The sequence below is a fragment of the Micromonospora sp. NPDC007230 genome, assembly GCF_042869115.1.
In the GTDB taxonomy this organism is placed as follows: domain Bacteria; phylum Actinomycetota; class Actinomycetes; order Mycobacteriales; family Micromonosporaceae; genus Micromonospora.
In genome coordinates this window covers 57,672-111,956 of the sequence record NZ_JBIAFE010000017.1, presented here as the reverse complement: position 1 = coordinate 111,956, position 54,285 = coordinate 57,672, and the positions used below count along the sequence as shown (strand labels likewise).

The window sequence follows — 54,285 nt, the reverse complement described above, 5'->3', positions numbered from 1 at the left end:
TCGTCCCTGGTGAGCGCGGCGGTCACGGTCATGTCCCGGGTGCCGGGGCGGACGGTCGCGGCGACCAGCCGGGGCCCGGCCGGGTCGGTGGCGTCGACCGGGAGCGGGGTGGCGACGCCGACGTCGACCACGGTGACGGAGGCGCCGGCCTGCCGGGCGAACGCGTTGACCACCGCGCCGCCGGCCAGGAAGTTGCCGATCATCTGCGCGGTGACCTCCTGCGGCCACGGGGTCACGCCCTGGGCGTGCACGCCGTGGTCGCCGGCGAAGATGGCCACCGCGGCCGGCTCGGGCAGCGGCGGCGGGCAGGCCCCGGCCAGCCCGGCGAGGCGTACGGAGAGGGGCTCCAGCGCACCGAGGGAGCCGGCGGGCTTGGTCAGCCGGCCCTGCAGCTCGCGGGCCGCCGCCATGGCGGGCTCGTCGAGCGGCCGGATCGCCGCCACGGTGGACTCCAGCATCATGCCTCCAGGATCTCCGCCAGCACGTCGGTGAACGCGTCGGTCGTCGCCGGATCGCGCACCGCGATCCGCAGCCAGTCCGGGCCGAGCCCGGGGAAGGTGTCGCCCCGGCGTACCGCCCAGCCGCGCTCGCGCAGCCGCTCCCGCACCTCGGCGGCGCCGGGCCGGTGGACCAGGACGAACGCGCTGGCCGGGCGGCCCGCGACGCGTACCCCGGGGAGGCCGGACAGGCGGGCCACCAGGTACTCGCGGTCGGCGGCGAGCCCGGCGGCGATGGCGCGCTCGGCCGCCACGGCGGCCGGGGACGCGCAGGCGGTGGCGGCGGCGAGCGCCGGGGTGGAGACCGCCCACAGCGGCTGGGCGGCGGCGAACCGGGCGAGCAGCGCCGGCTCGCCGAGCAGGTAGCCGACCCGCAGGCCGGCCAGCCCCCAGGTCTTGGTGAGGCTGCGGACCACCACCAGGCCGGGCAGGTCGCGGCGGTCGGCCAGGGACTCGGGTTCGCCGGCCACGCCCGGGGCGACGGTGGTGTCGGCGAACGCCTCGTCGACCACGAGCACCCGGCCGGGGCGGGCGAGCGCGGCGACCTGCGCGGCGGGGTGCAGCACCGAGGTGGGGTTGGTGGGGTTACCGACCAGCACCAGGTCGGCGTCGGCGGGTACCCGGGCCGGGTCGAGCCGGAAGCCGTCGGCCGGGTCGAGCAGCACCCGCTCGACGGCGTGCCCGGCGGCCCGCAGCGCGGCCTCCGGCTCGGTGAACTGCGGGTGCACCACGACCGGTCGCCGGGCGTCGCGCAGCGCCCGGGCAATCAGCACGAAGCCCTCCGCCGCGCCGGCGGTGAGCAGTACCTCCTCCGGGGTACGCCCGTGCCGGGCGGCGACGGCGGCCCGGGCCGGACCGGGATCGGGGTACGCGGCCAGCTCGCCCAGCGCTGCGACCAGCGGGTCGGCCAGCCAGTCGGGCATCGGGGCGCGGCGGACGTTGACGGCCAGGTCGACCAGCCCCGGGGTCGCCTCGGCGTCCCCGTGGTGCCCGAGGTCGGGCTCGTCCCGCCGGTCCGCTCCCGGCCCGGCGGCGGCCGGCGCCCCGGTCAGCTGAGCACGCATGTCCGCGATCCTGCCGGGAAGCCGCCGCCCGGGACAGCGGATCCCGGCGTGGGACGCGTCACCACCGCTCGACCCGCTCGCCCGTTTATGAATTCTTCTCATTTCCGAATCGGAAATGTCATAGCTTGACCTCGTGAGCAACCGACCCCGTGCCTCCGCTGGTCGTGCCGTTCTCCTCCTCCGCGCCGGGCTCATCGCCGGCATCGTGGTCTCCGCCGCGATGTTTCCACTGGCCGCCCTCAGTGGCATCGGCGCCAAGGCCACCGCACACGCAGTGGAGCAGAAGACGAACATCCTCAAGACCGCGCTACCCGCCGAGACCTCGTACCTCTACGCGCCGGACGGCAAGACCGTGCTGACGATGTTCTACGAGGAGTACCGGCAGTACACCAAGATCCAGGACATCTCGCCGAACGTGCAGCAGGCGATCGTCGCCGCCGAGGACAACCGCTTCTACCAGCACCGCGGCGTCGACCCGAAGGGCGTGGCCCGCGCCTTCGTCGCCAACTCCCGCTCCGGCGGCGTCTCCCAGGGCGCCTCGACCCTGACCATGCAGTACGTCCGGATGGCCCTGCGGGACAGCGCGAAGACCCCGAAGGAGGTCCAGGAAGCCACCCAGCAGACCAGCCTGCGCAAGGTCAAGGAGATGCGCATGGCGCTCGACATCGAGAAGCACCTCAGCAAGGAACAGATCCTCGAGCGCTACCTCAACTCGGCCTACTTCGGCCACCGGGCGTACGGGATCTACGCGGCCGCACAGATCTTCTTCTCCAAGACCCCGGCCACCCTCACCCCGACCGAGGCGGCCACCCTGGCCGGCCTGGTGAAGTCCCCGTCGGAGTACGACCCGATCACCTCCGACCAGAAGGACGCCACCGGCCGGCGCAACTACGTGCTCGACAACATGTCCCGCCTCGGCTTCCTGTCGCCCGACGCCGCCGCCCGGGCCAAGGCCGAGCCGATCCGGCTGCGGCTCACCAACCCGCCGAACGACTGCGCCGCGCTCCTCGAGAAGTACCGGGCGACCTGGGGCTTCTACTGCGACTACCTGAAGAACTGGTGGAGTTCGCAGCCGGCGTTCGGGGCCAACCGCCTGGAACGGATGGACAAGCTGCGCCGCGGCGGCTACCGGATCGTGCTCGCCCTCGACCCCAAGATCCAGGAGGCGGCGGAGAAGAACGTGGGGGCCAAGGACGGCACCGGCAGCCCGTTCGCCAACGGAATCGTGGTCGCCGAGCCGGGCACCGGACGGATCAAGGCGATGGCGGTGAACCGGACCTACTCGCTCGACCTGAGCGAGAACCCGAACAGCTCCAACCCGGAGGCCGGCCCGAACGTCAAGGCGAACTATCCGAACACCGTCGCGCCGCTGCTCGGCGGGGGGACACTCCCCGGCTACCAGGCCGGATCGACGTTCAAGATGTTCACGATGCTCGCCGCGCTCAACTCCGGGACGAAGCTCTCCGACACCATCAACTCGCCGTTCAAGTACCAGTCGGCCATCTACGACGGGTGGGCCCCGGTCAACGCCAGCGGCGCGATGACCGGCGTACAGACCATGTGGTCCGGCTTCGGCAAATCGGTGAACACCTTCTTCGTGCAGCTGGAGGAGAAGATCGGCGCGGAGAAGGGGGTGCGCCTGGCCGAGCAGCTCGGGCTGCGCTGGCGTACCGACGTGGACCGTGACCACGCCTCGCCGGACAAGGCGAACAAGTGGGGCGCGTTCACCCTGGGCGTCTCCGACGCCACCCCGTTGGAGATGGCGAACGCGTACGCCGCGGTGGCCGCCGACGGCCGGTACTGCGAGGCCATCCCGGTCAACTCGATCCTGAACCGGGACGGCACGCCGGCCATGTACACCACCGCCGGCGGGGTGGAGCGGGAGGTCGCCAAGCCGCGCTGCCGGCAGGTGGTCAGCGCGGACGCGGCCCGGGCCGCCACCGACGCCGCCCGCTGCCCGACCGGTGACACCCCGGCCAAGGGCGGCTGCGGCGGCTGGTCCACCGCCGACAGCGTCCGCGGCACGGTCGGCCGCCCGGTCGCCGGCAAGACGGGTACCACCGACAGCACCCGGTCCGCCTGGTTCGCCGGCTACACCCCGGAGCTGGCCGCGGCGAGCTTCATCGCCGACCCGGACAACCCGTTCAACGCGGTGGGTGACGGGCTGTCCCAGGTGCCCGTCGAAGCGGTGGCGATGACTCTGCGCGACGCGCTCAAGGGCCAGCCCACCCGCCAGTTCACCCCACCGTCCGACCAGATCGTCGGCTGACGCACGACGACCCGGGGGTGCGCCCGGGTTAGTTGATCAAGAGGTTTGCGGCCAGGACCCCGGATCCTGACGCGAACCTCTTGATCGCTGTGCTGCGGCGGGGCCCTGCCGGGCTGGGAGGGTCAGCGGAGGTCGGCGGCGACGAAGGACCAGATTTCGAGGTCGACGCGGGCGCCGCGGACGAACCCCGCGTTGCGGAGCAGGCCCTCGTAGCTGAAACCGGCCTTCTCGGCCACCCGCCGGGACGCCACGTTCCCCGGCGCCACCCGCAGCTCGACCCGCTGGAAGCCGTGCTCCAGGATCAGCGCGATGGCCACCGCGTCCACCGCCTCGGCCGCCAGGCCGTAGCCCCGGGCGTGCGGCGCGATCGCGTACGACACCTCGGTCAGTCGGGCGCCCCAGTCGGTGCGCCGGGTCCAGAGGCAGCCGACCACCCGCTGGTCCTCCCGCCGGACCACCCCGTAGTGGTCACCGTCGCCGCTGTCCCGGCGCTGCCGGGCCAGCTCGGTGCACCAGGCGCGCCCGTCGATCCGCCCCGACGACTCGGCCAGCGGCAGCCAGCGCTGAGTCTGCCGGTCCCCGAACACCTCGTCCGCCGCCTCGGCGTCGGCCGCCGCGAGCGGGCGTACCTCGGTGCGCGGGGTGGAGACGGTCAGCGCCGGGAAGCGGCGCACTGCCACCTGCCCGATCACGCCGGGGCCTCCGCCGGCGCCACGGCTGCCGCGACCAGCCGGGCCGCGATCTCCGGGTACGCGGCCCAGTGCGGCACGAGCTGCGAGGCGTGCACGCCCCGCCAGACGAAGCCCTCCGGGGCACCAGTCGGCCAGCTCCACGCCGCCCGCTCGCCGGCCCGCGGAGTGAGCACGGCGGCGTGCTGCTTGTGCCCGACCACCTTCGTGCCGGCCGGGGCCAGCACGCTGTCGGTGCTGGCGGCCGCCTCCCGGTAGCCGATCACCAGACCGTCCCGGCTCGACCCGATCGCGTCGAGCACCCCGCACATGGGTTGCCCGTCCAGCTCCCGGGCCAGCCAGAGCAGCCCGGCGCCCTCGGCGATCACCGGTCGACCGGTGCGGGCCAGCTCGGCCACGGCGATGCAGAGGCGGCGGTTGGCGGAGAGCTGCTCCGCGTACGACTCGGGGAGCCCGCCGCCGACGACCAGGGCGCGGGTCCCGGCGGGCAGCGCCTCGTCCCGCAGCGGGTCGACGGTGACCACCTCGGCCCCGGCGGCGCGCAGCAGCTCGGCCGTCTCCGGGTGGCTGTAGCTGCCGCCCGGGCCGCCGGCCAGCGCCACCACCGGCCGCTCCCTGGCCGGCGAGCCGCCCACCGACGTGGGCGACCAGGGCTCGACCGCCAGCTCTGGCGCGGAGCGGGCCAGCACCAGCAGCCGGTCCAGATCGACCGTGCTGGCCACCGCCTCGCCCAGCCGGCCCACCGCCCGCAGCGCCTCGCCGTCCCGCTGGACCACCGGGACCATGCCGTGCCGGCGGGCCGGGAGCGCCGGGGGCAGCTCGTGGCGACGCAGCGCCCCGTAGACCGGCACCCCGACGTCGTCGAGCGCCAGGCGCAGCATCGCCTCGTGCCGGGGCGACGCCACCCGGTTGAGGATCACGCCGCCCAGCCAGAGCTGCTCGTCGTAGGCGCGGAAGCCGTGCACCAGGGCGGCCACCGACTGGCCCATCGCGGCCACGTCCACCACCAGCACCACCGGGCTGCGCAGGGCGGTGGCGACGGCGGCGGTGGACTCGGCCTCCGGCCGGCCGGTGATCGAGTCGTAGAGCCCGAGGGTGCCCTGCACCAGCGCGAAGCCCGCCCCCGCGCTGCCATGTGCGAAGAGCGGCGCGATCCGCGCCGGCCCGACCAGCCGCGGGTCCAGGTTCCGCCCCGGCCGCCCGGCGGCCAACCCCAGGTACGCCGCGTCCACCTGGTCCGGCCCGATCTTGAAGCCCGCCACGTCCAGCCCCCGCTCGGCGAGGGCGGCCAGCAGACCGAGGGAGAGTGCACCGGTGCCGTGCCCCGAGGAGGGCGCGCTCAGCACGACGCGCGGCACGACGGTCATCATCGACTCCTCGTAGGCGACGGGACGTACGCGGTGGGCGGTGCGCGGTGATTTCCGCCCGCGTGACCATACCCGCCGGGACCGACCGGCGAGGGCCGCCGGCCGACCGGTTCCGGCCCGGTCCGGGTCAGTGGCCCGGCTCATACGGGTAGCCTTCTGTGACGTGTACCGGTTCCTGCTGACCCCGCGCTGGCTGGGCTATCTCGCGCTCACCCTGGTCGCCGCCGCGGTGATGGTGTTCCTCGGCAACTGGCAGCTGGACCGCTACCGGGGCCGTACGGCGATCAACGAGCGGATCGACGCCGGCTCCACCATGACCCCCGCGCCGCTGCGCGACGCCCTGCCCGCCCCGACCGGTGGGCCCGGCACCACCGGCCCGGCCCCGGCCGACCAGCTCACCTGGTCCAAGGTCACCGTCACCGGCCGGTACGACACCTCGAACCTGGTCCTGGTCCGCGGCCGCACGATCGGTCGGGAGGTCGGCTTCGAGGTGCTCACCCCGCTCGTCCTCGAAGACGGCACCGCCGTGCTGGTCAACCGGGGCTGGATCCCGCCCGCCCCGGGCGGCGACGCCACCGCCCAGCCGCCGGTGCCGGCCGCGCCCAGCGGCGACGTGACGGTCACCGGCCGGGTGGTGGCCAGCGAGAGCGGTGGCGGCGCGGTCGACCGGCGCAACGGCAAGCTGGAGACCCGGCGGATCAGCCTCCCCCGCCTCGCCAGGCAGCTGCCCTACCCGGTGGCCGGCGGCTACGTCCTGCTCGACCAGCAGACGCCGGCCGCCGACCCGACCTTCCAGGCCGTCCCGATCGGGCACACCAACAACTGGCAGAACTTCGGGTACGTGGTGCAGTGGTGGCTCTTCGCCGCCATGAGCCTCTTCGGCTACGGCTGGGTGGCGCGCCGGGAGGCGCGGCACGCGGCCGGCCTGGACAAGCCGCGTAAGCCGGTCGACCGGGCCGCCGAGCCCGCCGCCACTTGACCGACCCGCACTGATCGGGCCGGTCCACCGGCGGGCACACTGCGGCGTCGGGGCGGCCCGCGTACCGCCTCCGGCGCCGCCGACTCACCCGGTGGGCCGCCCGGCGTGGATGGCCCGGACCGCGTCGATGGTGTCGGCCTCGGCGGCCGTCTTGTCGTCCCGGTAGCGCACCACCCGGGCGAACCGCAGCGCCACGCCACCCGGGTAGCGGCTGCTGGTCTGCACCCCGTCGAACGCGATCTCGACCACCTGCTCGGGGCGGACCCGGACCACCCAGTCGCCCTTCTCCACGGCCAGGTCGAGGAAGCGCTCGGTCTGCCAGCGCAGCAACTCGTCGCTGAGCCCCTTGAACGTCTTGCCGAGCATGACGAACTCGCCGGTGTGCGGGTCCCGAGCGCCGAGGTGCAGGTTGGAGAGCCAGCCCTGCCGGCGCCCGCTACCCCACTCCACGGCCAGCACCACGAGGTCGAGGGTGTGCCGGGGCTTGACCTTGACCCACGCCGAGCCACGCCGGCCGGCATCGTAGGGGGCGGCCGGGTCCTTGACCACCACCCCCTCCTGACCGGCGTCGACCGCGGCCGCGAAGGCGGCGCCGGCCTGCTCCGGGCCGTCCACCTCCATCCGCCCGACCAGCAGTGACGGGTCGACCGCACCGGCCAGCGCGGCCCAGCGTTCCCGGCCGGGCAGGTCGATCAGGTCCACCCCGTCGAGGTGCAGCAGGTCGAAGAAGTACGGGGTAAGCACCGTGTCGCCGGTGCGCTCAGCGGCGGCGAGCACGGCCGGGGCCACCGCCGTACCGCCGGTGGTGCTGGGCGTGGTACGCCGGGCGGCCCGGCTGGAGGTCTCCTGGAAAGGCACGGGGCGGCCGGTGGCGTCCAGCCCGATCGCCTCGCCGTCGAGCACCAACTCCCGCGCCGGAAGGGCGCGGACGGCGGCCACCACCTCGGGCAGCCGGGCGGTGATGTCGTCCAGGCTGCGGGTGAAGACCGCGATGTCCTGCCCGGAGCGGTGCACCTGGATCCGGATGCCGTCGAGCTTCACGTCGACCACCGCCGGGGTGCCGGTGGCGGCGAGCGCCTCGTCCACCGAGGGGGCGCTCTGCGCCAGCATCGGGGCCAGCGGACGGCCCACCTGGAGCCCGAAGCCGGCCAGCGCCGCCGCGCCGCCGGAGAGCGCCGCGACCGCCACCTCGCGCAGGTCGCCGGCGAGCAGCAGGGCCCGCCGGACGGCCGCCAGCGGCACCTCGGCGGCCCGCGCCACCGCGTCGGCGAGCAGGCCGGCCTGGGCGCCCTGGCGCAGCTCACCGCTGAACAGGCCGACCAGCAGCCGCTGCTCGTCGGCGGTGGCCGCGGCGAAGAGCCGGCCGAGCAGCTCGCGGCGGCGGGCCTGCGAGCCGGGACCGCGGACCGCCGCGAGCTCGTCGATCGCCGCGTCGACGCCGGCCACGGTCAGGGTCGGCTCGGCGGCCGGCGGCGGCAGGTCGCGCAGGCTGGCCCAGCCCACGCCGGTCTGCCGTTGGCGCAGTTCACCGGCGAGATAGCCGGCGCCCGCCGGGACCTCGGCCGGGTCGAGCGACCGCAGCGCGGCGGCGAGCAGCTCCACCTTGGCCCGCCGGCCGCTGGTGGCGCCCACCGCGGCGGAGGTGGCCGCCAGGTCGAGGAACCGCACGTGTCCCATCCTGCCAGCCACCTCCGACGGGATGTCGCATCCCGGCCGGGCGACGGGTCCCGCGCGCCACCCGGCCGGGACGCCCAACACCACCCCGCCCCCGCACCCTGCTTGCGCAGATTCACCGAAAGTGTGGCCACTCCGCGTCGGATAGGCACTCTTTCGGTTGAAGTGCGCTCATCGGGCGGCGGGCGATCGGTGGATCGATCCGGGAAGCGGCGGGCGCGGCGGAGCCGGCCCCGGTCAGGCCGAGACCGGCTCCTCGATCCGCAGGCCACGCGCGCGGACCTCGTCGGCGATCCGGGTGAGCAGCGTGTCGAGCGCGACCAGCGCGGCGGAGAGCTCGCCGAGCTGTTCCTTGAGCGTGTCCTCGGGCCACGCGGAGACGTCGACGTCCCCCAGAGCACTCACGGCGGCCTGGAGCCGCGCCATCTCGTCGTTCGTACGCATGTTCGAGAGGCTATAACACCCCCGCGCCCGACACACGGCAAACTGCGACATCGGCTGCGAAGTTACGCTTCCGACACCGGGCGGGGCCGGAAACTAGCCCCGGTTCGCGCCCGCCTCGGCGACCTTCGCCAGCAGCAGCGCCTCGGCCAGGCAGACCCGGGCGAACTCGCCCAGGTGCAGGCTCTCGTTCGGCCCGTGGGCCCGGGCGTGCGGGTCCTCGACGCCGGTCACCAGGATCGCCGCCTCGGGGAACATCTCCTGGAAGGTGGCGATGAACGGGATCGAACCGCCGACGCCGATGTCGACCGGGTCGACGCCGTCCCAGGCGCCCCGGAAGGCCGCCCGCGCCGCCTCGAACATCGGCCCGGTGGCGTCGATGACGCAGGGGGCGCCGTCGTGCTCGAAGGTCACCGTCACCTGCGCGCCCCACGGCGCGTGCTTCTCCAGGTGAGCGATCAGCGCCGCGTACGCCCGCTTCGGGTCGTCGCCCGGCGCCAGCCGTACGCTCAGCTTGGCCTTGGCGGCCGGGACCAGCGCGTTCGGCGCCTCCCCGGTGGCCGGGGCGTCGATGCCGAGCACCGCGAGGGCCGGCTTGGTCCAGAGCCGGTCGGTGATCCGGCCGGTGCCGAAGAGCTCAGCCCCGTAGACCAGCCCGGCCTCGGCGCGGAACCGGTCCTCGGGATAGTCGACCGTGGCGCCCTCCCGGCCGACGAGGCCCTCGACAGCGACGTTCCCGGCGGCGTCGTGCAGCGTGGCGAGCAGCTTGGCCAGGGTGGTGAGGGCGTCCGGCACGGCGCCGCCGAACATGCCGCTGTGCACGGCGTGGTCGAGGGTGCGCACCTCGACGAAGCAGTTGACGATGCCGCGCAGCGAGGTGGTCAGCGCCGGCACGCCGACGTCCCAGTTGGTCGAGTCGGCGATGACGATGACGTCCGCCGCCAACTCCTCGCGGTGCGCGATGAGCAGCTGCTCCAGCGAGTCCGAGCCGTACTCCTCCTCGCCCTCGATGAACAGGACCACGCCGACCGGGAGCCGGTCGCCGAAGGCACGCAGCGCGGCGATGTGCGCCATGATGCCGGCCTTGTCGTCGGCCGCGCCCCGGCCGTAGAGGCGGCCGTCCCGCTCCACCGGCTCGAACGGGTCGGACTCCCACAGCGACAGGTCGCCGACCGGCTGCACGTCGTGGTGGGCGTACATCAGCACGGTGGGCGCGCCGGGCGGGGCCGGCTTCTTCCCGATCACCGCCGGCTGGCCGCCGGAACGCACGATCTTGGTGTCGAGGCCGCAGCCGCGCAGCAGCTCTGCCACCGCCTCGGCGGAGCGCTCCAGGTGCGAGTGGTCGAAGCCGTCGAAGGCGATGCCCGGGATGCGGACGAGGCGTTCCAGGTCGGCACGGACTCCGGGCAGCTCACGCTCGACGGCGGCCCGTACCTCGGACTCGGACATGATCGGTGTGGTCATGACCGGCATCGTATGCCGGCCTTACCGGGGTCACCGCCCGAGCCCGTCCCCGTGACCTGCCCGGAGAGCACCGCTGCCGGGACCCGGTGGCGCCGGTACCGGTGCACCAACCACCTGACGGGTGCGCGGGACCCGGTCCGGCCGGGGGCGGCGGACGTAGTACCGGTCGGCCTCGTGCGGCAGGGTGGGCGCGGCGTCGACCACGACGTCCACCACGGCTTCGGTGCCGTCGGCGGCGAAGTGTGCCCGCTCCCCGACGTGCCAGCGGCGCAGCTCGGGCAGGATCTCCGCGCCGTCGCGGGCGAGCGCGCGGGACAGCCGCAGCTCGGCGGGCGCGGTGACGAACACCGACAGGGTCAGCTCCGGCCGGATCGCCGCGCGGGCGGCGCTCACCCCCTCGACGATCAGCACCGGCCCGGCGGGCACCGGCACCGCCCCGTCCAGGAAGCACCGCCGCAGCCAGCTGTACCGGCGGTAGGCCCCCGGCCGGCCCGCGCGTACCGGCGCGAGCACCCACCGCTCCAGTCGGGGCCAGAAGGTGAGCTGGTCGTCCCAGCCGTCCAGCAGGTCGTCGGTGCGGACCACCGGCGGCCGCTCACCGCCGGGCAGTGCGGCGAGGGCGTCCGCGAGGCGGGTCGCGAACAGGCTCTTCCCCGCGCCGCTCGGCCCGTCCACGGCCACCAGTCGGGTACGCCCCAGCCGCGCCGGCTCCGCGAGCACCCGCCGCGCCAACCCGGCGTACGCCTCGACCACCGCCACCACCGCCGTCACCCGACCGACGCTAGCGTCGCCCGCCGCCACCTCATCGGCCACCCGGTGGGCGCGCCTGCCGGAGGGTGCAGTTTCACGGAAACGGTGGCCTACGGGTGCCGCGAGGGGCCACTTTCGCGGCAGGTGTGGCCTGACCGCGCCCAGTGGGCGTGCACACTTCGTGCGGGTGTGGCGATGGCGCCGGGTACGGACACCGCCGTTGGCGGGATCTGGAGCGGACCCAGGTTCCGTGCTGCGGCCTACCGCTTCCGTGGCGGAGAACGTCCCCCGTCCGCTGGATCCTGTGGTGCAGCGGGCCGTTCGCCGGTCGGGTCGGCGTCGTCACCGGCATCATCGGGTGGTGCTCCATGACGTGATGTGTCCGGGCGTCGACGCCCTGCTGGAACAGGCCCGGGCCGGGCTCCACCGGCTGACCCCGCACGAGACCGTCGAGGCGGTCCGCAAGGGTGCGCTGCTGGTCGACACGCGTACCGAGGCGCACCGGCGCGAGCAGGGCGAGCTGCCCGGGGCGATCGTGATCGAACGGACCGCGCTGGAGTGGCGGCTGGACCCGGCCAGCGCCTGGCGCATCCCGGAGGCGACCGGGTACGACCGGGTGGTCGTGGTGGTCTGCCGCCACGGCTACAGCTCCAGTCTGGCCGCGGCGAGTCTCCAGACGCTCGGCCTGCGACACGCGACCGACATGATCGGTGGGGTGCAGGGATGGCAGGAGGCCGGACTGCCGATGTCCGAGCGCCCCGCCGACGTGCGCTACTGAGACCCGGTCACGGGCGGGGCGCCGGGCGGGATGAACGGCAGGCCCGGCGGCGGCCCGGACTCGACCAGCCGCCAGAGGGTTTCGGTGTCCAGGTGCTCCTCGACCAGGTCACCGAGGAGATCCAGGGTCCGCTCGCGGGCGGCGGCGAACGCGGTGTCCGGGGCGACCTTGAAGCCCGTCCGCCCGGCCATCCCGGCCACCTCGGTGAGGAACCGGCGGCGGAAGGCGTCGGACTCGAAGGCGCCGTGCCAGTGGGTGCCGTGCACCGGGCCGAGCCGGGCGCCCTCGCCGGTGCCGTCGGCGTACCTCAGCAGCGGCGCCAGCCCCGGGTCGGCGGCGGAGACCTGCCCGTGGTGGATCTCGTAACCGTGGACGGGCACGTCTCCGGCGGCCGTGCCGGCGGCGCGGCGGACCGTCTTGTGCGGGTCGAAGGTGATCTCGACGGGCAGCAGCCCGAGCCCGGGGACGCTGCCCTGGCGGCTCTCCACCGGGTCGTGGATCACCCGGGCGAGCATCTGGAACCCACCGCAGATGCCGAGCAGCGGCCGACCGGCGGCGGCGTGCGCGCGGACGGCGTCGGCCAGGCCGGTCTCCCGCAGCCAGGCCAGGTCGGCCACGGTCGACTTCGAACCGGGGAGCACCACCAGGTCGGCGGCGGCCAGCTCGGCCGGCTCGATGGTCAGCCGCACCCGGACGCCGGGCTCGGTGGCGAACGCCTCGACGTCGGTGGCGTTGCTGATCCGGGGCAGCCGGACCACCGCGACGTCGAGCCAGTCGGTGCCCCGAGGTGCCGCCGGCCGGCCGAGCACCCGGCCGTACGCCAGTGAGTCCTCGGCGTCCAGCCAGAGGTCCAGCTCCCAGGGCAGCACCCCGTACGTGGGCCGGCCGGTCACCCGGCGCAGCATGTCCAGCCCCGGCTGGAGCAGCCCCAGGTCGCCCCGGAACTTGTTGATCACGAAGCCGGCGACGAGGGCCTGGTCGGCCGGGTCGAGCAGGGCGACCGTGCCGAACATCGAGGCGAACACGCCGCCCCGGTCGATGTCACCGACCACGATGGTGGGCAGCCCGGCCTGCCGGGCCAGCCCCATGTTCACGTAGTCACCGGCCCGCAGGTTGATCTCAGCAGGGCTGCCGGCCCCCTCGCAGATCACCACGTCGTACGCGGCCCGCAGCTCGTCCAGCGCCCGGTACGCCGTCTCGGCGAGCCGGGGCCGCAGCTGGCGGTAGTTGCCGGCGGTGACGGTGTCGACGGCCTCGCCGAGCAGCACCACCTGGCTGGCGTGATCGCTGCCCGGCTTGAGCAGCACCGGGTTGAAGCGGAGATCCGGAGCGAGCCCGCAGGCGGCGGCCTGCATCGCCTGGGCCCGGCCGATCTCGCCGCCCCGCCCGTCCGGGCCGACCACCACCGCCGAGTTGTTGGACATGTTCTGCGCCTTGAACGGCGCCACTCGCACACCCTGACGGCGCAGCCACCGGCAGATACCGGCGGTGAGCACGCTCTTGCCGGCGTCGGAGGTGGTGCCGGCGACCAGCAGCCCGCCGCTCACCGCCCACTCCCCCGTCGCACCGGCCCGCCCAGCCCGCGCAGTGCGGCGCGGCCGGCGGCGCCCACCAGCCGGCCCACGGTCAGCGGGTACCCCGCGGCGAGGCCGAGCGCGGCCAGCCCGACCGCGCCGGAGATCCGGGCGGCCCGCTTCAGGTGCCGCGCCTCCGGCCGGGGCCCGTCGCCGAGGAACGGCCGGGTTTCTGAGCGCCCGAAGTAGACGTTCCGGCCGCCCAGCCGCACGCCGAGCGCCCCGGCCATGGCGGCCTCGCACTGCCCGGCGTTCGGGCTCGGGTGGTCGTTGCGGTCCCGGCGCCACACCCGCCAGGCGGACCCGCGGTCCCCGTACGCGATCGGCGCGACCGCGATGGTGAGCAGCCCGGTCAGCCGGGCCGGGACCAGGTTGAGCAGGTCGTCCAGGCGGGCGGCCGGGGTGCCGAAGCGGGCGTAGCGGGGTGAGCGGTGACCGACCATCGCGTCGAGCGTGTTCGCCGCGCGGTAGCCGAGCAGGCCGGGCAGCCCGGCGATCGCGCCCCAGACCAGCGGCGCGACGACCGCGTCGGAGGTGTTCTCGGCGACCGACTCGACGGTGGCCCGGGCCAGCTCCGGCTCGTCCAGCGCCGCCGGATCCCGACCGCAGAGGTGGTTGAGCCGGCGACGGGCACCCGGCAGGTCGCCGTCGCGCAGCGCCCGCGCCATCAGCGTCGACTCGCGGCGCAGGGTGCGACCACCCAGCACCGTCCAGGTGCCGGCGGCCACCAGCACCGCGCGGGCCACCGGCCGACGCCGGGTGGCGAGGGCGGCGGCAGCGCCGAGGAGCATCGGCGTACCGACGGCGAGCGCGGTGAACGCCGCGCCCGCGGGCCGGTCGGGCCGGTAGATCCGCTGCTCCAGCGCGCCGGCCGCCCGACCGAAGCCGGCCACCGGATGCCACCGGCGAGGATCGCCGAGCAGCGAGTCCAGGGCGTAGCCCGCCACCAGCCCCGCCGCGTTCGCCATGGCGGTCGCCTGCCGCACCCCGCACCACCTCCGGCCGGCCAGCCTAGTCGTACGGCGGGGTGGCCACGCCGGCGTCACCACCCCGCTCCCCCGTGCACGACCCGACGATCAGGCGGGCACCGGCGTCCGCCGGCCGCGCCGGCCCCGGCCCGCTGGCGTGAACCCCTCGACGTCGCGCTCCGGGGCGGGCTCGCCCGTGCCGTCGTCGGGCTCGGGGGCCAGTTCGTCGTCCGCCGCGTCGTCGGCGGTGCCGGCGGTGCGGCCGTCAAACGGGTCGGCCAGCTCGTCGAGGTCATCCGCCGGTCCGTCCGGGTCGCCGGGCACGCCGTGCCCTGCGCGCTGGGCGTCGAACTCCGGCAGTTCGAAGTCGTCGTCGAACGGCCGGTCGTCGAGCGAGGCCGGCGTCTGTGCCACCGGCACCGGCTCGGTCGCCTCGCCGTGCACCCGGCGCTCCGCCTCGGCATCCTCGACGGTGCTGGTCGTCATGCTCGGCCGGTTGCGCAGGAACCGGGCCCGCCCCCGGGACAGGTCGTGCCCGACCGCGACCGCCTCCAACTCGTAGAGCGTGCGGTGATTGCCCGCGTCGTCGGTCCAGTCGCGGGTGTAGAGGCGACCGGCGACGACCACCGGGTCACCGACCGCCACCGAGGCGGCCACCCCCTCGGCCAGCTTCCGCCAGCAGTTCACCCGCACTCGCAGGCTGTTCCCGTCGACCCAGCGGCCGGAGTCCCGGTCGAGGCGGCGGGCGGTGGAGGCGACCTTGAAGTTGGCCACCAGGGTGTTGCTCTGGGTGGTACGGCGCCACTCGGGCGCGGTCAGCACATTGCCGACGACTGTGACGTAGGTGTCGAACATCGTCCCTCCACGGAGACTCGGCTTGTCGGACCGAGCCTCGACCGGCGGCGTCCCGGCCACCAGCCGCGCCGCCCCGGCTGTGGACGACGGACCGGCCTGTGGACAACGACCTGATCATGGTCGCCGTCTGCTAGCTGCCATCGGCCTAGTGTCGACTACCTGCGCCGCCACCTGATCGAACGGACCGGCGGGTGCGGCGAGTTCCGGACCGGTACGGGTGGACGGGGCAGGCCAGCAGGGCGGGGCTACCGCCGGGTAGCTTGGCGGCGTACCGTCGGGTCGTGGAACCGGACGTGCTGGGGCCGCCGTACGAGCGGCGGACGATCGACCTGGGCACCGACGACGAGGGACCGGTCGTCGCGACCCTGGTCCGCCGGCGGGCCGAACGCCCCACCGGCCGGGCCGTGCTCTACGTCCACGGCTTCGTCGACTACTTCTTCCAGACCCACGTGGCCGACTTCTACGCCGCGCGGGGCTGGGACTTCTACGCGCTCGACCTGCGCAAGTACGGCCGCAGCCTGCTGCCGCACCAGACCCCGAACTTCTGCCACGACCTCAGCGACTACTTCCCCGAACTGGACGCCGCCGCCGAGATCATCCGGACGGACGAGGGGCACGACACCCTGCTCGCCATGGGCCACTCCACCGGCGGCCTGATCATCTCGCTCTGGGCCGGCGCCCGCCGGGACGCCGGCCTGGTCGACGGGCTCTTTCTCAACAGCCCGTTCTTCGACATCAACGCACCCTGGCTGGTCCGTCGACCCCTCGCGGCCGCCGTCTCCCGGCTGGGCCGCCGGGCGCCGCACCGCATCCTCCCGTTCGGGGTCGGCACCGTGTACGGCGAGAGCCTGCACGTCGACCACCGCGGCGAATGGCGGTACGACCTGGCCTGGAAGCCACTCGCCGGGTTCCCGGTGCGGGCCGGCTGGATCAACGCCGTCCGCGCCGGCCAGCGGCAGCTCCGGGCCGGCCTGGACATCCCCGTGCCCGTACTGCTGGCCTGTTCGACGCGCAGCTACCGGGGCACGAAGTGGCACGAGTCGGCCACCCTTGCCGACGCGGTGCTCGACGTGGAACACATGGTCCGCTGGGCGCCCCGGCTCGGCCGGCACGTCACGCTGGCCCGCTTCGACGGCGGGCTGCACGACCTGACGCTGTCCGGCCCCGCCGTACGCGAGAAGGTCTTCGCCGAGGCCGGGCGGTGGGCCGAGGCGTTCCTCGGCGCCGGGCCGACCGAGCCGGCGCCGGACGGCCCGCCGGCGGCTCGGCTACCGGTCGAGGACCGGGCCGGCGCGGCGGCCGACGGCTGAGCCGACGGTCAGCGGTAGCCGGCGATGGCCGCCGTGAGCGCCGACTGTATACGGTCGAAGGTCGCGACCGGATGGCCGCCGTCCGCGCCGGGCAGCACCAGGCCGAGGCAGCGCAGCGCCAGCTCGCCGCCCGGGGCCGCCTCGACGGCGAACGCCGGCGCGCCGACGTACCCCGTGGGCAGCTCGGTGGTGACGCACACGTCGTCGCCGACCCGGGCGACCCGCTCGACCACCGCCTCCAGCGGCCGCGACCCGTCCTCGGCGACGCCGAGCGCCAGCACGAACGCCGAGCCGGGCTCCGCGCCCACCCGGGCGACCGCGTCGGCCCCGGCAGCCACCGCTTCGGTGACCTGCTGGGTACGCCAGTGCCAGCCCCGGTCCTCGGCGTGCCCGTGCAGCCCGCCGGTGGGCATGGCGGCCAGCCCCACCTCCGGAAGGTGCAGCCACTGACCGGCGAAGTCGGGCAGCAGGATGGCGTCCGACGCCACGCCCGCCGGCTCGGTGACGCTCGGCCGCAGACCGATCTCCCCGTACGGCGCCCCGGCGCACGCGTCCGCGGTCAGCAACCACTCATGCACCACGTCCCCGTCGTCGGTCGAGCCGACCAACTCGCTGTAGAAGAAGGCGGTACCGTAGCCGTCGGCGGCCGCCCCCGGTCGGTCGAACCGGCTGACGGGCAGGATGGCACGCCCGAGGAGCTGGCACAGCTCGTGGACGACCTCGTTCTCGGTTTCCTGGTCGAGCAACACGACGCAGAGGGTACAAACCGGGCCGGACGCTCGGCGGGCGGGGCTAACCCGGGTGCCGGCGCGGGACACCTCGTGCGACCCTGATCACCGACGTGGCCCGCGACCACCCGTTCCTCCGGCAGACCCAGCGACGGCGGTACCCTCTTGGCGCGACACGTCGACGCGCGCCCGTAGCTCAGCGGATAGAGCAGGGGACTTCTAATCCCAAGGCCGCAGGTTCGAATCCTGCCGGGCGCACCACCGCAAGCCCAGGTCAACGGCCTGTCGTTCCCGGCCCACTCGGTCACCACGGCCCCCGTACAGCCATTCGTAAGTCAGCCGAAGAGGCGCTTCGCGGCCTCGTCCACGGCGGCCCGCTCGATCTCGGGCAGGATGTGTACGTAGGTGTTCATGGTCAGCCCGATCTGGCTGTGACCGAGCACCTTCATCACCGTCCGAGGTGAGGCACCGGAGACGAGCAGGAACGTGCCGCAGGTCATGCAGCCGCAGCCAGTCCAGGCCAGCCCGAGCAGCTCCCCGCGACGAAGCCCGACCGCCAGAGCACAGACGCAGAGCGCTTCAAGGCCATGACCCCGCAGCACGTCGAGCAGCCGCTTGGCCTCGTCCACGCCCAGGGCGCGGCGCTCAACCTGGCGCATGGCCGGCGGACGGACGGACTTCGCGGCGTTGCGGTGCACCAGCTCGTCCCGCTCCGCATCCGCGAGGGAGTTCCGGATCAGGCTGTGGATGTGGCGGACTGTTCTGGGCGACAGACCCGCGTCCGTCTTCTCTGCCAGCAGCCGGCGGATGGCTATTGGGGAAGCCTGTCGAGAGTCGGTCGGACGCGGTTCTCGATGATCTTTCGGTAGCCCTGCAACGTTGACGGCCGGGTTCCGTCGCGCTCCTTCAGTCGCAACCTCTCATCCAGCCACTCCCCGACCGTCCGAGGCGCAGCCCCAAGGTTCTGCCCCTGCTCCTGGCGGCGGCGAAGGTCAGCCAGCTTGCCGAGCACTTCCCGCTCCGTCTTGCCGTAGACCCACTTCCGCGACCGCTTGCCCTCGCCCCAGCCGAGATCAAGGCGGCCCGCAAGCGGGCCGCACCGGCCCGGCCCCGGCCTGCTGGTGACCTCCGGCCGCGACGAACCGCGCCAAGCACAGCGCCGAACGCGCCCAGCCCGACGAAGCATCGAGCCGGGCGCGTCGAGCGGGCTATGCCACGAAGCGGGAACGGCGTCGGCGTCCGATCAGGTAGCCAGCGCCGCCGAGGAGCAGAAGCGCTCCGCCGATGCCGGCCACAGTCGCGGTGTCGTCACCGGTGACGGGCAGCCCACCGCCCTCGCCGCCGCCGGGGGCGCCCAGGCTGGCGGAGGAAGCAGGAGCCGGTGCAATGGTCGTCGTGGCGCTGGGCGTGGTGCTCGGTGTCGGCGTGGGCTGAGACGTTGCTGTCGGTGCGGGCTGAGACGCGCAGTCGAGCGCACGTGCGGCGTACAGGCCGTTGTTCAGGTAAGCCAGGTAGGCATCGACGGTCCCCTCATCAAGCGCCTTCTGCGCGGCCGCCTTCACGTTGGCACCAGCGCCCGTCAACGTCCGGACCACCGTGACCCGCAGAGCCGTTGACCAAGCGTTCTGCACGTCCGCCTTGAGGAATGCGCGCAGATCATCCGCGGTGCCGTCCAGGCGCTCCTGGATGGCGTCAGGCAGAACGGGCAACGAGTCGGCCTTCGCCGCAGCCAGGATCTGGTTGGCCAACACGCGCACCTCTACATTGGTGGCGGTATCCAGGTCGATGGTAAGAAGCTCGCGGATATCCTTGTACACCTTGCGCTCGACCGTTTGGCAGGCCTCGTTCAGCACGGGCGGTTCGGTTTGAGCCATCGCCGGCGCAGCCGGAACCAGGAAGGCCAGCGCCATTAGGACGCCGGCCGGTAGCTTCCATCGCATGTGGATCTTCCTCCCCGCTGCAGGCCAAAACGTGGAGATATTACCCGTCGCTCACGCCAAGTCGTTGCCCCATCCGTGACCGGCCGAGGACGACCCGCCGATCTGGGCGCTGAACTTCCTCCAGAACCTCGCCCGCTACGTGTTCACCTCCGGCAACCCCTTCGCCCCGGGGCACCACCTCGACCTGAACGGCCCGATCTCCGAGGCATCGCCGGAGACCCGAGTCCGAGCGGCCGTGTTCGCCGAGGACCCGGAACTCGGTGCCATCGACACCCCGCACGGACGTGTGCGGTTTCTCCAGGTGGTCGGGCTGACCATCGACGAGTACGCGGCGATCGAACGCTGGCACGCCGAACGGTTGCTGGAAACGCTCGCTCCGAAGCTGCCGCTGCTGGTCACCGACCTGGACCGGGGCAGCCTGACCGACGACCCCGCCGTCGCCGCCGCGATCGAGGAGGGTGCCCGGCGCGAGGGCTCCGCCACCGGCGGCCTCTTCGTGGCGGAGGCCGGCTGGCGTACGGAGCGCAGTGGCTGGGCGCGGACGAAGCGAACCACGCTGACCTTCGGGGCCAACGCCGCGGCCCGGATCGGCCGAGTCCTGAACGCTCGGCTGCCGTTCGGCCGCAGCCTGGTGGTCGCGGCACGCGACGGCGGTGTCGAATTCCGCCCCGGTGCACAGGCCACCGTCCGCGACGTGGGCGGCGGCATGCTGGAGGTCCAGCTCCCGCCAGCCGTGCTCGACGAGTTGACCGAGGTGCTGCGCCCGGTGGCGGGTAGCCATCACCTGGCGGGCGCGTCGGAGCTCACCGTCGAGATCGTCCGGTCCCGGATCCGCGACCAGGACGGCAACGTCGTCGCCGAGGTCGGCTGAGCCGGCCTCAGGGCCGGCGGGCGAAGAGGTACGCCTGGGGCCCGCCGCCAGGTGGGCGGCTCGCTCCTCCTCCGACCGTCGCCGCGGTGGCGGCGCGACCGGCGGGAACCCGGGTGGGAAGTGGCGGTGACACCGAGCCTGGGAGCCGGCGTTGACCTGGCATCGGGAGTGGGTGAGGCGGCGGCCACGGGACGGGCCGCCGCCTCGCCGCGCCGGCTCCGGCGCGGATCGCGACCCGGTGGTCGACCCAGGGGGGCGGGTCGGCCGAGCGGGCCGCGGTGTCGACGCCGGGCGGGCGATGGGGGGTGTTGCCGGCCCGGCGTCATGGATCAGCTGAATCTCATGCGATCGTTCCGTGCCCTCAGCGCCGGCTGCCGGCCGAATGTCACACCGTCACCGACGGGCGCCACGACCGGACGGACGGCGACGGGCGACAGCCCCGGCGTGAGCGGCATCGCGTCACCGGAAACCCGGATGACCAGTTCGACGCCGTCGGCCACGATCGACGGATGCCGCAGCATCGCCCGGCCGAGCCGGACATCCAGCGCTACTACACCGAGGTCTTCGCCGAGGCGGAGCGGTTGGACCGTACGCCGCAGGGACGCCTGGAGGCGAGGCGGACCCGGGAGTTGCTGGCCCGGCTGCTCCCACCGCCACCGGCCGCCGTGCTCGACGTGGGCGGCGGCCCCGGCGCGTACGCGGGCTGGCTCGCGGCGGCCGGTCACCGGGTGCATCTGGTCGACCTGGTGCCGGCGCACGTGGCCGCCGCGCGGGCGGCGTACCCGGAGCTCACGGCGACCGTGGGCGACGCCCGCGACCTGCCGTTGCCCGACGACGCGGTCGACGTGACGCTGCTGCTCGGCCCGCTCTATCACCTGACCGAGCGCGCGGACCGGGTGGCCGCGCTGCGCGAGGCGGCGCGGCTCACCCGGCCCGGTGGGCCGGTCGTCGCGGCGGTGATCAGCCGCAACGCGGCCCTGATCGACCTGACCGCGCAGGGGCGGGCGGACGAACACACCCGATCGCGCCTGCTCGGGGCGTACGCCACCGGCGTGAACGACCCGGAGACGGGCTTCACCACCGCCTACTTCCACCGGCCGGAACAGGTGGTCGACGAGTTCACCGCGGCCGCGCTGCCGACACCCCGGCTGTACGGACTGGAGGGTCCACTCTGGCCGTTGCTGAACGCAATGGACACCGGCCCGGAGGACCGGCTCTTCGCCGACGCGATGGCCTGCGCGGAGACGTTCGAGCGGGATCCGGCGGTGCTCGGCGCCAGCGCGCACCTGCTGGCGGTCGCGTCGGTCTGACCCGGCCGACCAGGTCGCCGACGCGGCGGGATCCGCCTCCCGGCGGGGCGCCACATCACCGAGATGGCGGGAACAGACCACCCGGCACACCGCCGCATCGCCGATGTGGCGGACGGCACCGGCCGACGACGGCGACGGCGACGCGCCACGTACGGAGGGTGACCAGTTGCCGTCTGGCATGTTATTCTCCGGCGTCGATCTAGGCCGCCCGGACCGACCGGGTCGCTGCCGGAAGGACACCCTCCCCCATGCCGGTCGTTGCCGCCACGACCTCGCCACCGAGCCCGCTGGACCGGCCGGCCGGCGGCGCGTTCACCGTCGTCTTCACCACCCTGCCGGCGCTGCTCCGGCTGACCTGTGGCCTGGCCTGCGCGGTGGTGGCCCTGGCGGTCCGCACCCCGCCGGTCCGGGTGGCGCTGCTGGTGCCGGCGATCGCCGTGCTGACCGGCTGGTCCGTCTGGTACGCCGTCCGCGCGCTGCGGCACCGGATCACCGCCGGGCTGGTGGCCGGCGATGTCGCGCTCTCGGCGGCGGCCGGGCTGGCGATCCCGTGGCTGGTGGCGCCGGAGGTGCTGCCCGGCGAGGTGAGCTGGGTCGCGGTGCTGGCCAGCACCACCGTGATCAACGCGCAGGTCACCGCCCCGGCCCGCTGGTCGGTTCCGGCCAGCCTGCTGGTCACCGCCGGCTACGCGGCCGGCGCGACCGCAGCGGGCAATCCGGTGGAGGCGCAGGCACACGCGACCACGTTGCTGGTGCAGACCGGCCTCACGGCGGTGCTGATCGCGGTGGTGCGGCGCCGGATCGGGCGCGCCGACGCCGCCTTCGCCGACTACCAGCGGCTGGCCCGGGACGCGGTGATGGCGCGCTCCACGCGCGAGGCCGAGCGGCGACAGAACCGGGACCTGCACGACACCGCCCTCGCCACGCTGACCATGGTGGGGCTCGGCGCGGTTTCCGGCCCGTCGGCCGCGCTGCGCGAGCGGTGCGCGGCGGACCTGCGTACCCTCGCCGCCCTGGCGGGCGCGCGGTCGGCGCCGCCGGCCGGCGTGGTGGCGCTGGACGACCGGCTGCGGGCGGTCGTCGCCCGGCTGCCCGAGCTGCCGCTGTCCGCGGCGCTGACCCCGTGCGCGGTGCCGCCGGAGGTCGCCGAGGCCCTCGCCGACAGCGCCGCCGCCGCGCTGGCCAACGTGGTCCGGCACGCGCCGGGCGCGTCCGCCGCGCTGCGGCTGGCCCGGGACGCCGACACCGTCGTGGTCGAGGTGACCGACGACGGTCCGGGCTTCGACCCGGCCACGGTCCCGGCCCATCGGTACGGGCTGCGCGAGTCGGTCCACGGTCGCATGGCGACCGTCGGCGGGCACGCCGAGGTGACCTCCGGCCCTGGTGCGGGCACCCGGATCCGGCTGGAGTGGACCGGTGAGCACTGACCTCGACGCGCGCGCGGTCGGGCCGGTCGACCGCCTCGCGCCGATCCCGGCCCCGGGCGCTCCGGCCCCACCCGATGCCGCGGGGGCGGCGATCGCGGTGGCGAGTGCCTCCGACCGGGCCGCCCGGATCGCGGCGGTCACCATCGCGCTCGCCTGGCACCTGGCGATCGACCTGCCGGCGCTGCCCGGCGCCGGGTCCTCACCCACCGCCTCGGCCGTGGTCGCCGCCGGCTGGCTGGTGACCGCGGCGGTCGGGTGGTGGCCGGCGTACGCCTGCTGCGCGGTGGCCTGCCGCCCGCCCGGCGGCTGGCGGCGGTGTTGCTGGTGGTCGACGTGGCGGTCTTCGCGGCGGTCGGCGGCGGGCAGTTGTTCGCCGCGGCGAACTGGGCGTGGGGCGGCCTGGTCTGGTTCTTCCCGCTGGTGCTCTGGCGACGGCCGGTCCGGTGGCTGCTGGCGCTGCTCGGCGCGCACGCGGTGATCGCCCTCGCCGCGCTGCTCGGTTCCGGCGCCACCGCCCCGGCCGACCTGGCCCGCTACGCGATGTACGTCTACGGCGTGTCGTCGCTGCCCGTCGCGGTCTTCGTCGGTGGCGTCGCGCTCGCCGCCCTGGCCCAGGCCAGGGCCGGCACGGCCGCGGCGGCGCTGGCGGTCGAGGCGGAACGGGTGGCGGCGGAACGGGTGGCGGCGGAACGGGTGGCGGCGGAACGGGTGGCGGCGGAACGGGTGGCGGCGGAACGGGTGGCGGCGGAACGGGCCCAGGCGGAGCGGCGAGCGCGGCTGGTCCTGGCCAGCGGCACCGCCGAGGAGGTGCTGGCCGCCCTCGCCGCCGGCGACGCCGACCCGGCCGACCCGGAGGTACGCCGCCGCTGCGTGCTGGCCGCGGCCCGGCTGCGCCGGCTGATCGCCGAGTCGGACGACGTGCCCGACCCGCTGCTGCACGAGCTGGCCGCCGCCGCCGACCTGGCCGAACGGAACGGCCTGCCGATCGAGCTGGTCGCCGTCGGCGTCCCGCCGGAGCTGCCCGTCAAGGTACGCCGGCGGTTGGCCGACCCGCTCGCCGCGGCGCTCGCCGACGCCCGGGACTGGGCCCGGCTTACCGTGGTGACCGGCCCGGACGAGGTGGTGGTCAGCCTGGTCACGCCCGACCACGACGGGCCCGACGCGAGCGGGCCGCCAGGCCCGACCGGTCCGCGAAAGGCGGACGGGGACGGGGACGGGCCGGTGGATCACGTGCACGAGCGGGATGGGGAGATCAGATGGACGCAGACCCGGTGGCGGCGGACGTGACCGGCGGGCGGCCCATCGGCGTGGCCATCGTGGACGACCACCCGGTGGTGATCGACGGGGTACGCGCCTGGCTGGCCAGCGAGCCGCGGCTGCGCGTACTGGCCAGCGGGGACGACCCGGACGCGGTGCTGCGGGCCGCCCCGGAGGCTGAGGTGGTGCTGCTCGACCTGCGGCTGCACGGACGGATGGCGTTCGACAAGCTCGCCGAGCTGAGCGCCGCCGGCCGGCGGGTGGTGGTCTACTCCCAGCACACCGACCCGGACACCATGCTCGCCGCGCTGGAGGCGGGGGCGGTCGCGTTCCTGGCAAAGCACGAGGGGCGCGAGCACTGCGTGGCGACCGTGCTGGCCGCGGCGAGCGACCGCCCGTACGTGCCGCCGGCGCTGGCCGGGGCCATGGTGGGCGATCCCCGGCCGGACCGGCCGGCCCTGTCGGACAAGGAGCGCGAGGCCCTGCTGCTGTGGTTTCAGTCGATGTCGAAGGCGTCGGTGGCCCGCCGGATGCGGATCAGCGAGCACACCGTGAAGCAGTACGTGGACCGGGCGCGGATCAAGTACGCCCGGGCGGGCCGGCCGGCCGCCACGAAGGCGGCGCTGCTCGCCCGGGCGATCGAGGACGGCCTCGTCCGGCCGGAAGAGATCGGCATCTACCAGTCACAGGCGTCCACCGACCGGCCGACCCCCTAACGGCTGTCATGACAGCCACCACGGCGTGGGCCAGGCTCGACGTACCGCCAACCGTCCCCGGAAGGTCGTGACCGTGCAGGAGGACGCCGCACCGTTCTTCATCGGACCGCACCGCTTCGACGCGGATGGGGACCCCGCCCGTCCCACGCTCGACCGGCGGTACGCGCTGGTACCCGAACCGGGCGAGCAACTGCTCGGGCAGCACCGGCTGCGGATCGCCGGGCAGCTGCTCGGTCCCACCGAGAACGCGCCCGCCTGGCGCCTGCCCGCGCCGGCGACGGCCACCGTGACGGACCGGCGCCTCGCGTATGTCTGCACCGGCTCCGAACTGGCCTTGGCCCCGGGGCCGGACGGCCGGACAGGTGCCCGGCACCGGCGTCCGCTCCGGCTGTCCCGTCTGGTCAGTGGCCAGATCCGCTGGCAGTGGCCGTCCCGGCTGGAGCTGGCCGAGGGCCCGGACGACGAGGTCGAGCTGCTGGTGGTCTGCGACGCGCTGCGCACCATCCGGCAGCCGGCTCTCGCGCTGGCCGGCCCGGACGCCCTGATCATCGCGCTGGCTCGCCAGGTACGCCGCGCGGTGGCCGCGTTCCGCCTGGTGCACCCCGAACTGGTGGACCTCTCCCCGCCGGAACGGGGCACCCTGCTGACCCGAGTGGGTGGCGCGCCCGGCCCGGCCCGGGGCTCGCTGACCCTGCCCGGTTCGCTGCCGGTGGAGTTTCTGTCCCGGGAGGACTACTACCGGCCGGCGGCGACCGAGGCGGCGGCCTGGCCCCGGACGGCCTCCCCGGCCCGGGGCCGGCCCGGTTCCGCCTGCTGACCCTCAGATCAGCGCGGGCCGGTCGGGGCGGACCCGGGCCCGCAGCCGGCGGTCAGGAGGTGGCAGCGCGAGGGCCTCGGCGGTCCAGCGCGGCGGCCTCCTCGGGCGTGGGGGCGGCGCCGCCGAGGTGGGCCGGCTGCCACCAGGCGTCGTCGGGGCCGGCCGGCTGCTCCGGGTACTCCCGCTGGGCCCGATCCACCAGCGCGCTGAGCCGGTTCTTCAGCTCGGCCGTCATCGTGGCGGCGTCCGGGTAGCCGGCCGGGTCCATCGGCTCCCCCACCAGGATGCTGATCGGGGTGTGCCGGCGGGTGAGGGTGCGCGGGCGGCCCTTGGTCCACAGCCGCTGGGTGCCCCAGAGTGCGACCGGCAGCAGCGGCACGGCGGCCTGCTGGGCCATCCGGGCGGCCCCGCTCTTGAGCTCTTTGACGGTGAAGGAGCGGCTGATGGTCGCCTCCGGGAAGACGCCGACCACCTCGCCGCGCCGCAGCGCGGACACCGCGGTCTGGTACGACCCGGCCCCGGCCGCCCGGTTGACCGGGATGTGCTTCATGCCCCGCATGAGCGGCCCGGAGACCTTGTGCCGGAAGACCGACTCCTTGGCCATGAACCGGACCAGGCGGCCGGAGTCGCGTGCGCCGTACCCGCAGAAGATGAAGTCCAGGTAGCTGACGTGGTTGCTGGCCAGCACCGCCCCGCCGGTGCGCGGCACGTGGTGGCTGCCCTCCACCCGCAGGCGCAGGTCGAGGACCCGGAACATCGTCTTGGCGGCGGCGATCACGGGCGGGTACACGAGCTCCGGCATCCGTCGACTTTACCCCGAGTAGGTTACGCAACCGTAGGAACGGATCGTGCGGTCCGATCTGCGGGCTCTGCCGTGGGCAGAGCCGGGTCGCGGGCCGGCCCCTGGAGGGGCCAGCATGGCGGGATGACCGAACGCGGAGTGCTGCTCTGGATCCACGGTGGCGGCTGGCGGGCCCGCTACCACGAGGACGGCGCGGCCCTGGCCCCGCTCGGGCTCCGGGTGGTCGCGGCGGCCTACCGGTTCGTGACCGAGGCGCACTGGCCGGCCCAGCTCGCCGACGTACGCGCGGCGGCTCGGGCCGCCCGGGCCGCGGCGGACGGGCTGCCGCTGCTGGTCGGGGGCGACTCGGCCGGCGGGATGCTCGCCCTGCACCTCGCCCTGCGGGGAGTGGACCGGCCGGGCGACGTCGCGGCGGGGCTGGCGTACTGGGCGCCGGTCGACCCGCTGGACCCGCAGTGGCGGCGGCTGCGCGCCCACGACGACCCGTGGGCCGACCTGCTCGGCCACCCGCCCGCCGCGGGCGACCCGGCCACCGTCGACGCCGCGGTCGCGTCCCACCTCGGGTCCGGCGTACCGGTGCTGCTGGTGCAGGGGCGCGAGGACGCGTCGGTGCCGGCCGCGCAGTCGGTTGCGCTGGCCGGGCAACTGCTCGCCGCCGGGCACCCGGTGCACACCTGGATCACCCACGGCGGGCACGCCCTCGACCTGGCGCGTCCGGACATCCAGGCGGTCACCGCCGCGTTCCTGGACACCGTCCTGCCGCCCGCCTGACCCGACTACCGTCAGGGCATGCCCGACCTCGCCGCCATCGTCCACTGAGCACGCGGCGGCGCCGCCGACCACCCCACGGTCGCGTTACTGGGCGGCCAGCCGGTGCAGGTCGACCCGGCCCCGGGCGAAGGCGTCCACCTTCCCCCACCGGCCCGGGATGTCCAGCACCTCGATCCGCCCCATGCCGACCGGCAGCCGCGGGTCGACCGACAGGTGCCCCTCGTGCGGCTCCAGCCCGAGCATCGTCCGGATCAGCAACAGCGGGGTCCCGGTCGACCAGGCCTGCGGGCTGCACGCCGTCGGATACTCCACGGGGAACTTGGTCAGGTCCCGCGGATAGCCGCCGAACGCCTCCGGCAGCCGGCCGTCGAAGTACCGCGCCGCTTCGAGGATGCCGTTGGCGATGACGGCGGCCTCGTCGGCGAAGCCGTACCGGCGCAGACCCCAGGCGATGAACGAGTTGTCGAACGGCCAGATCGTGCCGTTGTGATAGCCGATCGGGTTGTAGCGGACCTCGCCCTCGGCCAGGGTGCGCACCCCCCAGCCGGAGAAGAGCCGCGGCCCGAGCAGGTGGTCGGCGATCTTCCTCGCCCGGTCCGGCTCGACGATGCCGCTCCACAGCAGGTGGCCGATGTTGGAGCTGAGGACCGCGCAGTGCCGGCCGTCCGGGTCCAGCCCGAGGGCGTAGTACTCGCCGTCCGCCACCCACCAGTCCCGGTTGAACCGCTCCCTGAGCTCCGCCGCCTCTCGCTCCAACTGGTCGGCGTACGCCGGGTCGTCCCAGAACTCCCGGGCCAGCCGGGCGGCCCGCATCTTCGCGTCGTACGCGTACCCCTGCACCTCGCAGGTGGCCCGCGGGAACGGCGGCAGCGTGCCGTCCCGGTAGGAGATGGAGTCCCACGAGTCCTTCCAGCACTGGTTCTCCAGGCCGGTGTCGGTGTTGCGCCGCTCGTACCAGATGTAGCCGTTGCCCACCAGGTCGGCGTAGTCGTCGACCCACTTCAGCGCCGCCCGGCACTCCCGTTCCAGCTCCTTGACCAGCGCCACGTCGCCGGTCCACTTCTCGTACTCGTCGAGCAGCACCACGAACAGCGGCGTCGCGTCCACCGAGCCGTAGTAGGGCGAGTGCGGCTGCTCCTCGAAGGCGGCCGTCTCGCCGTAGCGCATCTCGTGCAGGATCCGGCCCGGGTCCTCGTCCCGGAAGTCGTCGAACCGGGTGCCCTGCAGCGCCCCGAGGATCCGCAGCGTGGTCTTGGACAGCTCCGGCGCGAACGGCAGCACCTGGAGGCAGGTCAGGATGCTGTCCCGGCCGAACATGGTCATGAACCAGGGCAAGCCGGCGGCCGGCAGCGTCTGCCCACCGAGCGACAACGGCGAGAAGCGCAGCGCCGCCAAGTCGATCAGACTGCGCCGGTACGTCGAGCAGACCTCCCGGTGCTCGCTGTTCACCTTCGGTGCGTTGGCGATCCACTGCTCCAGGTCCTGCTGCAGGGCCAGCCGCTCGACGCCGTGCGTCCGCAGCCCCATCCGCAGGTCCCGACCGCCCGGGCCGACCGCGAAGGTCTGTACGTCGATGCCGGTGTCCCACTGCTCGTTCGGTTCCAGGTGGACGGTGAAGGCGAGGCCGTTCCGGTCGTAGCGGGCCGGCTGGGAGGACTGGATGACCGTCTCTCGCTTGAAGTTGCCTCGCCGGTAGCCCAGCCGGAGCCGGTCCGACTCGGCCTGGGCGTAGATCTCGCCCTTCTTGTTCAGGATCTCGTCCTTGACCTGGAACAGGTCGGCGAAGTCCGACGCGGCGTCGATCCGGATCTCCAGGTCGACCGGTTTCTCGTCGTGGTTGAGGATGGTCAGCGTCTCCCGGAAGCTGCCGCCCACCGCCCGCTCCCGGATGATCGACAACTTCGCGTCGATGTAGTGCGTGGCCATGCCCGGCACCAGGAAGAACCGGGCCTCGTAGTACTGGAGGTCGTCGTACGACAGGGCGTTGAGCCGCTCACCGTTGACGGTCAGCACCCACTTGGAGAGGAAACGGGTGTCGATGGCGAAGAGGCCGGTCGGCTCGCTCGGCGTCGCCTCGATGTCGCCGGTGTCCTCGGACACCACGAACGTGTTGCCGTCCAGGATCCGGACGGTGTCCGTGCCCGCCATCAAAAAGCCCCCCTCTGGAACGCGTGATGCGGCCCGCGAGAGTCCGGCGGGCCGGGAAAGATCCGTTCGACCTGCAACACCAGCCGCAGGTCGCCCAGCACGGTCATGTCGCCGCGCAGCAGCGCCGCGATGACGTTCTCCTGGCCGCTGACCAACTCGCCGAAGAGTCGCGGCGCGGTCCCCACGACCGTGTTCGCCTCCTGGTCCTCCTGCCGGACCCGGAGGTTGCCCCGGTCGATGTGCAGCAGCCAGTGTGTCGTGTGCGCCCCCTCGTGCAGGTCGAAGCGCAGCGTGCCGCTGGTCTTCGCCAGCAGGGGTTCGTACCCCCGCCGGTCCAGGTCCTCGAAGAACTTCGTGGTCGCGTCCACCAGTTCACTCCTCCCGCGGTCCGCGGCGTGTGACGTCCGAGAAGGGGTGCCCATCGGGTACGGGGTCAATCTCGCCCGGTTCGGGTGAGCCGCCGACGCCGCGCGGGCGGAACGCCGGGGGTGTCGAAGTGGTAGGCGACGGCGGTGGTTTCCTGGGCGCGCGAACGCCGGCACCCGGGAACCGGGGGCCGGCGTCGCCGCGGCGGACGGATCAGTTGTTGGGTTCGTCGGCGCTGATGTCGGCGAGCACCGACTGCGGCTCCCGCTCGACGGCGAGGTCACCCATCGACACCAGTCCGATCAGCCGGCCGTCGTCGACCACCGGCAGCCGCCGGACGGCGTACGTGCGCATCAGGTCCGCGGCCGCCACCGCGTCGTCGTACTGGCTCACTGTCACCACGTCCTTGCTGGTGATCTGGTTGAGCCTGGTCGTGGCGGGGTCCATGTTCTCGGCGACGCCCCGGACCGTGATGTCCCGGTCCGTGACGATACCCACCACGCGGTCACCATCGGTCACCACCACGTCGCCGATGGCGCTGTCGCGCATCTCCTGCGCCGCCGCGGTCAGGGTGTCGTCGCCGTCCATCGTCACCAACCGGGTCGTCATGAACTCTCCGACCGTTGTCATGGTGCTCCCCTCTCGGTGTCGGCACCGCGGTCTACCCGCCGCCGCGGGCCGGGTAACGCGCCCCGCTCGGTGGTGGTGCGAGCGCAGGTCGTGGCAGCCGGTCCTGGACCGGCCGAAGAACGCCGGGCCGGGGGCGACGGGAGGCCAGGGGCGCGGCGGACGCGTGGTCAGGCGCGCGGGGGCGCGCCGTAGACCCGCTCGACATGCAGCCGCAGCACGAGGCGGCGCTCGGCGACCATGGCGCGCCGGAAGTCGTCCCAGTCCGGGTGTTCGCCCTGCACCGCCCGGTACAGCCCGACCAGTTCCTCGACGGTGGGATCGTCCGGCCGCTGGGCCACCGGGGTCAGCTCGGCCCGTGCCTCCGCCACCGCGTACGCCCAGCCGTCCCCGCTGCTGACCTGGAAGCTGGCCCGGGGGTCCCGACGCAGGTTGGCGGTCTTCGCCCGGTCGTCGGTCACCGAGATCCGGATCACGCCCTGGTCCCGGTCGAGGGAGTGGACCACGTTGGACAGCTGGGGCCGGCCGTCCCGCTTGATGGTGGCGAGCACCCCGATCCGGCGGCTCGCGAGGAGATCGGTCAGGGCCTGCTGGGTCTGCTCGTCCGCCATGGGGGCCTCCCGGGTCGACTGGTCGCGGTCGACCCCCATCTCACCGCATTCCCGGCCGGCGCGCCCGACGCCCGGCCGGGCCGGCCGGCTCAGCGCCGCTCGGCGGCGACCAGCTCGGCGAGCTGTACGGCGTTGAGCGCGGCGCCCTTGCGCAGGTTGTCGTTGGAGCAGAAGAGCGCCAGCCCGTGCTCGACGGTCTCGTCGGCCCGGATCCGCCCGACGTACGTCGGGTCCTGGCCGGCCGCCTGCAGCGGGGTGGGCACGTCCGACAGGGCCACCCCCGGCGCGCCGGCGAGCAGCTCCCGGGCGCGGGCCGGAGTGATCGGCCGGGCGAAGCGGGCGTTGATCTGGAGCGAGTGTCCGGTGAAGACCGGGACCCGGACGCAGGTGCCGGAGACCTTCAGCCCCGGGATCTCCAGGATCTTGCGGCTCTCGTTGCGCAGCTTCTGCTCCTCGTCGGTCTCGAAGGAGCCGTCGTCGACGATCGAACCGGCCAGCGGGAGCACGTTGAAGGCGATCGGGCGGGCGAACGAGCGCGGCGCGGGGAACTCGACGGCCGCGCCGTCGAAGGTGAGCCCGGCGGCGTCCTCGGCCACCTTGCGGACCTGCTCGTCCAGCTCCGCCACGCCGGCCAGGCCGGCGCCGGAGACCGCCTGGTACGTCGCCACGACCAGGCTGACCAGCTCGGCCGCCTGGTGCAGCGGGCGCAGCACCGGCATGGCGGCCATGGTGGTGCAGTTCGGGTTGGCCACGATGCCCTTCGGCCGGTCGGCGATGGCGTGCGGGTTGACTTCGGCGACCACCAGCGGCACCTCGGGGTCCATCCGGAACGCCGAGGAGTTGTCGATGACGACCGCGCCGGCGTCGGCGACCCGGGGGGCCAGCTCGCGGGCGGTGCCCTTGCCCGCCGAGAAGAGCGCGATGTCCAGCCCCCGGTAGTCCGCGGTGGCCGCGTCCTCGACGGTGACCTCGCCGTCCCGCCAGGGCAGGGTCCGCCCGGCCGACCGCGCCGAGGCGAACAACCGCACCTGCTCCGCCGGGAACTCGCGCTCCGCCAGCACCTGCCGCATCACGCCACCGACCTGGCCGGTGGCCCCCACAATGCCGATCCTCATGCCCGCGAGGCTACCCAGCCGGGCGGCCGGACCGGGAAGGCTTTCCCACCGCGCGGGCCGGCGGCCGGCCCCGCCCTCGCCGGACGGCAGCCGCCAGGACCTGCAACGACGGCGCTCCGGGACCGCTCGTCCCGGAAGATCACCCGCCGTCGGCCCACCCGGCCGGAGCATCCGCACCCCCGCCCGCCCGGGGTCGGCGGCCGGACGCGACCGGAATCACACCCCGCGGGCGGTCAGGGGGTGTGGTCGACGACCTCGCCGAGCCCGCTGGCGACCAACTCGTCCCGGATGATCGCCGCGTCGCCCTCCACGACCAGGGTGAGCGAATCCGGGTGCAGGTGCGCCGTGGCCGCCGCCGAGACCTGCTCCACGTCGGCGGCGAGCAGCGACTCGCGCAGCCGGGCGTGGTAGTCGTCCGGCAGGTCGTGCACCACCAGGGTGGTCAGCGCCGAGGCGATGGCCCGCGGGGTCTGCAGCTCGACCGAGAGCTGGCCGGCCCGCCAGAAGCGGGCCACCGTGAGCTCGTCCTCGGTCACTCCCTCCGACCGGGTCCGGGACACCTCGCCGACCGCCTCGACCAGCGCCGGCGCGGTCACCGCGGTCTGCACCCCGGAGCTGATCGCGAACCGGCCGAACCGGCGGGACGAGGCGAAGTCGCCCCGGATGCCGTAGGTGTAGCCGTGCACCTCGCGCAGCAGATGGTTCAGCCGGGAGGTGAAGGCCCCACCCAGCACCGTGCCGGCGAGCGACATCGGCACGTGGTCCGGGTGGGCGCGGTGCGGGGACGGGTGCCCGAGGCGGAGCGTGGACTGCACCGAGCCGGGGCGGTCGACCAGGATGATCCGCCGCCGGTCGTGCCGCGGCACCTCGACCGGGCCGCCCTTCTCCACCGGCCCGCCCCCGGCGCCCGCGAACGCCGTCGCGCCCAGCGCGTCCAGGTCGATCCGGTCCAGGTCTCCGGCGATGACCAGGGTGCCCGGGCGGATGAACCACTCGGAGTGGAAGACCGTCACGTCGTCCACGTCCAGCGCGGCCACGCTGTCCGGGTCGCCGTACATCGGGCGACCCCAGCGGTTGTCTGTGCCGAAGATGTCGCCGCGCAGCACCGCGTCCGCCCGGGGGCCGGGGTTGGCCCAGTCCATCCGCAGCGCGGTCGCCTCGTCGTCGCGGACCCGCAGCACGTCGGCCGGGTCGAGCTTCGGCGTCCGGACCGCCTCGGCGAGCAGTTCCACGGCGGCGCTCAGCCGATCGACCGGCACCTGCACGCTGACCTGGAAGGAGTCCCAGTCCAGCGCGGTCACCAACTCGGTGCCGAGCGCCTCGACGGCCAGCGCGTACGCGGTGGCGTCCCGCTGCGCGGTGCCCTCCTCCAGGGCCTTGGCGAGCACCGCGCCCAGCCCCTCCTTGCCGACCGGCTCCCGGCCGGCGCCGGCGTCGAGGAGCAGCAGCGCGACCGCGAGGCTCTGCCCGGGCAGGTGCGCGGCGACGACCTGCCCGCCGGCGACGGCCCGGCGCACCACCTGCGGGAACCGGTACGGGCGGGCGGCGCCCGGCCCGGGACGTTCGGTGATCAGCGTCATGCGGTCTTCTCCTCCGGCACGTAGCACAGGGTCACCCGGTCGTGTTCGGTACGGAGCAGCTCGGCGGCCTGTTCGGCGATCTGCTCGGCGGTGACGGCGAGCCACCCCGGCAGCCGCTCGCCGGCCTTCGCCGGGTCGCCGAACTGGGTGGCGTACCGGCCCAGCGTGTCCGCCCGGCCCTCCACCGTGGACATCTGCCGCCACCACATGGTGCTCAGCAGCGCCTTGGCCCGGTCCAGCTCGGTGGCGGTCACGGGCACCGTCGCCAGCTCGTCGACCACCTCCGCCAGCCCGTCGCGCAGCCGCTCGACGGTGACCCCGGGACGGGCGGTGGCGGTGGCGATCAGCGGGGCGGGAGCGTGGGCCAGGTCCACCCCGTACGCCCCGACCAGATCCGGCTGGGCGATCCGCTCCCCGTCGGCGAGGCGCTGGTAGAGCCGGCTGCCCCGGCCGCTGCCGAGGACGGTGGCGAGCACCGTGGCGACGTCGTAGCCGGGGGTGCCGAACGGCTGGGTGCGGTGCGCCACGTACACCCGGGGAGCGGGGACGTCGGCGGTGACCGTCTCCACGGCCGGCCGCCCGGCCGTCGGCACGGTGCGTCCGTCCGGCGCGGCGGGGATGTCGGCGCGCGGCGGGATGGCGCCGAAGTACTTGTCGGCCAGCGCGAACACCTCGGCCGCCGTGGTGTCGCCGACCACGGTGAGCACCGCGTTGTTCGGCGCGTAGTAGGTCTGATGGAACGCCTGGAAGGTGGGCAGGCCGGCGGCGTTGAGGTCGGCCATCGACCCGATCGTGGCGTGGTGGTACGGGTGCCCCGGCGGGTAGAGCAGCGGCAGCAGGCGCAGCCACGCGTCGCCGTACGGAACGTTCTCGTACCGCTGGCGGCGCTCGTTCTTGACCACCTCGCGCTGGTTGTCCAGCGTCTCCTGGGTCAGCGCCGGCACCAGGCCGCCCATCCGGTCGGCCTCCAGCCAGAGCGCCAGCTCGAGGTGCTCGGCCGGGACCGTCTCGAAGTAGTTGGTCCGGTCCGGGTTGGTGGTGGCGTTCAGCGAACCGCCGGACCCCTGGATGAGCTTCATGTGCTCGGTCTTCGCCACGTTCACCGAGCCCTCGAACATCAGGTGCTCGAAGAGGTGGGCGAAGCCGGTCTGGCCCGCCGGCTCGTGCCGGGAGCCCACGTCGTACCAGAGGTTCACGGCGATCGCGGGTGCGGTGCGGTCCTCGCTCACCACCACGCGCAGGCCGTTGTCCAGTCGGGTCGTCTCGATCGGCCAGGGGTAACCGCTGTCGGGCATGGCACGACGCTATCCGATCTCGCGGGCGGAAAGGGGACGGGCGGGAGCATCCTCGCCGCGCGGCGGGGTATCCCCGGGGAATGCCCGACCCCGCATCCACCGCCACCGAACGTGCCGCCGCCGCGCTGGCCCGCCGCCGGCGGGCCCGGCTGCTGCATCCCGCCGGCCGCACCTTCTCCGCCGAGGTGATGATCTGGGGTACGCCCGGTCCGCCGACCGGGGTCCCGCTCTTCGACCGGCCCAGACGGTGGCGGGGCACGGTCCGGCTGTCGAAGGGGGTCGCCACGCCGGGGAGCTGGCCGGACGTGCTGGGGCTGGGCGTGCGGCTGCACCGGGACCCGGAACCGCCGGTGGATCTGCTGATGAGTTCCAGCGCCGCCCCGCCGGTGCTGCGCCGACTGCCGCTGCCCCGGCGGCGCTTCACCGGGACGTACAGCTCGATCCTGCCCTTCCGGGCCGGCCGGTGCCGGCTCCTGGTGGCCGCGCTGGCCGACCCGGACTCGCCGGAGCTGGGCCGCAGCCTCGCCGAGGTCTCGTCGGCGGCGGGCCCGGACGCGCCACGGCTGGTGCTGGCGGTGGCCTCGACGGTCGGGCCGTGGCGGCCGTTCGGGCAGGTCTGCCTCGACGGCCGGCGCGGCGCCCGGGAGGACGCCGCGCTGGCCTTCGATCCGATCGGCAACCTGCCGGCGGGCCTGCGGGCGGAGGGGCTGCTCGCCTGGCTGCGCGACACCACCTACCGCGGCTCCCGCCGAGCCCGGGGCGCGTCCGCTCAGTCCGGGGGCTCGCTCGGGGTCACGGTCTGATCCGACGTCCGGCGCTCCAGGGTGGCGTCCTGGGCGACGTTTCGATCCTCCCGGATGTCCGATTCGGCGAGGATCGCGTCGGCCTGGGCCTCGGGGTCCTCGCTGCCCACCGCCGCCTCCTCCGGCAGGAGGTGGGCGCGGGACTCGATCCGCTCCTGGTCGTTCTGCTGGTGGCTCATGCTGTCCCCATACCCCGCGGGTGCGCAGCGGAACGGGCCACGGACCTCGTTCGGGCGCACCGGGTGTCGCGGTCGTCGGCCAGGTAGCGCGGTTCCGGTTCCGCTTTCCCAGGATCCGGTACGCCGAGGAAATCGTTCCGTCGGGTCGCCGCGTGGCGCTGATGGCCCCGCCGGACGCTTGTCGCACCCTCGGCACCATAGATGAAGTTGAACGCGGGGCGGGGCCGTGCCGACGACGGAGTGAGCCCAGCCCGTCGCGTCGGGTACGCTGGCTGGCGTGACGCGGTCGTATCGATGGTTTAGGCAGCCGGCTGGAGGAGCCGGTGACTCGACCATGATCTGACGTCACTCCTCTTCGAGCCGGCCGGGCAGGGATCATTCCCTGCCCTTTCGCGTACGAGCAGCCGGCTCGACCCCGGGCGCCGGCCCCGGGCACGGTCGGCGGAAGGAACCCCACCGTGCCGACCCAGGACGCCCATCGGGTCATCGACCAGCGGATCGACCGCGTCGTACCACTGACCACCCCGGCCCTGCTGCACCACCACCTGCCCTTGGACGCGGCGCTCGCGGAGGCCGTGGTCACCGGCCGACGCGCCGTCGGCCGGGTGCTGGACCGTGCCGACGACCGGCTCCTGGTCGTGGTCGGCCCGTGCTCGGTGCACGACCCCGCCGCCGCCCTCGAGTACGCGGGCCGGCTGCGCGAGGCCGCCGACCGGCTCGCCGACGACCTGCTGGTGGTGATGCGGGTCTACTTCGAGAAGCCGCGCTCGACGGTGGGCTGGAAGGGCCTGATCAACGACCCGGGGCTGGACGGCTCGGGCGACGTCAACACCGGCCTGCGTACGGCCCGGTCGCTCCTGCTCGACGTGCTGCGGCTCGGGTTGCCGGTGGGTTGCGAGTTCCTCGACCCGATCACCCCGCAGTACATCGCCGACGCGGTGGCCTGGGGAGCGATCGGCGCCCGGACGGTGGAGAGCCAGGTGCACCGGCAGCTCGCCTCCGGCCTGTCCATGCCGATCGGCATGAAGAACCGCCCCGACGGCAGCATCTCCACCGCCGTGGACGCGATCCGGGCGGCCGGCGTGCCGCACGTCTTCCCCGGCATCGACGTCTCCGGCACCCCGGCGATCATGCACACCCGGGGCAACGCCGACGGCCACCTGGTGCTGCGCGGCGGGGGCGGGCGGCCCAACTACGACGCGGAGTCGGTGGCCGGCGCGCTCGACCTGCTCCGCACCGCCGGCCTGCCCGAACGAGTGGTGATCGACGCCAGCCACGCCAACAGCGGCAAGGACCACCGCCGGCAGCCGCTCGTCGCCGCCGACGTGGCCGCCCAGTTGGCCGCCGGCCAGCGCGGCATCGTCGGCATCATGCTGGAGAGCTTCCTCCAGCCGGGCCGCCAGGACCTGGACCCCACGCGGGAGCTGGAGTACGGGAAGTCCATCACCGACGCCTGCATCGGCTGGGACACCACCGGGCAGGTCCTCACCGACCTGGCCCAGGCCGTCCGCACCCGCCGCGCCACCCTCCCCACCCCCGCCTGACCTCCCCGGTCCACCCATCTGTTGATCATGAGGTTGGCGGCGGCCAGCGAGATCCACATCGCCGCCAATCTCATGATCAACGAGGAGCCGGGGCAGCGCCGGCGACGTTTGACCGATTCGGGCCGGGGTAGCTGACCGGGGTGACCGACGACGCGCCCGTGACCGAACAGCCGGACACCCGGCAGCTCGACGAACTGCTCGACGACATCTACCACGGCCAGGAGCGGATCACCCAGGCGGACATCTACCGCCGGGCGGTCGCCGCCGAACTCCCCGCGGAACTGCTCACCCGGATCGCCGCACTCCCGCAGGGCGAGTACGCGATCGACGAGGTGACCGACCTGCTGGGCGGGACCGTCGCCTGAACGGCCGGCCGGGTGGCCGCCGCGCCGACCGGCCGGAGCGGGCCGTTACGGAGCCCGCCCGGAGACCGCCGGCGGCACGACGGAGAGGACAGTGGGATGACCGACCGGGACGAGGGGCAGCGCCAACCGGAGGCGCTCGGCCAGCCGCCGACGGCGGTGCCCCCCGACGCTGATCCGGAGTTCGCGGAGGAGCACGAGGAAACCGCGGTGGACGAGGACATCATCACCGGCGAGGACGGGGGCCGACGCGAGCCCGAGTCGTCGCGTGGCTGGGCCGGCCAGAACCACGGCACCAACCCCACCTGAGCACACGTACGAGGGGCGGGCGCGCCCGCGTCCGCCCCTCGTCTCGACCAGCTCCGGTTCGGCGCCCTCGCGACTCACTTTCCGCGTTGCCCACCCGTGGCCGCCTGCTGGGCGACCGCGTAGCCCATCTGGAGGAAGTCTGAGGCGGCCACCGCGGTCAGCGCGGTGGCGACCAGCCGGGTCAGCCGGGGCGCGAGCACCAGCCCGCCGGTGAGCCCGGTGGCGACCCAGACCGCCAGGCAGAACGGGCAGCTCAGCAGTTCCCCGACCGCGTGCCGGGTGGCACTGCCCTGGTCCCGGACCTGCTCCATCACCTCGCCACTGCCGATCGGGTGGTCGTAGCGGGTGAACGGAGCACGCAGCGGGCTGGTGATCGCGTCCTTGGAGAGCAGCCGGCTGAGCTTGTGGGTCGCGACGGAGAGCAGCACCACGTCTGCCGGCGAGGGCCGCTCCGGCACCGGCCGCCCGGTCACCCGGACCAGCCCCACCAGCGACGCGGTGACCGTCGCGTACGTGCCCATCGCCACCAGGTAGCCGCCCAGCGGTCGGTGCTCGTGCGGCGCGTACGCCTGACGCAGGCGCGCCACCTTGTGCTTCAGGCCACTCCGGGACACCTGGCCTCCTCGTTCTCGTGGCACCGCCGGCTCAGCCGGCGCTCAGGTTGTCATCCACCTCGCGGGCGAGGTTGGCCAGCGTCTCCTCGGCCAGCGCCGGGACGTCCCCGCCGGCCAGGTCCAACCGGACCCGGGCGCCCCCGGCGTCGGCCGCCTCCACCCGGATCTCCGCCGACCAGTCGGGCGCGGAGTCGCTGTACCAGGTCGCTCGCATCTCCTCGACGCTGACCACCTCCGGGCGGCGCCCGCCGTCCTGCCGCAGCGGCTCGGGCAGCCACGCCGCCGCCCGGTCCGGGTCGATGGCCGTGTTGAAGACCACCTCGGGCGGCGCGGACATCCCCCGCTCGACGTGCGCCACCATCAGGCCCCCCGGAGCCGGCTCGGGTCGACCTCCCGCCCCGGGTGCCGGGCGAGGTATTCCGTCTCCAGCTCCGCGGTGCGACGCAGGTGGTTGGCGAGCGCGGAGTCGGTGGCGTGCCGCAGGGTGTCCAGCCGGGTCCGGTGCAGGCTGTGCATCTCCCGGATCAGGTCCTCGTCGCCCAGCTCGGCGGGGTCCACCCCGAGCAGCTCGCCGTCGACGTCGCCCAGCGCGGTGTCGGTCCGGGCGTGGTCGCCGTCCCACTCGGGCATCCGCTGCTCCGGGCTGGCGTCGCCGGGCCGGCGTACTGATTCGGTCATTGTCGCCCCCTCGTCTCGTTCGGGCTGGCGTCTAGACGGATGCCCACCCGCGATGCCACCAAACCCCGCGACCTACGACACCGCGTCGGAGACGGCCGCCGGCCCCGGTACCCTCAATGGCATGAAGCGGCTCCGGACACCGGCGTGGATCGCCCGCCACGTGGCCATGGTCGTGCTGGTCGTGGGCTGCCTCGGGCTCGGCTGGTGGCAGGTCACCCGGGCCGCCGAGGGCAACACGCTGAGCTTCGGGTACGCGATCGAGTGGCCGGTCTTCGCCGGCTTCGTGGTCTTCCTCTGGTGGCGTGAGGTGCGGCACGCGCTGCGGGGCCCGCGTGAGCCGGGGCCCACTCCGGCGCCGCCGGCGGCCGCCGGGCCCGAGCCGGCCCCCACCACCCCGGTGGTACGCCGACCGGTGCGGGTCAGCCGGGTGCCGGCCACCCCGGTCGAGGCGGTCGAGGACGGCGACCTCGCCGCGTACAACCGCTATCTGTCATGGTTGAACGCCAACCCGGGCGCGCGGCCCGGCGACTATCCCGGCTGATGGCCGGTTCGGAAGGACGGACGACGGTGGGCGGAGCCCTTACCCGGTACCGCGTGATCGCCTGGATCGTGGGCGTCGCGCTGGCGGTGCTGGTCCTGATCGGCATGCCGCTGAAGTACGGCTTCGACAAGCCGACCGTGGTGGCCGTGGTCGGCACCGCGCACGGCTGGCTGTACATGCTCTACCTGGCCGCGACCTTCGACCTGTCGCGCCGGGCCGAATGGCCGCTGAAGCGGATGCTGCTGGTGATGCTCGCCGGCACGGTGCCGTTCGTCTCGTTCTACGCCGAGCGCCGGGTCAGCCACTGGGTGTCGGCCGGCGACCGGCCCCGCACCCCGGAGCCGGTCGCCGGCTGAGTCATCGGCTGGGCCGCCACGGGTCGGCGGAGGCCAGCGGGTCCGCCCAGCCGGCACCGTGGCGTACCCCCTCGCGGGCCCGGTTCAGGGCCCGGGTGACCTGGCCGAACTGCCGCTCGTCGTCGCTGCTGAACAGCAGCACCTCGGCGCCCCGGTGCAGCCCCCACAGCTCGTACGCCGGGGGCCGCCAGCGGTCGCCGACCAGGATCAGCACCAGCGGCAGCAGACCCACCGCGCCCAGCGCCAGGTACGCGGCCGCGGTGAGTCGTTGCAGCCCGCCGGTGAAGCCGAGCAGCACCCCGACCGCGCCGATCAGCGCGGCGGTGACCACGACCGCCCGGAGGGCCAGCCGGTCGTGCGGCCCGCGGGTGGTCCAGAGCTGGCTGAGTTCCGTGACCCGCCAGCTGTTGCGGCCGACGGTGAAGCGTTCGGCGGTGACGACGATGCCCGGCCGGGCATAGAGCAGGGTCGGGGTGGTCGCCTGCGGCGACCGGGGCGGGCGGGTGGTGGAGCCATCGCTCTGCACGGCGTCCTCCAGGGGTCGCGCGCCGGGTTCTCCGCGCCAGCCCTGACCTGTGCCGATGCCGCTGACGGGATTCCCGGCTCCGCGCTTCATTGTGTTGGGGGCGCGCCACCCCGGCCCGGCGTTTCTCCTGGCCCCCGGGGCCACCCCGGGCGGGGATTCCGCCCGGAAACAGAATCTATTTGGGGCTATGTCGTGACTTCACGACCCGTTGCCTGGCGACATCCGCCGAGAACGACGAATGGGGCGAGCCTCACGATGCGGCCATCGGGCACGAGGGCCGCCTCTTCCGGGGTCGCAAAACGGGCACAAAGCGTCACCGTCACCAGCATCACTTCCTGACACTTTGCCAACATTCGCCCCTATTTCAACCACCGGCCACTCCCGTCACGGGTTAGGTTGGGCAGGCCGGTCCGGTCGACCGCCATCCACCCGGATGGCCCCGGGCCGGTGTCGCCGGAGCGCGAAACGCTCCCGGCGACCGTGGGAGAGGAGCTTTCCGCTCTTGTCGTCCTTACGGATCCTGCTGCGCTCGCTGGTGGTCGCCGGCCTCTCGGCCGTGCTGATCACCCCGGCGTCGGTGGCTCGGGCCGAGCCCACCCCCGCCGAGCTGACGAAGCAGATCGAGAAGTCCTCGACTGAGCTGGAGCGAATCGTCGAGTCCTACAACAAGCTCAACGAGGACATCAAGGCCAACCAGGCCGCCGCGGCCGCGTTGCAGGCCAGGATCGGCCCGTTGCAGGCGCAGGCCGAACGCAGCCGCGCCGACGTGGGCGTCCTCGCCGTCACCGCGTACAAGACCGGCGGGCTGCGCACCGCGCAGGCGCTGCTGGAGCCGAGCGGGTCGGCCTCGCTGCCGGAGCGGCTGGGCACGCTGGACCAGCTGACCCGCCAGCGCCAGCAGACCATCGCCGGCTTCACCGCGGACCAGCGCCGGCTGATCGACCAGAAGACCCGGCTCGACGCCACGCTCGCCCGTGAGGCGGCTCAGGCGAGGCAGCTCAGGGCCGCCAAGAAGAAGATCGAGGCTGACCTGGACCGCCTCTACCAGCTGCGGCGGCAGGCGTACGGCCGGGCCACCGAGGCGCCCGCCTCGGCCAGCTCGGCCGGCAGTCCGCCGGCTGTCTCCGGCTCTGCCGGGGTGGCGGTGCGCTACGCGTACGGAGCGGTCGGCAAGCCGTACGTCTACGGGGCCGACGGCCCCAGCGGCTACGACTGCTCCGGGCTCACGCTGGCCGCGTGGCGAGCGGCCGGCAAGTCGTTGCCGCACAACGCGGCGATGCAGTGGAACGCCACCGCACGGATCAGCCGCAGTTCGCTGAAGCCCGGTGATCTGGTCTTCTACTCCGGCCTGGGTCACGTGGCGCTCTATGTGGGTGGCGGTCAGATCATCGACGCGCCCAGCGCCGGCCGCAACGTCAACAAGCGGGACATGAACATCATGTCCATCGCCGGCTACGGCCGGGTGCGCTGACCCCAAGAGCCCGCGCGGGCTCCCGGACGGCGAACGGCCGGCGTCCCCCTATCGGACGCCGGCCGCTCGTCTTGTCATTACTACCAGCTCAGGCTGCCTGCAGCCCCTCGGCCCGGGCCAGCTCACGGAGCCGGCCGAGAGCCTGGATCTCCAGCTGGCGGATCCGCTCCCGGGACAGCGAGAACCGCGACGCCACCTCGGTCAGCGAGTGCTCCCGGCCGTCCTCCAGCCCGTAGCGGGCCCGCATGATGCCGGCCGACCGGTCGTCGAGGTGGTTGAGCAGACCCTCGATGCGCTGCCGCTCCAGCCCGGTGAGGACGATGTCCTCCGGCGACGGGGCGTCACTGTCGGCGACCAGGTCACCCAGGTTGGTGTCGCCGTCGTCACCGACCGGGGTGTCCAGCGAGACCGTGTCCTGCGACCAGCGGACCAGCTCGTTGACCCGCTCGACGGTCACGCCGAGCGCCGCCGCGATCTGCTCCGGCTCCGGGTCGCTGCCCAGCTCACGGGTGAGCTGGCGGGTCACGTTCCGCATCCGGTTGACGTCCTCGACCAGGTGCACGGGCAGCCGGACGGTCCGCTCCTGCTGGGCGATGGCCCGGCTGATCGCCTGGCGGATCCACCACGTCGCGTAGGTGGAGAACTTGTAGCCACGCTCGTAGTCGAACTTCTCGACCGCCCGGACCAGGCCGGTGTTGCCCTCCTGGATCAGGTCCAGCATGGGCATGCCGGACCGCACGTACCGGCGGGCGATCGACACGACCAGTCGCAGGTTGGCGCGGATGAACAGGTCCTTCGCGCGCTCACCCTCGACGACCAGCCGCTCCAGCTCCTCCCGCTCGACGCCGGCGGGCACGCGGTCCTCGCCGAGCAGGTGCTCGGCGTAGAGGCCGGCCTCGATCGCCTTGGAGAGGTCAACCTCCTTGGCGGCGTCCAGCAGCGGCGTCCGGGAGATCTCGTGCAGGTAGACGCCGACCAGGTCGCGCTCCTCGGCGACCTCGTCGGTACGCATGCCGATGTTCTTGTCCACGATTGCCACGGTCCCCTCGCTAGCGCCGGTTGCCCGGTTCCTTGCCATCCCCACGTTCATCAGCCCTCCCCGTAACCTCTGCTGTGCCCGTAGGTGCTGACACCTACACAACAGTTGAGACGCGTTGGGGATTCCATGTCGTGAGTCGAAACTGTCACGAATGCCTGAGTAGTAGCTGAGAGCCCGGTCCATGTTTGCTGTCAGGACCCCTGCTCGGGCGGCTCACGCACGCCCTGCTCAAAAGACGCTCGGAGCAGCGGAATCGTTGCCGCCCGGGAAATCGCACCATTGCGAATTCCAAGAACACAGCGACCCGCGTCACCGCGGCATTGCGATCCTGGTCACTGCGAGATACGCATCGGTGGACCGGGCGGTTCAGCCACGGGTCAGGATTACCCCACGCTTCGATGAACAATCCGCAGCGCGGAAGCCGTCCCGGCCACGGCGTGACGTGCGTCGCAGCCGCCGGAACGGGCGGGGCGAACGGGACGCCGGGCGGGTCAGGAGGCGAGCAGGGCCAGCGCGCCGCGTACCTGGTCGGCGGAGCGGGCCAGGGCGGCCCGGGCGGCGGAGACCTCCGCGCCGGAGACCAGCGAGACCAGGGCGGTCTTGAGATCGCCGTCGGCCTCGTGCAGCGCGACCCGGCAGATCTCCTCCGCGCAGCCGGTGGCCTCCATGAGGATCGAGATCATCCGGCCGCGCAGCTTGGCGTTGGTGGCGACCATGTCGATCATCAGGTTCGAGTAGACCCGACCGAGGCGCACCATCACGGCCGTGGAGAACGTGTTGAGCACCAACTTCTGCGCGGTGCCCGCCTTCATCCGGGTCGACCCGGTGACCACCTCGGGTCCGGTGTCCACCCCGATGAAGACGTCCACCGACGAGGCGGCGTCGGCCTCCGGATTGGCGCAGAGCAGCACGGTTGAGGCCCCCTGTGCCCGGGCGGCGGCGAGCGCCCCGAGGACGTACGGGGTGCGTCCGCTGGCGGCCAGCCCGACCACCAGGTCGCCGGCGCGTACGCAGTCGGTGGCGTCGGCGGCGCCAGCGCGCTCGTCGTCCTCGGCGTCCTCCACGGCCCGCCACATGGCCTCCGGGCCACCGGCGAGGTGGGCGCAGAACCAGTGCCGCGGCGAGTTGAAGGTGGGGGCCAGCTCCGCGGCGTCCAGCACGCCGAGCCGGCCGGAGGTGCCGGCGCCGAAGTAGTGCACCCGGTGCCCGCCGCGCAGCGCGGCCACGGCCAGGTCGACGGTCTCCGCGATCTCGTCGAGGACCGCCGCCACCGCCCCCGGCACCCGCCGGTCGGCCTCGTTGATGACGGTGAGCACCTCCCGGGTCGACATCAGGTCGAGGTCGACGCTGTGCGGGTTGCGCCGCTCGGTGGGCGCCCCCACCCGCACCACCGGCCGCACCGCGGTCACCTCGCCCGGCTCCACCCGTCCGGTCGTCATCCCCGCCTCCGCCCGGCGCCCACCCGATGCGACTGGACGGCCTCGGCGGTCACCTCCAGGGCCTTCTTCGCCCTGGCCCGGTTGCGCGCGGCCACTCCGACGAAGAGGCAGTCCACCACGGTGAGCTGGGCGAGCCGGCTGGCCATCGCCCCGGAGCGGTAGGTGGTCTCGCGGGCCGCGGTGGTGAGCACGAAGTCGGCCACCTCGGTGATCGGCGAGCGGGGGAAGTTGGTCAGCGCGACCGTGGTGGCGCCCCGCGCCCGGGCCTGCTCCAGCACCTCGATGACGTCCGATGTGGTGCCGGTGTGCGAGATGCCGACCGCGACGTCGCCCCGGCCCAGCAGGGCCACCGAGGTCAACGCGGTGTGCACGTCCGGGAAGTAGAAGGCGGTCCGGCCGATGCGGTGCAGCTTCTGCTGGAAGTCGGAGGCGACGAAGCCGCTGGCGCCGGCGCCGTAGACGTCGATCCGGCCGGCCGCACCGATCGCCTCGACCACCTGCTCGCAGACGGCCGGGTCGAGCTGCTCGGCGGTCTCCTCGACGGCCCGTGCGTCGTTGAACGCGATGGTCGCGATGATCTGCGCCAGGTCGGCGCCGGGCGGGATGTCGCCGCCGACCACTCGGGCGTCCGGCGGCTCGATCCGCCGGGCGGCCTCGGCGGCGAGCCGGATCCGCAGCTGCGGGTAGCCCTCCATGCCCACCGACCGGCAGAACCGGATGACGGTGGCCTCCGAGGTCTCGGCGGCGGTGGCGAGGTCGGTGATGGTGCGCCGGGCGGCGTCCGCCGGATCGGCGACGACCAGCCGGGCGACCCGCTGCTCGGCCGGGGACAGCGACGGGAGCAGGCCGCTGATGTGGACGATCAGTCCACCGGGCTCGTGACTCGCAGAAATCTTCGGACTCTTCGCCACGGATGAAACTTACTTTCATGAGGCGCGACCGTCAACCATGACCGCGCGTATCGGGAAAAGTACCCCCTTCCGCGCCGGATCATCGCCGCAAGGGTCCCATTCCCGCCGCCCGCCCACCTCATCCGCTCCGGTCGAGTCGGCCACGCCGACCGACCGTCCGACCGGCCTTCGTGCAGGTCACGCCGACCGGACGGCTTGGACCGGGCCGCCGGACGGATGGCTCCGGACGCCCGGTCGGCATCGATCCGGCCGGAACGCCCCCGACCGCCGCCCCGGCCGGCAGGCGACTAGCGTGGGCCCATGGCGGAGCGCACGGTGCTGGTGACCGGGGGCACGGGCGGACTGGGCGGTGCGGTCACCGCGGCCTTCCTCAAGGCGGGCTGGCGGGTGGTCGTACCCGAACGGGAGGGCGATCCGACGGTGCCGGCGGCGGCCGGACCGGTCCAGGTCCGGCGGCAACTCCAGCTCGACGCGTCTGACGCCGCGCCGCTACGACGACTCCAACTCGGCGCGTCGGGCGCCGCGCGCCCTGGCGCCGTCGCCGGCGCCGTCGCGGAGGCCGTCGGCGCGGACCTGCTGGAACCCGCCGGGGCGGCGCGGGCCGTCGCGGCGGCGACCGCGGAGCCGAGCGCGCCGCTGCGCGCGGTGGTCAACCTGGTCGGGGGGTACGCCAGCGGCGGGCTGGTGCACGAGACCCCGGTCGAGGAGTTCGACCGGATGCTGCGGATCAACCTGCGCCCCACCTACCTGGTCACCCAGGCGGCACTGCCGCACCTGGTGGCGGCCGGCGGCGGCGCGGTGGTTTGCGTGTCGGCGCGGGCCGCGGTGGCGCCCTTCCCCGGCGCGGCCGGCTACGCCACGGCCAAGGCGGCGGTGCTGGCCTTCGCCAACGCGGTGGCGGTGGAATACCGGCAGCGCGGGGTGCGGTGCAACACGGTGCTGCCGAGCGTGATCGACACGCCGGCCAACCGGGCCGCCCAGCCGGAGGCCGACCACCGGCGCTGGGTGCCGCCCGCCGAGATCGCCGCGGTGATCCGCTTTCTCGCCTCCGACGAGTCCGCGCCGACCAGCGGGGCGAGCATCCCGGTCTACGGGCGGGCCTGAGCCGGCAGCGGGTCACCCCGGCCCGCCCCGCCGGAGGGTGGGCGGGGGCCACCCGGCGGCCCGCCCGTCGACGGCGGCGGGTCGCCCGGGAGCCACTCGGTGAGGTGGGCGCGGATGCGGCGGGACACCTCGTCCGGCGTGCCGTTCGCGTCGACCACCACGAAGCTGGAGTATTCCGGCAGCGCCCGGTAGGCGGTGGCGGCGGAGGTGAGCCACCGCATGGTCTCGTGGTCGGTGCCGCGCCGCTCGATCCGCCGGTACGCCTCGGCCGGGTCGACGCTGAGCAGGAAGGTGACCCGCGGCGCGGGGAAGATGCGGTAGCCGGCCCGGGCCAGCCGTTCCCACCGTTGTCCCCCGTGCGCCCGGATGCTGGCGTACTGGCAGGGGGCCCAGCGGTCCATCACCGCGGTGCGACCGGTCACCAGGCAGCTCAGCAGGGCGAGGGCGATGGCGAGCCAGCGGAGCACGGACTCGACGGCGAGCAGCCCGTGGCGGCCGACCAGCCGTTGCGCGTCCGGCCGGCCGAGCCGTTGGGCGAGCCGGCCGAGCCAGCGACGACCGCCGGCGTTGCGGTGGTAGGTGGCGGCGTGGCCGGCGGCGGTGAGCGCCTCGGCGAGCCGGTGGGCCTGTGTGGTCTTGCCCGAGCCATCGATGCCGATCAGGGCGACGGCGCGCAGTCGGGCCCTCCCGCGCCGCCCCCGCAGTGACCTGGCCACCTGCCCCAGGCTAGCGGACCGGTGCCCGTCCCCGGCGGTTTGTCCCGTTCCGGCCCGCCCCGTCCGCGCCACTGCGGCAACAGGTGTGGCCGACCGGTTCGCCGGGTACGCAACTTCATTCCCACCGCCACCCACGACGACGGGAGAACCAGATGGCCGAGCGCGGGGACGAGACCCTGGTGCACACCCTCAAGAAGGTCGCCGCCGTGCTCAAGCAGTCCGAGATCCCCTTCGCGCTCGGTGGCAGCTTCGCCGTGTACGCCCACGGCGGCCACTCGAGCGAGCACGACGTGGACTTCCTGATCCGGGAGCAGGACGTCGACCGGGCCCTGGAGGCGCTGGTCGAGGCCGGCTTCACCGCCGAGCGCCCGCCCGAGGACTGGCTCGTCAAGGTCTATGACGAGGGGCGGATGGTGGATCTGATCCACCGGCCGATCGAGACTCCGGTGACCGAGGAGACCTTCGCCGACACCATCGTGCGGCCGGTCGACGCGATCCACATGCCGGTGCTCTCGGCCACCCAGCTGATGGTGCACAAGCTGCTGAGCTTCTCCCAGCACTACTGCGACTTCGCCCGGGCCCTGCCGCTGGCCCGCTCGCTGCGCGAACAGATCGACTGGGAACGGGTACGGAAGGAGACGCAGCACTCGCCGTACGCCGAGGCGTTCCTGGTGCTGCTCGACCGGCTGGACGTGCTGCCGGAGAGCGGCACCACCGAGGGAAGGGAGACACCGTGACCGAGCAGCACGGCGACGCGCCGCCCGACGAGTACGTCGAGGCGGAGATCCAGCGCATGTTGGCCGAGGACCCGGCGATCGCCGAGCAGGGCATCACCGTGGTCTGCCTGGAGCGGGGCCTGGTGCTCTACGGCGAGGTGGAGAGCCCGCACCGCCGGGAGGAGATCCTGCGCCGGGTCGCCGAGCGGTTCCCGCACGTGCCGATCACCAGCGACATCGGGGTGATCCGGACACAGGCGCCCAGCCAGGTCGAGGAGCTGCCGTGAGGGAGGTCGTACCGTGATCCGGATCGCCGCGGTCGGCGACGTGCACATGGACGAGGACGTGGTCGGGCGGTTCCGGCCCGCGCTGGACGAGCTGCCCGACTGCGCCGACGCGCTGCTGCTCGCCGGCGACCTGACCCGGCACGGAAGCGAGTCCGAGGCGCGCTGCGTGGCGCGGGAGTTCGGCAACCTCGGGGTGCCGGTGATCAGCGTGCTCGGCAACCACGAGCACCAGTGCGACGAGGTGCCACAGGTGGTGAAGGTGCTGGAGGACGTCGGCATCACCGTGCTGGAGGGGAACGGGATCGTGCTGGAGTGCGCCGGCGGGCGGCTCGGCGTGGCCGGGGCGAAGGGCTTCGGGGGTGGTTTCGCCGGGCGCTGCGCCAGCGACTTCGGTGAGCCGGAGATGAAGGCCTTCGTCCAGACCACCAAGGACAGCGCCGACGCGCTGGGCCGGGCGCTGCGCGGGCTGGAGTGCGACGTGCTGGTGGCTCTCACCCACTACTCCCCCGTGCCGGACACGCTCGCCGGCGAACCGCTGGAGATCTATCCGTTCCTCGGGTGCTACCAGCTCGGCCAGGCGATCGACTCGGCGCCCACCGCGCTGGCGCTGCACGGGCACGCCCACCACGGATCGGAGCGGGGCACCACCCCCGGCGGCGTCCGCGTCCGCAACGTCGCCCACCCCGTGATCAAGCAGGCGTACAGCATCTTCCACCTGGGGGATCACCTCGACCGGGGCTAGGTTTCTCGGATTCGGCGGCCGGGTACTGCACGAGCCATGGAGCTGATTCTCTGGATTCTCGCAGTCGTACTGGTGGTCGCCGGCATCCTCGCGCTGTTCCGCCGGCAGATCCTGTGGGGCATCGTCCTCATCATCGTCGGCCTGCTGGTCGGCCCGGGCGGCGTCAGCATCTTCAGCAGCTAGCCGCCGCACCCCACCCCTGACCCGCCGGGGTCGCCGGGTCCGCGGGCTCCGTCCTCCCAGACTGGAGCCCGCGGACGCGACGACCCCGGCGCTTCGCGTTCCGGGCGGCCACCCACCCGACCGACCGGTTCGCCGGTCGGGCGTGGGGCTCGGGCGGGACCCCGCGGCGCTGCCGGTCAGCAGCGCGGTACGCCCGGGATGTAGCCGTCGTAGCCGGTGTAGACGTACGCGTCGGAGATGTATCGTCCGGTGCCGATCCGGTCCCAGATCGAGCTGGTGCCGTACGTGCCGGTGACCGTGGTGCCGCTGGTCTGGCAGTAGATGGTGACCTTCGCGCCGTCGGCGACCGAGCCGACCGCGCTGTAGTTGGTGCCCGGTCCGGAGCGGACGGTCAGACTCACGCCGGAGGTGGTGTTGACCGTGCCCTCCCCGGTGTTCGAGCCGGAGCAGCCGTTGTCGCTGGTGTACGTCTTGGTGCCCCAGTAGAGGGCGAGCGCCCCGTTGAACCGGACCTGGATGTCGTTGCCGTTGAGCCGCTGCTCGTAGTGCAGGTGCGGGCCGGTGGAACCACCGGTGCTGCCCACGTACCCGATCACCCGGCCGTAGCCGACGGTCTGCCCGACCGAGACGTTGAAGCCGCTCAGGTGGGCGTAGTAGGTGGTGTAGCCGTTGCCGTGGTCGATCCGGACGTACTTGCCGTAGCTGGTGCCGCCGAGGTCGGTCACCCGGTCGACCGTGCCCGGCGCGCTGGCCACCACCGGGTCACCCAGGTCGTCCGTGCGGTTGAAGTCGATGGCGTAGGCCGGGCTGTGGTCGGACCGGGTCTGGCCGGACCAGGACTGATTGCAGGGGAACGGGACCTTGAAGGTCGGGGCCGCCATGGCCGGGGTCGCCGGCACCAGGGTCGCCGCGAGGACGGCGCCCACGGCCGCCAGGCTGAACCACCGCTTGCGCATCCACTTCCTCCTATGTTGAAAGTTTTCTATCTGCCGTGCTCAGCGTGACAGAAAGCGCCATTGATGGAAAGGGGTGCCCTGCCGGCGGGATCAGCGGAGCGTGGGAGCGCGCCCACACGCGGTAAGTGGGTTTCGGGATTGTTACCGGGCCGTGTCCGGCAGGGGGGTGGACCCGACAAGATGCAAGCGCTTACATGTGGGAACGACCATCGGACCGGCGCGGGTTCGATCCCTCCACGCGCCGGCTAGGAAGGAGATCGGCATGGCGTTTGCCAGATCGCGCCAGGCTCTCGCGGTCGCCGGCGTTCTGGGGCTGGCGCTCGGCGTCACCGCCTGCGGCACCGGCAGCAGCGACAAGAAGAGCAGCAAGGCGGGCTCCGCGGAGTGTGCCGCTTATGAGAAGTACCAGGGCCACGAGGGCAAGAAGGTCTCGATCTACTCGACGAACACCGACGTCGAGGCCGACAAGCTGCAGGAGTCCTGGAAGCAGTTCGTCGACTGCACCGGCATCAAGATCGATTACGAGGGCAGCCGTGAATTCGAGGCGCAGCTGCCCGTGCGGGTGGACGGTGGCAACGCGCCGGATCTGGCGACGATTCCGCAGCCGGGCCTGCTGAAGCGGTTTGCCGACGCCGGCAAGCTCAAGCCCCTCGCGGGCGACACGAAAGCGATGGCCGAGCAGAACTACTCGGCCGACTGGCTGAAGTACGCGACCGTCAACGGAACCCTCTACGGCGTGCCGCTGGACTCGAACGTCAAGTCGTTCGTGTGGTACTCGCCGAAGACGTTCAAGGAGAAGGGCTGGGCGGTCCCGACCACCTGGGACGACCTCATCAAGCTGAGCGACACGATCGCGGCGAGCGGCACGAAGCCGTGGTGCGCCGGCATCGAGTCCGGTGAGGCCACCGGCTGGCCGGCCACCGACTGGATCGAGGACCTGATGCTGCGGACGCAGACCCCTGAGGTCTACGACCAGTGGACCACCCACGGCATCCCGTTCAACGACCCGAAGGTCGCCGAGGCCCTGGACCGGGCCGGCACCATCCTGAAGAACGAGAAGTACGTCAACGGCGGCTTCGGCGGCGTGAAGAGCATCGCCACCACCGCGTTCTCGGAGGCGGGCCTGCCGATCCTGCAGGGCAAGTGCGCGCTGCACCGGCAGGCGTCGTTCTACGCGAACAACTGGCCGCAAGGCACCAAGGTGGGCGAGGACGGGGACGTCTTCGCCTTCTACTTCCCGGCGATCGACCCGGCCAAGGGCAAGCCGGTGCTCGGCGCCGGGCAGTTCACCGTCGCCTTCAGCGACCGGCCGGAGGTACAGGCGGTGCAGACGTTCCTGGCCTCGGGCGAGCACGCCAACAGCCGGGCCAAGCTGGGCGCCTGGGCGTCGGCGAACAACAAGCTGGACCTCGCCAACGTGGAGAGCCCCATCGACAAGCTCTCGGTTCAGATCCTCCAGGACAAGAGCGCGGTCTTCCGCTTCGACGGTTCCGACCTGATGCCGGCCGCGGTCGGCGCCGGGACCTTCTGGAAGGGCATGGTCGCCTGGGTGAACGGCAAGGACACCGCGTCGGCGCTGAAGGACATCGAAGGCAGCTGGCCGAAGTGATCTGGGAAGGTGGGCCGGCCCGTGACCACGGGCCGGCCCACCGGCACAGTCGATACCCGTGGGAGGGTTGATGAACTTCGACTTCGCGGACGAGTCACCGAAGCTCTTCATGTTGCTCTGGGGGCTGGTGGCCTTCGTCGCGGTGGTGGGCGGCCTCCTCCTGTTGCTGGACATGGTGCCGTCGTGGTTCGCCCGACGCCGCGAGGCCCAACTGGTCGCCGCTTCGGCCAGCGGTGCGCCGCTGCCCCGCCGGAGGAAGCCGCGCGAGGGGCTCTTCGCGCTCTTCTTCCTGCTGCCGACGGCGCTGCTGCTCCTCGTCGGCCTGGTCGTCCCGGCGATCCGCACCACGCTGCTGTCGTTCATGGACGGCGGCAGCCAAAACTGGATGGGGCTGGCCAACTATCGGTGGATGTTCGCCGAGGACGCCATCGTCCGAGTGCTGCTCAACACACTGGCCTGGGTGATCCTGGTGCCGTTGGTGGCCACCTCCGTCGGCCTGCTCTACGCGGTGATGGTCGACCGCGCTCGGTTCGAGTCGCTGGCCAAATCACTGATCTTCATGCCGATGGCGATCTCGTTCGTCGGCGCCAGCATCATCTGGAAGTTCGTCTACGCGTACCGGGGCGAGGAGCAGGACCAGATCGGCCTGCTCAACCAGATCGTGGTCAGCCTCGGCGGCGAACCGCAGCAGTGGCTGCTCGAGTCGCCACTGAACACGCTGCTGCTCATCGTGATCATGGTGTGGATCCAGGCCGGTTTCGCCATGGTGGTGCTCTCCGCCGCCATTAAGGCCATCCCGGCGGACATCGTCGAGGCGGCCCGGCTGGACGGGGTCACCCCGTGGCAGATGTTCTGGCAGATCACCATGCCGAGCATCCGGCCGGCGCTGATCGTGGTCGTGGTGACGCTCTCCATCGCCACGCTCAAGGTGTTCGACATCGTGCGGACCGCGACCAACGGCAACTACGACACCAGCGTGATCGCGAACGAGATGTACAACCAGGCGTTCCGGTATGGCGAGAACGGCCGGGGCTCAGCCCTGGCGGTCTTCCTCTTCGTCCTGGTCATCCCGATCGTGATCTACCAGATCCGTAACCTGCGTCAGCAGCGGGAGGGCTGAAATGACCACCAGCACGCCCACGCTCGCCACCGGCACCCAGCCGGCAAGTGAGCGCCGCGGCACCGCCCGACGGGTCCGCAATCGGCTGAACACCCGGACCGCCACCGTGGTCTCGATCGTCATCGCTCTGCTCTGGACCGTGCCGACCTTTGGCCTGTTCATCTCCTCGATCCGGCCAGAGGACCAGATCAAGACCACCGGCTGGTGGACGTTCTTCAGCGATCCGCAGTTCACGCTGGAGAACTACCAGGAGGTGCTCTTCGGCACCTCCTCGTCGTCCGGGCAACTCGCCAGCTACTTCCTCAACTCGCTGGCGATCACCATCCCGTCGGTGCTGTTCCCGCTCGCGTTCGCGGCCCTGGCCGCGTACGCGCTGGCGTGGATCAACTTCCGCGGCCGGGACTGGGTCTACATCGGGATCTTCGCGATGCAGATCGTGCCGCTGCAGATGGCCCTGGTGCCGCTGCTCAGCTTCTTCTCCAACGGCGTCAGCCTGGGCGGGTTCACCCTGCTGCCGGCCTGGGAACTCGACGGTGCGCAGAAGTTCGCGCAGGTGTGGTTCGCGCACACCTGCTTCGCGCTGCCGTTCGCGGTGTTCCTGCTGCACAACTTCATCGCGCAGCTGCCCGGGGATTTGATGGAGGCGGCCCGGGTCGACGGGGCCACCCACCCGAAGATCTTCCGTACCATCGTCCTGCCGCTGATCACGCCCGCGCTGGCCGCGTTCGGCATCTTCCAGTTCCTCTGGGTCTGGAACGACCTGCTGGTCGCGCTGATCTTCGCGGGCGGCGGCAACGAGACCGCTCCGCTGACCGTCCGGCTCGCCGAGATGGCCGGCACCCGGGGCAACGAGTGGCAGCGGCTCACGTCCGGCGCGTTCGTGTCGATCGTCGTACCGCTGATCGTGTTCCTGTCCCTCCAGCGCTACTTCGTGCGCGGCCTGCTCGCCGGCAGCGTCAAGGGCTGACCCGCTGCTCCGCCGCCGCCGGCCCCGGCGGCGGCGGACGCGGGGCGGAGCGG

58 protein-coding genes, 1 tRNA gene and 1 pseudogene (1 of these 60 cut by a window edge) are annotated in these 54,285 nt (G+C 73.4%); 27 read left to right on the top strand and 33 right to left on the bottom strand.

All coding sequences use genetic code 11. The features are described from left to right. Together cobT and cobC are read right to left on the bottom strand one after the other, a co-directional pair. A protein-coding gene (gene cobT / locus ACFYML_RS23355) for a nicotinate-nucleotide--dimethylbenzimidazole phosphoribosyltransferase (RefSeq protein WP_387422709.1) crosses the window boundary here: on the bottom strand, positions 1-458 show its 5' end (the start). It extends 610 nt beyond the left edge of the window; the window shows 458 of its 1,068 coding nt (coding positions 1-458); the start codon lies at positions 456-458; its stop codon lies off the left edge, out of view. Next, the gene (cobC, locus tag ACFYML_RS23350; RefSeq protein WP_387422661.1) at positions 458-1,561 is read right to left on the bottom strand and encodes an Rv2231c family pyridoxal phosphate-dependent protein CobC; all 1,104 of its coding nucleotides are present in this window, start codon (positions 1,559-1,561) and stop codon (positions 458-460) included. Before cobC ends, cobT begins: the two co-directional genes overlap by 1 nt. Before the next feature lie 133 nt (positions 1,562-1,694). Between cobC and ACFYML_RS23345 the strand changes: the two genes are divergently transcribed. After that, on the top strand, positions 1,695-3,830 hold the full coding sequence (locus ACFYML_RS23345; RefSeq protein ID WP_387422660.1) for a transglycosylase domain-containing protein: 2,136 nt from the start codon (positions 1,695-1,697) through the stop codon (positions 3,828-3,830). A gap of 122 nt (positions 3,831-3,952) precedes the next feature. Here the strand turns inward: ACFYML_RS23345 and ACFYML_RS23340 are convergent, their stop codons facing one another. Continuing rightward, a complete protein-coding gene (locus ACFYML_RS23340) occupies positions 3,953-4,522 on the bottom strand; it encodes a GNAT family N-acetyltransferase (protein WP_387280153.1) in 570 nt (189 codons plus the stop codon). Further along, positions 4,519-5,886: a cobyrinate a,c-diamide synthase gene (locus tag ACFYML_RS23335; protein ID WP_387422659.1), complete on the bottom strand. Its 1,368-nt coding sequence runs from the start codon at positions 5,884-5,886 to the stop codon at positions 4,519-4,521. The genes ACFYML_RS23340 and ACFYML_RS23335 overlap by 4 nt, the downstream gene beginning before the upstream one ends. 163 nt (positions 5,887-6,049) lie before the next feature. On the opposite strand from ACFYML_RS23335, the gene ACFYML_RS23330 reads away from it, so the two are divergent. Further along, entirely contained in the window at positions 6,050-6,865 is an 816-nt protein-coding gene (locus tag ACFYML_RS23330; protein WP_387422658.1) for an SURF1 family protein, read from the top strand. A gap of 84 nt (positions 6,866-6,949) precedes the next feature. On the opposite strand, the gene ACFYML_RS23325 is transcribed toward ACFYML_RS23330, so the two are convergent. From ACFYML_RS23325 to ACFYML_RS23310, 4 genes are all read right to left on the bottom strand, one after another. After that, positions 6,950-8,542: an ATP-dependent DNA ligase gene (locus ACFYML_RS23325; protein WP_387422657.1), complete on the bottom strand. Its 1,593-nt coding sequence runs from the start codon at positions 8,540-8,542 to the stop codon at positions 6,950-6,952. 234 nt (positions 8,543-8,776) lie between these two features. Next, positions 8,777-8,983 (bottom strand): hypothetical protein, encoded by a 207-nt coding sequence (locus ACFYML_RS23320; RefSeq protein WP_357440937.1) that lies wholly within the window; start codon positions 8,981-8,983, stop codon positions 8,777-8,779. A 93-nt stretch (positions 8,984-9,076) separates the two neighbouring features. Continuing rightward, a complete protein-coding gene (locus tag ACFYML_RS23315; RefSeq protein WP_387422708.1) occupies positions 9,077-10,429 on the bottom strand; it encodes a dipeptidase in 1,353 nt (450 codons plus the stop codon). A gap of 45 nt (positions 10,430-10,474) precedes the next feature. Further along, positions 10,475-11,215 carry a uridine kinase gene (locus tag ACFYML_RS23310; RefSeq protein ID WP_387422656.1) on the bottom strand — a complete coding sequence of 247 codons (741 nt, stop codon included), beginning with the start codon at positions 11,213-11,215 and terminating at the stop codon, positions 10,475-10,477. 355 nt (positions 11,216-11,570) lie between these two features. Here ACFYML_RS23310 and ACFYML_RS23305 point away from each other — a divergent pair, with 355 nt between their 5' ends. Continuing rightward, positions 11,571-11,972 (top strand): rhodanese-like domain-containing protein, encoded by a 402-nt coding sequence (locus tag ACFYML_RS23305; RefSeq protein WP_387422706.1) that lies wholly within the window; start codon positions 11,571-11,573, stop codon positions 11,970-11,972. Here ACFYML_RS23305 and ACFYML_RS23300 read toward each other — a convergent pair. From ACFYML_RS23300 to ssb, 3 genes are all read right to left on the bottom strand, one after another. Next, a complete protein-coding gene (locus tag ACFYML_RS23300) occupies positions 11,966-13,519 on the bottom strand; it encodes a cobyric acid synthase (protein WP_387422655.1) in 1,554 nt (517 codons plus the stop codon). The genes ACFYML_RS23305 and ACFYML_RS23300 overlap by 7 nt on opposite strands. Further along, positions 13,516-14,532 carry a cobalamin biosynthesis protein gene (locus ACFYML_RS23295; protein ID WP_387422654.1) on the bottom strand — a complete coding sequence of 339 codons (1,017 nt, stop codon included), beginning with the start codon at positions 14,530-14,532 and terminating at the stop codon, positions 13,516-13,518. Before ACFYML_RS23295 ends, ACFYML_RS23300 begins: the two co-directional genes overlap by 4 nt. A 90-nt stretch (positions 14,533-14,622) precedes the next feature. Then, complete coding sequence (ssb, locus tag ACFYML_RS23290; RefSeq protein ID WP_387422653.1) at positions 14,623-15,369, bottom strand: single-stranded DNA-binding protein; 747 nt, start codon at positions 15,367-15,369, stop codon at positions 14,623-14,625. Between the two features lie 281 nt (positions 15,370-15,650). On the opposite strand from ssb, the gene ACFYML_RS23285 reads away from it, so the two are divergent. Beyond that, positions 15,651-16,679 (top strand): alpha/beta hydrolase, encoded by a 1,029-nt coding sequence (locus tag ACFYML_RS23285; RefSeq protein WP_387422652.1) that lies wholly within the window; start codon positions 15,651-15,653, stop codon positions 16,677-16,679. 8 nt (positions 16,680-16,687) lie between these two features. Here ACFYML_RS23285 and ACFYML_RS23280 read toward each other — a convergent pair whose 3' ends face one another. After that, positions 16,688-17,428: a hypothetical protein gene (locus tag ACFYML_RS23280; protein WP_387422651.1), complete on the bottom strand. Its 741-nt coding sequence runs from the start codon at positions 17,426-17,428 to the stop codon at positions 16,688-16,690. 164 nt (positions 17,429-17,592) lie between these two features. Between ACFYML_RS23280 and ACFYML_RS23275 the strand changes: the two genes are divergently transcribed. After that, positions 17,593-17,668 (top strand) — tRNA-Arg (locus ACFYML_RS23275). 74 nt (positions 17,669-17,742) lie between these two features. Here the strand turns inward: ACFYML_RS23275 and ACFYML_RS23270 are convergent. Then, on the bottom strand, positions 17,743-18,105 hold the full coding sequence (locus ACFYML_RS23270) for a hypothetical protein (RefSeq protein ID WP_387422650.1): 363 nt from the start codon (positions 18,103-18,105) through the stop codon (positions 17,743-17,745). Positions 18,106-18,615: 510 nt separating this feature from the next. Beyond that, positions 18,616-19,347: an ALF repeat-containing protein gene (locus ACFYML_RS23265; RefSeq protein WP_387422649.1), complete on the bottom strand. Its 732-nt coding sequence runs from the start codon at positions 19,345-19,347 to the stop codon at positions 18,616-18,618. Between the two features lie 100 nt (positions 19,348-19,447). Here ACFYML_RS23265 and ACFYML_RS23260 point away from each other — a divergent pair, with 100 nt between their 5' ends. Then, entirely contained in the window at positions 19,448-20,218 is a 771-nt protein-coding gene (locus tag ACFYML_RS23260; protein ID WP_387422705.1) for a suppressor of fused domain protein, read from the top strand. A 329-nt stretch (positions 20,219-20,547) separates the two neighbouring features. Here ACFYML_RS23260 and ACFYML_RS23255 read toward each other — a convergent pair whose 3' ends face one another. Further along, positions 20,548-20,718: a hypothetical protein gene (locus ACFYML_RS23255; protein WP_387422648.1), complete on the bottom strand. Its 171-nt coding sequence runs from the start codon at positions 20,716-20,718 to the stop codon at positions 20,548-20,550. A gap of 9 nt (positions 20,719-20,727) precedes the next feature. On the opposite strand from ACFYML_RS23255, the gene ACFYML_RS23250 reads away from it, so the two are divergent. The 5 genes and pseudogenes from ACFYML_RS23250 to ACFYML_RS23230 all read left to right on the top strand — a co-directional run bounded on the left by ACFYML_RS23250 (position 20,728) and on the right by ACFYML_RS23230 (position 25,745). Next, positions 20,728-21,528 carry a class I SAM-dependent methyltransferase gene (locus ACFYML_RS23250; protein WP_387422647.1) on the top strand — a complete coding sequence of 267 codons (801 nt, stop codon included), beginning with the start codon at positions 20,728-20,730 and terminating at the stop codon, positions 21,526-21,528. 248 nt (positions 21,529-21,776) lie between these two features. Then, positions 21,777-22,955: a sensor histidine kinase gene (locus tag ACFYML_RS23245; RefSeq protein WP_387422646.1), complete on the top strand. Its 1,179-nt coding sequence runs from the start codon at positions 21,777-21,779 to the stop codon at positions 22,953-22,955. 43 nt (positions 22,956-22,998) lie between these two features. Next, a pseudogene (locus ACFYML_RS23240) lies at positions 22,999-24,242 on the top strand (hypothetical protein). Then, positions 24,212-24,928 (top strand): response regulator, encoded by a 717-nt coding sequence (locus ACFYML_RS23235; protein WP_387422645.1) that lies wholly within the window; start codon positions 24,212-24,214, stop codon positions 24,926-24,928. The pseudogene ACFYML_RS23240 and the gene ACFYML_RS23235 overlap by 31 nt, the downstream one beginning before the upstream one ends. Before the next feature lie 73 nt (positions 24,929-25,001). Beyond that, on the top strand, positions 25,002-25,745 hold the full coding sequence (locus ACFYML_RS23230) for a hypothetical protein (protein WP_387422704.1): 744 nt from the start codon (positions 25,002-25,004) through the stop codon (positions 25,743-25,745). 52 nt (positions 25,746-25,797) lie between these two features. Here the strand turns inward: ACFYML_RS23230 and ACFYML_RS23225 are convergent, their stop codons facing one another. Beyond that, positions 25,798-26,547: a lysophospholipid acyltransferase family protein gene (locus tag ACFYML_RS23225; RefSeq protein WP_387422644.1), complete on the bottom strand. Its 750-nt coding sequence runs from the start codon at positions 26,545-26,547 to the stop codon at positions 25,798-25,800. Between the two features lie 123 nt (positions 26,548-26,670). Between ACFYML_RS23225 and ACFYML_RS23220 the strand changes: the two genes are divergently transcribed. Continuing rightward, positions 26,671-27,318, top strand: a complete 648-nt coding sequence (locus tag ACFYML_RS23220; protein ID WP_387422643.1) for an alpha/beta hydrolase — start codon at positions 26,671-26,673, stop codon at positions 27,316-27,318. An 84-nt stretch (positions 27,319-27,402) separates the two neighbouring features. On the opposite strand, the gene ACFYML_RS23215 is transcribed toward ACFYML_RS23220, so the two are convergent. The 7 genes from ACFYML_RS23215 to ACFYML_RS23185 all read right to left on the bottom strand — a co-directional run bounded on the left by ACFYML_RS23215 (position 27,403) and on the right by ACFYML_RS23185 (position 35,060). Further along, positions 27,403-29,466, bottom strand: coding sequence for a glycogen debranching N-terminal domain-containing protein (locus ACFYML_RS23215; protein ID WP_387422642.1), 2,064 nt, complete (start codon positions 29,464-29,466; stop codon positions 27,403-27,405). Next, positions 29,466-29,837 carry an SCP2 sterol-binding domain-containing protein gene (locus tag ACFYML_RS23210; protein WP_387422703.1) on the bottom strand — a complete coding sequence of 124 codons (372 nt, stop codon included), beginning with the start codon at positions 29,835-29,837 and terminating at the stop codon, positions 29,466-29,468. The genes ACFYML_RS23215 and ACFYML_RS23210 overlap by 1 nt, the downstream gene beginning before the upstream one ends. A 208-nt stretch (positions 29,838-30,045) precedes the next feature. Beyond that, entirely contained in the window at positions 30,046-30,462 is a 417-nt protein-coding gene (locus ACFYML_RS23205) for a CBS domain-containing protein (RefSeq protein WP_073836006.1), read from the bottom strand. A 167-nt stretch (positions 30,463-30,629) separates the two neighbouring features. Then, positions 30,630-31,070, bottom strand: a complete 441-nt coding sequence (locus ACFYML_RS23200) for a PPOX class F420-dependent oxidoreductase (RefSeq protein WP_387422640.1) — start codon at positions 31,068-31,070, stop codon at positions 30,630-30,632. An 89-nt stretch (positions 31,071-31,159) separates the two neighbouring features. After that, a complete protein-coding gene (locus ACFYML_RS23195) occupies positions 31,160-32,185 on the bottom strand; it encodes an aspartate-semialdehyde dehydrogenase (protein ID WP_387422639.1) in 1,026 nt (341 codons plus the stop codon). Positions 32,186-32,418: 233 nt separating this feature from the next. Beyond that, positions 32,419-33,765: a M16 family metallopeptidase gene (locus ACFYML_RS23190; protein ID WP_387422638.1), complete on the bottom strand. Its 1,347-nt coding sequence runs from the start codon at positions 33,763-33,765 to the stop codon at positions 32,419-32,421. Further along, positions 33,762-35,060, bottom strand: a complete 1,299-nt coding sequence (locus ACFYML_RS23185) for a M16 family metallopeptidase (RefSeq protein ID WP_387422637.1) — start codon at positions 35,058-35,060, stop codon at positions 33,762-33,764. Before ACFYML_RS23185 ends, ACFYML_RS23190 begins: the two co-directional genes overlap by 4 nt. An 80-nt stretch (positions 35,061-35,140) precedes the next feature. On the opposite strand from ACFYML_RS23185, the gene ACFYML_RS23180 reads away from it, so the two are divergent. Beyond that, positions 35,141-35,863 carry a phosphodiesterase gene (locus ACFYML_RS23180; protein ID WP_387422636.1) on the top strand — a complete coding sequence of 241 codons (723 nt, stop codon included), beginning with the start codon at positions 35,141-35,143 and terminating at the stop codon, positions 35,861-35,863. Here ACFYML_RS23180 and ACFYML_RS23175 read toward each other — a convergent pair. Beyond that, a complete protein-coding gene (locus ACFYML_RS23175) occupies positions 35,830-36,042 on the bottom strand; it encodes a hypothetical protein (RefSeq protein WP_387280113.1) in 213 nt (70 codons plus the stop codon). The genes ACFYML_RS23180 and ACFYML_RS23175 overlap by 34 nt on opposite strands. Positions 36,043-36,500: 458 nt before the next feature. Here ACFYML_RS23175 and ACFYML_RS23170 point away from each other — a divergent pair, with 458 nt between their 5' ends. From ACFYML_RS23170 to ACFYML_RS23160, 3 genes are all read left to right on the top strand, one after another. Beyond that, entirely contained in the window at positions 36,501-37,586 is a 1,086-nt protein-coding gene (locus tag ACFYML_RS23170) for a 3-deoxy-7-phosphoheptulonate synthase (protein WP_387422635.1), read from the top strand. 131 nt (positions 37,587-37,717) lie between these two features. After that, positions 37,718-37,951, top strand: coding sequence for a hypothetical protein (locus tag ACFYML_RS23165; protein WP_387280214.1), 234 nt, complete (start codon positions 37,718-37,720; stop codon positions 37,949-37,951). Positions 37,952-38,047: 96 nt separating this feature from the next. After that, entirely contained in the window at positions 38,048-38,257 is a 210-nt protein-coding gene (locus tag ACFYML_RS23160; RefSeq protein ID WP_387422634.1) for a hypothetical protein, read from the top strand. A 74-nt stretch (positions 38,258-38,331) separates the two neighbouring features. Here ACFYML_RS23160 and ACFYML_RS23155 read toward each other — a convergent pair whose 3' ends face one another. From ACFYML_RS23155 to ACFYML_RS23145, 3 genes are read right to left on the bottom strand one after another with little or no spacing between them, the layout of a single operon-like run. After that, positions 38,332-38,871 carry a DUF1360 domain-containing protein gene (locus ACFYML_RS23155; protein ID WP_387422633.1) on the bottom strand — a complete coding sequence of 180 codons (540 nt, stop codon included), beginning with the start codon at positions 38,869-38,871 and terminating at the stop codon, positions 38,332-38,334. Between the two features lie 31 nt (positions 38,872-38,902). After that, positions 38,903-39,229 carry a hypothetical protein gene (locus ACFYML_RS23150; RefSeq protein ID WP_387422702.1) on the bottom strand — a complete coding sequence of 109 codons (327 nt, stop codon included), beginning with the start codon at positions 39,227-39,229 and terminating at the stop codon, positions 38,903-38,905. Positions 39,230-39,231: 2 nt separating this feature from the next. After that, positions 39,232-39,549: a DUF6158 family protein gene (locus ACFYML_RS23145; protein ID WP_387280105.1), complete on the bottom strand. Its 318-nt coding sequence runs from the start codon at positions 39,547-39,549 to the stop codon at positions 39,232-39,234. A 121-nt stretch (positions 39,550-39,670) separates the two neighbouring features. Here ACFYML_RS23145 and ACFYML_RS23140 point away from each other — a divergent pair, with 121 nt between their 5' ends. Both ACFYML_RS23140 and ACFYML_RS23135 read left to right on the top strand, forming a co-directional pair. Beyond that, positions 39,671-40,090, top strand: coding sequence for a hypothetical protein (locus ACFYML_RS23140; protein ID WP_387422632.1), 420 nt, complete (start codon positions 39,671-39,673; stop codon positions 40,088-40,090). A gap of 26 nt (positions 40,091-40,116) precedes the next feature. Beyond that, entirely contained in the window at positions 40,117-40,446 is a 330-nt protein-coding gene (locus tag ACFYML_RS23135; protein ID WP_357440868.1) for a DUF3817 domain-containing protein, read from the top strand. 1 nt (position 40,447) lies between these two features. On the opposite strand, the gene ACFYML_RS23130 is transcribed toward ACFYML_RS23135, so the two are convergent. After that, the gene (locus ACFYML_RS23130) at positions 40,448-40,972 is read right to left on the bottom strand and encodes a DUF6232 family protein (protein WP_387422631.1); all 525 of its coding nucleotides are present in this window, start codon (positions 40,970-40,972) and stop codon (positions 40,448-40,450) included. 502 nt (positions 40,973-41,474) lie between these two features. On the opposite strand from ACFYML_RS23130, the gene ACFYML_RS23125 reads away from it, so the two are divergent. Further along, a complete protein-coding gene (locus ACFYML_RS23125) occupies positions 41,475-42,443 on the top strand; it encodes an NlpC/P60 family protein (RefSeq protein WP_387422629.1) in 969 nt (322 codons plus the stop codon). 88 nt (positions 42,444-42,531) lie between these two features. Here the strand turns inward: ACFYML_RS23125 and ACFYML_RS23120 are convergent, their stop codons facing one another. The 3 genes from ACFYML_RS23120 to ACFYML_RS23110 all read right to left on the bottom strand — a co-directional run bounded on the left by ACFYML_RS23120 (position 42,532) and on the right by ACFYML_RS23110 (position 45,832). Next, entirely contained in the window at positions 42,532-43,521 is a 990-nt protein-coding gene (locus ACFYML_RS23120) for an RNA polymerase sigma factor RpoD/SigA (protein ID WP_387422700.1), read from the bottom strand. Positions 43,522-43,973: 452 nt separating this feature from the next. Next, positions 43,974-44,921, bottom strand: coding sequence for an N-acetylmuramic acid 6-phosphate etherase (gene murQ, locus ACFYML_RS23115; RefSeq protein ID WP_387422627.1), 948 nt, complete (start codon positions 44,919-44,921; stop codon positions 43,974-43,976). After that, positions 44,918-45,832 carry a MurR/RpiR family transcriptional regulator gene (locus ACFYML_RS23110; RefSeq protein ID WP_073835988.1) on the bottom strand — a complete coding sequence of 305 codons (915 nt, stop codon included), beginning with the start codon at positions 45,830-45,832 and terminating at the stop codon, positions 44,918-44,920. The genes murQ and ACFYML_RS23110 overlap by 4 nt, the downstream gene beginning before the upstream one ends. A gap of 300 nt (positions 45,833-46,132) precedes the next feature. On the opposite strand from ACFYML_RS23110, the gene ACFYML_RS23105 reads away from it, so the two are divergent. Next, complete coding sequence (locus tag ACFYML_RS23105; RefSeq protein ID WP_387422626.1) at positions 46,133-46,936, top strand: SDR family NAD(P)-dependent oxidoreductase; 804 nt, start codon at positions 46,133-46,135, stop codon at positions 46,934-46,936. Here ACFYML_RS23105 and ACFYML_RS23100 read toward each other — a convergent pair. Next, positions 46,921-47,652, bottom strand: coding sequence for a dTMP kinase (locus ACFYML_RS23100; RefSeq protein ID WP_387422625.1), 732 nt, complete (start codon positions 47,650-47,652; stop codon positions 46,921-46,923). The genes ACFYML_RS23105 and ACFYML_RS23100 overlap by 16 nt on opposite strands. Positions 47,653-47,804: 152 nt before the next feature. Between ACFYML_RS23100 and ACFYML_RS23095 the strand changes: the two genes are divergently transcribed. From ACFYML_RS23095 to ACFYML_RS23080, 4 genes are read left to right on the top strand one after another with little or no spacing between them, the layout of a single operon-like run. Further along, the gene (locus ACFYML_RS23095) at positions 47,805-48,389 is read left to right on the top strand and encodes a nucleotidyltransferase (protein WP_387422624.1); all 585 of its coding nucleotides are present in this window, start codon (positions 47,805-47,807) and stop codon (positions 48,387-48,389) included. A gap of 56 nt (positions 48,390-48,445) precedes the next feature. Then, on the top strand, positions 48,446-48,655 hold the full coding sequence (locus ACFYML_RS23090) for a hypothetical protein (protein ID WP_387422699.1): 210 nt from the start codon (positions 48,446-48,448) through the stop codon (positions 48,653-48,655). A gap of 13 nt (positions 48,656-48,668) precedes the next feature. Then, positions 48,669-49,397 carry a metallophosphoesterase gene (locus tag ACFYML_RS23085; protein WP_357440851.1) on the top strand — a complete coding sequence of 243 codons (729 nt, stop codon included), beginning with the start codon at positions 48,669-48,671 and terminating at the stop codon, positions 49,395-49,397. Positions 49,398-49,433: 36 nt separating this feature from the next. Beyond that, a complete protein-coding gene (locus ACFYML_RS23080) occupies positions 49,434-49,580 on the top strand; it encodes a GPGG-motif small membrane protein (protein ID WP_167402562.1) in 147 nt (48 codons plus the stop codon). A 176-nt stretch (positions 49,581-49,756) separates the two neighbouring features. On the opposite strand, the gene ACFYML_RS23075 is transcribed toward ACFYML_RS23080, so the two are convergent. Then, a complete protein-coding gene (locus ACFYML_RS23075) occupies positions 49,757-50,536 on the bottom strand; it encodes a peptidoglycan DD-metalloendopeptidase family protein (protein ID WP_357440847.1) in 780 nt (259 codons plus the stop codon). A 262-nt stretch (positions 50,537-50,798) separates the two neighbouring features. On the opposite strand from ACFYML_RS23075, the gene ACFYML_RS23070 reads away from it, so the two are divergent. The 3 genes from ACFYML_RS23070 to ACFYML_RS23060 all read left to right on the top strand — a co-directional run bounded on the left by ACFYML_RS23070 (position 50,799) and on the right by ACFYML_RS23060 (position 54,232). After that, positions 50,799-52,145 (top strand): ABC transporter substrate-binding protein, encoded by a 1,347-nt coding sequence (locus tag ACFYML_RS23070; protein WP_387422623.1) that lies wholly within the window; start codon positions 50,799-50,801, stop codon positions 52,143-52,145. 70 nt (positions 52,146-52,215) lie between these two features. Beyond that, positions 52,216-53,265: a carbohydrate ABC transporter permease gene (locus ACFYML_RS23065; protein WP_387422622.1), complete on the top strand. Its 1,050-nt coding sequence runs from the start codon at positions 52,216-52,218 to the stop codon at positions 53,263-53,265. A gap of 1 nt (position 53,266) precedes the next feature. Further along, positions 53,267-54,232: a carbohydrate ABC transporter permease gene (locus ACFYML_RS23060; RefSeq protein ID WP_387422620.1), complete on the top strand. Its 966-nt coding sequence runs from the start codon at positions 53,267-53,269 to the stop codon at positions 54,230-54,232. Positions 54,233-54,285: the final 53 nt, after the last annotated feature.

What these genes read in the sequence shown, in the direction of transcription:
- cobC (WP_387422661.1), bottom strand. Translation starts at nt 1,561, where the DNA reads ATGCGTGCTCAGCTGACCGGGGCGCCGGCCGCCGCCGGGCCGGGAGCG.
- ACFYML_RS23335 (WP_387422659.1), bottom strand. Translation starts at nt 5,886, where the DNA reads ATGACCGTCGTGCCGCGCGTCGTGCTGAGCGCGCCCTCCTCGGGGCAC.
- ACFYML_RS23325 (WP_387422657.1), bottom strand. Translation starts at nt 8,542, where the DNA reads ATGGGACACGTGCGGTTCCTCGACCTGGCGGCCACCTCCGCCGCGGTG.
- ACFYML_RS23320 (WP_357440937.1), bottom strand. Translation starts at nt 8,983, where the DNA reads ATGCGTACGAACGACGAGATGGCGCGGCTCCAGGCCGCCGTGAGTGCT.
- ACFYML_RS23315 (WP_387422708.1), bottom strand. Translation starts at nt 10,429, where the DNA reads ATGTCCGAGTCCGAGGTACGGGCCGCCGTCGAGCGTGAGCTGCCCGGA.
- ACFYML_RS23305 (WP_387422706.1), top strand. Translation starts at nt 11,571, where the DNA reads ATGTGTCCGGGCGTCGACGCCCTGCTGGAACAGGCCCGGGCCGGGCTC.
- ssb (WP_387422653.1), bottom strand. Translation starts at nt 15,369, where the DNA reads ATGTTCGACACCTACGTCACAGTCGTCGGCAATGTGCTGACCGCGCCC.
- ACFYML_RS23265 (WP_387422649.1), bottom strand. Translation starts at nt 19,347, where the DNA reads ATGCGATGGAAGCTACCGGCCGGCGTCCTAATGGCGCTGGCCTTCCTG.
- ACFYML_RS23250 (WP_387422647.1), top strand. Translation starts at nt 20,728, where the DNA reads ATGCCGCAGCATCGCCCGGCCGAGCCGGACATCCAGCGCTACTACACC.
- ACFYML_RS23245 (WP_387422646.1), top strand. Translation starts at nt 21,777, where the DNA reads ATGCCGGTCGTTGCCGCCACGACCTCGCCACCGAGCCCGCTGGACCGG.
- ACFYML_RS23235 (WP_387422645.1), top strand. Translation starts at nt 24,212, where the DNA reads ATGGACGCAGACCCGGTGGCGGCGGACGTGACCGGCGGGCGGCCCATC.
- ACFYML_RS23225 (WP_387422644.1), bottom strand. Translation starts at nt 26,547, where the DNA reads ATGCCGGAGCTCGTGTACCCGCCCGTGATCGCCGCCGCCAAGACGATG.
- ACFYML_RS23220 (WP_387422643.1), top strand. Translation starts at nt 26,671, where the DNA reads ATGACCGAACGCGGAGTGCTGCTCTGGATCCACGGTGGCGGCTGGCGG.
- ACFYML_RS23215 (WP_387422642.1), bottom strand. Translation starts at nt 29,466, where the DNA reads ATGGCGGGCACGGACACCGTCCGGATCCTGGACGGCAACACGTTCGTG.
- ACFYML_RS23205 (WP_073836006.1), bottom strand. Translation starts at nt 30,462, where the DNA reads ATGACAACGGTCGGAGAGTTCATGACGACCCGGTTGGTGACGATGGAC.
- ACFYML_RS23200 (WP_387422640.1), bottom strand. Translation starts at nt 31,070, where the DNA reads ATGGCGGACGAGCAGACCCAGCAGGCCCTGACCGATCTCCTCGCGAGC.
- ACFYML_RS23195 (WP_387422639.1), bottom strand. Translation starts at nt 32,185, where the DNA reads ATGAGGATCGGCATTGTGGGGGCCACCGGCCAGGTCGGTGGCGTGATG.
- ACFYML_RS23190 (WP_387422638.1), bottom strand. Translation starts at nt 33,765, where the DNA reads ATGACGCTGATCACCGAACGTCCCGGGCCGGGCGCCGCCCGCCCGTAC.
- ACFYML_RS23185 (WP_387422637.1), bottom strand. Translation starts at nt 35,060, where the DNA reads ATGCCCGACAGCGGTTACCCCTGGCCGATCGAGACGACCCGACTGGAC.
- ACFYML_RS23180 (WP_387422636.1), top strand. Translation starts at nt 35,141, where the DNA reads ATGCCCGACCCCGCATCCACCGCCACCGAACGTGCCGCCGCCGCGCTG.
- ACFYML_RS23175 (WP_387280113.1), bottom strand. Translation starts at nt 36,042, where the DNA reads ATGAGCCACCAGCAGAACGACCAGGAGCGGATCGAGTCCCGCGCCCAC.
- ACFYML_RS23160 (WP_387422634.1), top strand. Translation starts at nt 38,048, where the DNA reads ATGACCGACCGGGACGAGGGGCAGCGCCAACCGGAGGCGCTCGGCCAG.
- ACFYML_RS23145 (WP_387280105.1), bottom strand. Translation starts at nt 39,549, where the DNA reads ATGACCGAATCAGTACGCCGGCCCGGCGACGCCAGCCCGGAGCAGCGG.
- ACFYML_RS23140 (WP_387422632.1), top strand. Translation starts at nt 39,671, where the DNA reads ATGAAGCGGCTCCGGACACCGGCGTGGATCGCCCGCCACGTGGCCATG.
- ACFYML_RS23120 (WP_387422700.1), bottom strand. Translation starts at nt 43,521, where the DNA reads ATGGCAAGGAACCGGGCAACCGGCGCTAGCGAGGGGACCGTGGCAATC.
- murQ (WP_387422627.1), bottom strand. Translation starts at nt 44,921, where the DNA reads ATGACGACCGGACGGGTGGAGCCGGGCGAGGTGACCGCGGTGCGGCCG.
- ACFYML_RS23105 (WP_387422626.1), top strand. Translation starts at nt 46,133, where the DNA reads ATGGCGGAGCGCACGGTGCTGGTGACCGGGGGCACGGGCGGACTGGGC.
- ACFYML_RS23095 (WP_387422624.1), top strand. Translation starts at nt 47,805, where the DNA reads ATGGCCGAGCGCGGGGACGAGACCCTGGTGCACACCCTCAAGAAGGTC.
- ACFYML_RS23090 (WP_387422699.1), top strand. Translation starts at nt 48,446, where the DNA reads ATGTTGGCCGAGGACCCGGCGATCGCCGAGCAGGGCATCACCGTGGTC.
- ACFYML_RS23080 (WP_167402562.1), top strand. Translation starts at nt 49,434, where the DNA reads ATGGAGCTGATTCTCTGGATTCTCGCAGTCGTACTGGTGGTCGCCGGC.
- ACFYML_RS23075 (WP_357440847.1), bottom strand. Translation starts at nt 50,536, where the DNA reads ATGCGCAAGCGGTGGTTCAGCCTGGCGGCCGTGGGCGCCGTCCTCGCG.
- ACFYML_RS23070 (WP_387422623.1), top strand. Translation starts at nt 50,799, where the DNA reads ATGGCGTTTGCCAGATCGCGCCAGGCTCTCGCGGTCGCCGGCGTTCTG.
- ACFYML_RS23065 (WP_387422622.1), top strand. Translation starts at nt 52,216, where the DNA reads ATGAACTTCGACTTCGCGGACGAGTCACCGAAGCTCTTCATGTTGCTC.
- ACFYML_RS23060 (WP_387422620.1), top strand. Translation starts at nt 53,267, where the DNA reads ATGACCACCAGCACGCCCACGCTCGCCACCGGCACCCAGCCGGCAAGT.